At 59.8% G+C, this 56342-nt stretch carries 55 protein-coding genes and 6 pseudogenes (1 of these 61 running past the window's edge); 35 read left to right on the top strand and 26 right to left on the bottom strand.

The genetic code is table 11. From position 1 onward, the window contains the following. Together clpA and clpS are read right to left on the bottom strand one after the other, a co-directional pair. Window positions 1-1729 carry the 5' portion of an ATP-dependent Clp protease ATP-binding subunit ClpA gene (clpA, locus tag FW764_RS24715; protein ID WP_446436169.1) on the bottom strand. The gene continues 542 nt to the left of window position 1, outside the view, so the window shows 1729 of its 2271 coding nt (coding positions 1-1729); its start codon is at window positions 1727-1729; the stop codon falls past the left edge of the window. Window positions 1730-1758: 29 nt separating this feature from the next. Then, window positions 1759-2127 (bottom strand): ATP-dependent Clp protease adapter ClpS, encoded by a 369-nt coding sequence (gene clpS, locus FW764_RS24710; RefSeq protein ID WP_005789091.1) that lies wholly within the window; start codon window positions 2125-2127, stop codon window positions 1759-1761. Between the two features lie 223 nt (window positions 2128-2350). On the opposite strand from clpS, the gene FW764_RS24705 reads away from it, so the two are divergent. After that, window positions 2351-2632 carry a cold shock domain-containing protein gene (locus FW764_RS24705; protein WP_446436168.1) on the top strand — a complete coding sequence of 94 codons (282 nt, stop codon included), beginning with the start codon at window positions 2351-2353 and terminating at the stop codon, window positions 2630-2632. A gap of 82 nt (window positions 2633-2714) precedes the next feature. On the opposite strand, the gene icd is transcribed toward FW764_RS24705, so the two are convergent. Beyond that, window positions 2715-3971 carry an NADP-dependent isocitrate dehydrogenase gene (gene icd, locus FW764_RS24700; RefSeq protein WP_446436167.1) on the bottom strand — a complete coding sequence of 419 codons (1257 nt, stop codon included), beginning with the start codon at window positions 3969-3971 and terminating at the stop codon, window positions 2715-2717. A gap of 493 nt (window positions 3972-4464) precedes the next feature. Between icd and FW764_RS24695 the strand changes: the two genes are divergently transcribed. The 9 genes from FW764_RS24695 to aceA all read left to right on the top strand — a co-directional run bounded on the left by FW764_RS24695 (window position 4465) and on the right by aceA (window position 15109). Next, complete coding sequence (locus FW764_RS24695; RefSeq protein WP_446436166.1) at window positions 4465-6690, top strand: NADP-dependent isocitrate dehydrogenase; 2226 nt, start codon at window positions 4465-4467, stop codon at window positions 6688-6690. A 227-nt stretch (window positions 6691-6917) separates the two neighbouring features. Continuing rightward, window positions 6918-7364: an NUDIX hydrolase gene (locus tag FW764_RS24690; protein ID WP_446436165.1), complete on the top strand. Its 447-nt coding sequence runs from the start codon at window positions 6918-6920 to the stop codon at window positions 7362-7364. A gap of 59 nt (window positions 7365-7423) precedes the next feature. Next, a complete protein-coding gene (mnmA, locus tag FW764_RS24685; RefSeq protein WP_446436164.1) occupies window positions 7424-8548 on the top strand; it encodes a tRNA 2-thiouridine(34) synthase MnmA in 1125 nt (374 codons plus the stop codon). Continuing rightward, on the top strand, window positions 8545-9168 hold the full coding sequence (hflD, locus tag FW764_RS24680; RefSeq protein WP_083358908.1) for a high frequency lysogenization protein HflD: 624 nt from the start codon (window positions 8545-8547) through the stop codon (window positions 9166-9168). Before mnmA ends, hflD begins: the two co-directional genes overlap by 4 nt. A 123-nt stretch (window positions 9169-9291) precedes the next feature. Continuing rightward, window positions 9292-10662, top strand: coding sequence for an adenylosuccinate lyase (gene purB, locus FW764_RS24675; protein WP_446436163.1), 1371 nt, complete (start codon window positions 9292-9294; stop codon window positions 10660-10662). Window positions 10663-10747: 85 nt separating this feature from the next. Continuing rightward, complete coding sequence (locus FW764_RS24670; protein ID WP_446436162.1) at window positions 10748-11914, top strand: ribosomal protein uL16 3-hydroxylase; 1167 nt, start codon at window positions 10748-10750, stop codon at window positions 11912-11914. Next, on the top strand, window positions 11907-12329 hold the full coding sequence (locus FW764_RS24665; protein WP_446436161.1) for a GNAT family N-acetyltransferase: 423 nt from the start codon (window positions 11907-11909) through the stop codon (window positions 12327-12329). The genes FW764_RS24670 and FW764_RS24665 overlap by 8 nt, the downstream gene beginning before the upstream one ends. A gap of 214 nt (window positions 12330-12543) precedes the next feature. Continuing rightward, window positions 12544-13281: a secretin N-terminal domain-containing protein gene (locus tag FW764_RS24660; RefSeq protein ID WP_446436160.1), complete on the top strand. Its 738-nt coding sequence runs from the start codon at window positions 12544-12546 to the stop codon at window positions 13279-13281. Window positions 13282-13783: 502 nt separating this feature from the next. Continuing rightward, complete coding sequence (gene aceA / locus FW764_RS24655; RefSeq protein WP_003219577.1) at window positions 13784-15109, top strand: isocitrate lyase; 1326 nt, start codon at window positions 13784-13786, stop codon at window positions 15107-15109. 423 nt (window positions 15110-15532) lie between these two features. Here the strand turns inward: aceA and FW764_RS24650 are convergent, their stop codons facing one another. Then, on the bottom strand, window positions 15533-16120 hold the full coding sequence (locus FW764_RS24650; RefSeq protein WP_446436206.1) for an NUDIX domain-containing protein: 588 nt from the start codon (window positions 16118-16120) through the stop codon (window positions 15533-15535). A gap of 322 nt (window positions 16121-16442) precedes the next feature. On the opposite strand from FW764_RS24650, the gene FW764_RS24645 reads away from it, so the two are divergent. Beyond that, a complete protein-coding gene (locus FW764_RS24645; RefSeq protein ID WP_446436159.1) occupies window positions 16443-17369 on the top strand; it encodes an alpha/beta hydrolase in 927 nt (308 codons plus the stop codon). Window positions 17370-17563: 194 nt separating this feature from the next. On the opposite strand, the pseudogene FW764_RS24640 reads toward FW764_RS24645, so the two are convergent. Further along, window positions 17564-17839, bottom strand: a pseudogene (locus FW764_RS24640) (alpha-hydroxy acid oxidase); the annotation flags it as partial. 120 nt (window positions 17840-17959) lie between these two features. Here FW764_RS24640 and FW764_RS24635 point away from each other — a divergent pair. Further along, window positions 17960-18745, top strand: coding sequence for a DeoR/GlpR family DNA-binding transcription regulator (locus FW764_RS24635; protein ID WP_446436158.1), 786 nt, complete (start codon window positions 17960-17962; stop codon window positions 18743-18745). Window positions 18746-18756: 11 nt separating this feature from the next. Here the strand turns inward: FW764_RS24635 and FW764_RS24630 are convergent. After that, window positions 18757-18933: pseudogene (locus FW764_RS24630) on the bottom strand (DNA methylase); the annotation flags it as partial. 2 nt (window positions 18934-18935) lie between these two features. Continuing rightward, a complete protein-coding gene (locus tag FW764_RS24625; RefSeq protein WP_446436157.1) occupies window positions 18936-19148 on the bottom strand; it encodes a hypothetical protein in 213 nt (70 codons plus the stop codon). 309 nt (window positions 19149-19457) lie between these two features. Here FW764_RS24625 and FW764_RS24620 point away from each other — a divergent pair, with 309 nt between their 5' ends. After that, a complete protein-coding gene (locus tag FW764_RS24620; RefSeq protein ID WP_446436156.1) occupies window positions 19458-20018 on the top strand; it encodes a type 1 glutamine amidotransferase domain-containing protein in 561 nt (186 codons plus the stop codon). A 60-nt stretch (window positions 20019-20078) separates the two neighbouring features. Here the strand turns inward: FW764_RS24620 and FW764_RS24615 are convergent, their stop codons facing one another. The 4 genes from FW764_RS24615 to FW764_RS24600 all read right to left on the bottom strand — a co-directional run bounded on the left by FW764_RS24615 (window position 20079) and on the right by FW764_RS24600 (window position 22800). Then, complete coding sequence (locus FW764_RS24615; protein WP_446436155.1) at window positions 20079-20285, bottom strand: hypothetical protein; 207 nt, start codon at window positions 20283-20285, stop codon at window positions 20079-20081. Between the two features lie 109 nt (window positions 20286-20394). After that, window positions 20395-21576, bottom strand: a complete 1182-nt coding sequence (locus FW764_RS24610) for a lysozyme inhibitor LprI family protein (protein WP_446436154.1) — start codon at window positions 21574-21576, stop codon at window positions 20395-20397. A 232-nt stretch (window positions 21577-21808) separates the two neighbouring features. After that, window positions 21809-22354 carry a putative natural product biosynthesis protein gene (locus tag FW764_RS24605; RefSeq protein ID WP_446436153.1) on the bottom strand — a complete coding sequence of 182 codons (546 nt, stop codon included), beginning with the start codon at window positions 22352-22354 and terminating at the stop codon, window positions 21809-21811. A gap of 62 nt (window positions 22355-22416) precedes the next feature. Further along, window positions 22417-22800 carry a DUF2946 domain-containing protein gene (locus FW764_RS24600; RefSeq protein ID WP_446436152.1) on the bottom strand — a complete coding sequence of 128 codons (384 nt, stop codon included), beginning with the start codon at window positions 22798-22800 and terminating at the stop codon, window positions 22417-22419. A 179-nt stretch (window positions 22801-22979) separates the two neighbouring features. Here FW764_RS24600 and FW764_RS24595 point away from each other — a divergent pair, with 179 nt between their 5' ends. The 4 genes and pseudogenes from FW764_RS24595 to FW764_RS24580 all read left to right on the top strand — a co-directional run bounded on the left by FW764_RS24595 (window position 22980) and on the right by FW764_RS24580 (window position 25947). Beyond that, the gene (locus tag FW764_RS24595) at window positions 22980-23588 is read left to right on the top strand and encodes an SCO family protein (RefSeq protein WP_431750637.1); all 609 of its coding nucleotides are present in this window, start codon (window positions 22980-22982) and stop codon (window positions 23586-23588) included. Next, window positions 23588-24073: a copper chaperone PCu(A)C gene (locus FW764_RS24590; RefSeq protein ID WP_446436151.1), complete on the top strand. Its 486-nt coding sequence runs from the start codon at window positions 23588-23590 to the stop codon at window positions 24071-24073. The genes FW764_RS24595 and FW764_RS24590 overlap by 1 nt, the downstream gene beginning before the upstream one ends. Window positions 24074-24278: 205 nt before the next feature. Next, a pseudogene (locus FW764_RS24585) lies at window positions 24279-25046 on the top strand (lyase family protein); the annotation flags it as partial. A 1-nt stretch (window position 25047) separates the two neighbouring features. Then, a complete protein-coding gene (locus FW764_RS24580; protein ID WP_446436205.1) occupies window positions 25048-25947 on the top strand; it encodes a DUF6161 domain-containing protein in 900 nt (299 codons plus the stop codon). On the opposite strand, the gene FW764_RS24575 is transcribed toward FW764_RS24580, so the two are convergent. Together FW764_RS24575 and FW764_RS24570 are read right to left on the bottom strand one after the other, a co-directional pair. Beyond that, entirely contained in the window at window positions 25944-26273 is a 330-nt protein-coding gene (locus FW764_RS24575; protein WP_446436150.1) for a DHCW motif cupin fold protein, read from the bottom strand. The two genes, FW764_RS24580 and FW764_RS24575, sit on opposite strands and share 4 nt — an antisense overlap. Window positions 26274-26643: 370 nt before the next feature. Continuing rightward, a complete protein-coding gene (locus FW764_RS24570) occupies window positions 26644-27126 on the bottom strand; it encodes a GNAT family N-acetyltransferase (RefSeq protein ID WP_446436149.1) in 483 nt (160 codons plus the stop codon). Between the two features lie 176 nt (window positions 27127-27302). Here FW764_RS24570 and FW764_RS24565 point away from each other — a divergent pair, with 176 nt between their 5' ends. Next, entirely contained in the window at window positions 27303-27638 is a 336-nt protein-coding gene (locus FW764_RS24565; RefSeq protein WP_446436148.1) for a hypothetical protein, read from the top strand. Here the strand turns inward: FW764_RS24565 and FW764_RS24560 are convergent. After that, a complete protein-coding gene (locus FW764_RS24560; RefSeq protein ID WP_446436147.1) occupies window positions 27628-29241 on the bottom strand; it encodes an ATP-binding response regulator in 1614 nt (537 codons plus the stop codon). The two genes, FW764_RS24565 and FW764_RS24560, sit on opposite strands and share 11 nt — an antisense overlap. Window positions 29242-29355: 114 nt before the next feature. Between FW764_RS24560 and FW764_RS24555 the strand changes: the two genes are divergently transcribed. Continuing rightward, the gene (locus tag FW764_RS24555; protein ID WP_446436146.1) at window positions 29356-29958 is read left to right on the top strand and encodes a LuxR C-terminal-related transcriptional regulator; all 603 of its coding nucleotides are present in this window, start codon (window positions 29356-29358) and stop codon (window positions 29956-29958) included. Here FW764_RS24555 and FW764_RS24550 read toward each other — a convergent pair. The 5 genes and pseudogenes from FW764_RS24550 to FW764_RS24530 form a co-directional block, all read right to left on the bottom strand. Next, window positions 29955-30044, bottom strand: a pseudogene (locus FW764_RS24550) (GNAT family N-acetyltransferase); the annotation flags it as partial. The gene FW764_RS24555 and the pseudogene FW764_RS24550 overlap by 4 nt on opposite strands. A gap of 113 nt (window positions 30045-30157) precedes the next feature. Beyond that, window positions 30158-31648, bottom strand: a complete 1491-nt coding sequence (locus FW764_RS24545) for an aldehyde dehydrogenase (protein WP_446436145.1) — start codon at window positions 31646-31648, stop codon at window positions 30158-30160. Between the two features lie 39 nt (window positions 31649-31687). Next, complete coding sequence (locus FW764_RS24540; RefSeq protein ID WP_446436144.1) at window positions 31688-33067, bottom strand: APC family permease; 1380 nt, start codon at window positions 33065-33067, stop codon at window positions 31688-31690. A gap of 121 nt (window positions 33068-33188) precedes the next feature. Continuing rightward, window positions 33189-34571 (bottom strand): aspartate aminotransferase family protein, encoded by a 1383-nt coding sequence (locus FW764_RS24535; protein ID WP_446436143.1) that lies wholly within the window; start codon window positions 34569-34571, stop codon window positions 33189-33191. A gap of 47 nt (window positions 34572-34618) precedes the next feature. Further along, the gene (locus tag FW764_RS24530; protein ID WP_446436204.1) at window positions 34619-35458 is read right to left on the bottom strand and encodes a helix-turn-helix domain-containing protein; all 840 of its coding nucleotides are present in this window, start codon (window positions 35456-35458) and stop codon (window positions 34619-34621) included. 153 nt (window positions 35459-35611) lie between these two features. Between FW764_RS24530 and FW764_RS24525 the strand changes: the two genes are divergently transcribed. Genes FW764_RS24525 through argE form a run of 4 tightly spaced genes read left to right on the top strand, consistent with a single transcriptional unit; the run spans window position 35612 to window position 39208 of the window. Continuing rightward, a complete protein-coding gene (locus FW764_RS24525) occupies window positions 35612-36943 on the top strand; it encodes a flavin-containing monooxygenase (protein ID WP_446436142.1) in 1332 nt (443 codons plus the stop codon). A 24-nt stretch (window positions 36944-36967) separates the two neighbouring features. Next, the gene (locus FW764_RS24520; protein WP_003207327.1) at window positions 36968-37378 is read left to right on the top strand and encodes a RidA family protein; all 411 of its coding nucleotides are present in this window, start codon (window positions 36968-36970) and stop codon (window positions 37376-37378) included. A gap of 10 nt (window positions 37379-37388) precedes the next feature. Beyond that, window positions 37389-38066: a DUF1028 domain-containing protein gene (locus tag FW764_RS24515; RefSeq protein ID WP_446436141.1), complete on the top strand. Its 678-nt coding sequence runs from the start codon at window positions 37389-37391 to the stop codon at window positions 38064-38066. Beyond that, the gene (gene argE, locus FW764_RS24510) at window positions 38063-39208 is read left to right on the top strand and encodes an acetylornithine deacetylase (protein WP_446436140.1); all 1146 of its coding nucleotides are present in this window, start codon (window positions 38063-38065) and stop codon (window positions 39206-39208) included. Before FW764_RS24515 ends, argE begins: the two co-directional genes overlap by 4 nt. A gap of 156 nt (window positions 39209-39364) precedes the next feature. On the opposite strand, the gene FW764_RS24505 is transcribed toward argE, so the two are convergent. Continuing rightward, a complete protein-coding gene (locus FW764_RS24505; RefSeq protein WP_446436139.1) occupies window positions 39365-40276 on the bottom strand; it encodes a LysR substrate-binding domain-containing protein in 912 nt (303 codons plus the stop codon). 250 nt (window positions 40277-40526) lie between these two features. Between FW764_RS24505 and FW764_RS24500 the strand changes: the two genes are divergently transcribed. After that, window positions 40527-41942 carry a purine-cytosine permease family protein gene (locus FW764_RS24500; protein ID WP_446436138.1) on the top strand — a complete coding sequence of 472 codons (1416 nt, stop codon included), beginning with the start codon at window positions 40527-40529 and terminating at the stop codon, window positions 41940-41942. Window positions 41943-42402: 460 nt separating this feature from the next. Here the strand turns inward: FW764_RS24500 and FW764_RS24495 are convergent, their stop codons facing one another. Continuing rightward, window positions 42403-43377 (bottom strand): hypothetical protein, encoded by a 975-nt coding sequence (locus tag FW764_RS24495; protein ID WP_446436137.1) that lies wholly within the window; start codon window positions 43375-43377, stop codon window positions 42403-42405. 372 nt (window positions 43378-43749) lie between these two features. Between FW764_RS24495 and FW764_RS24490 the strand changes: the two genes are divergently transcribed. From FW764_RS24490 to FW764_RS24460, 7 genes are all read left to right on the top strand, one after another. Then, entirely contained in the window at window positions 43750-44478 is a 729-nt protein-coding gene (locus FW764_RS24490) for a hypothetical protein (protein ID WP_446436136.1), read from the top strand. A 736-nt stretch (window positions 44479-45214) separates the two neighbouring features. Beyond that, window positions 45215-45508 (top strand): fructose-bisphosphate aldolase, encoded by a 294-nt coding sequence (locus FW764_RS24485; protein WP_446436135.1) that lies wholly within the window; start codon window positions 45215-45217, stop codon window positions 45506-45508. Window positions 45509-45803: 295 nt separating this feature from the next. Continuing rightward, a complete protein-coding gene (locus tag FW764_RS24480; protein ID WP_446436134.1) occupies window positions 45804-46190 on the top strand; it encodes a hypothetical protein in 387 nt (128 codons plus the stop codon). A 233-nt stretch (window positions 46191-46423) separates the two neighbouring features. After that, on the top strand, window positions 46424-46915 hold the full coding sequence (locus FW764_RS24475) for a GNAT family N-acetyltransferase (protein ID WP_446436133.1): 492 nt from the start codon (window positions 46424-46426) through the stop codon (window positions 46913-46915). A gap of 321 nt (window positions 46916-47236) precedes the next feature. Continuing rightward, complete coding sequence (locus tag FW764_RS24470) at window positions 47237-47665, top strand: hypothetical protein (RefSeq protein ID WP_446436132.1); 429 nt, start codon at window positions 47237-47239, stop codon at window positions 47663-47665. Window positions 47666-47735: 70 nt separating this feature from the next. Beyond that, a complete protein-coding gene (locus FW764_RS24465) occupies window positions 47736-48161 on the top strand; it encodes a GNAT family N-acetyltransferase (RefSeq protein ID WP_446436131.1) in 426 nt (141 codons plus the stop codon). Between the two features lie 80 nt (window positions 48162-48241). Next, window positions 48242-49129, top strand: a complete 888-nt coding sequence (locus FW764_RS24460) for an AraC family ligand binding domain-containing protein (RefSeq protein WP_446436203.1) — start codon at window positions 48242-48244, stop codon at window positions 49127-49129. On the opposite strand, the gene FW764_RS24455 is transcribed toward FW764_RS24460, so the two are convergent. Then, window positions 49071-49658 carry a LysE family translocator gene (locus FW764_RS24455; protein ID WP_446436130.1) on the bottom strand — a complete coding sequence of 196 codons (588 nt, stop codon included), beginning with the start codon at window positions 49656-49658 and terminating at the stop codon, window positions 49071-49073. The two genes, FW764_RS24460 and FW764_RS24455, sit on opposite strands and share 59 nt — an antisense overlap. Before the next feature lie 205 nt (window positions 49659-49863). On the opposite strand from FW764_RS24455, the gene FW764_RS24450 reads away from it, so the two are divergent. Continuing rightward, a complete protein-coding gene (locus FW764_RS24450) occupies window positions 49864-50451 on the top strand; it encodes a TetR/AcrR family transcriptional regulator (RefSeq protein WP_446436129.1) in 588 nt (195 codons plus the stop codon). A 38-nt stretch (window positions 50452-50489) separates the two neighbouring features. Here the strand turns inward: FW764_RS24450 and FW764_RS24445 are convergent. Next, a pseudogene (locus FW764_RS24445) lies at window positions 50490-50657 on the bottom strand (winged helix-turn-helix transcriptional regulator); the annotation flags it as partial. A gap of 18 nt (window positions 50658-50675) precedes the next feature. Here FW764_RS24445 and FW764_RS24440 point away from each other — a divergent pair. Beyond that, on the top strand, window positions 50676-51020 hold the full coding sequence (locus tag FW764_RS24440; RefSeq protein ID WP_446436128.1) for a hypothetical protein: 345 nt from the start codon (window positions 50676-50678) through the stop codon (window positions 51018-51020). Window positions 51021-51033: 13 nt separating this feature from the next. Here the strand turns inward: FW764_RS24440 and FW764_RS24435 are convergent, their stop codons facing one another. Then, window positions 51034-51918 (bottom strand): NAD(P)/FAD-dependent oxidoreductase, encoded by an 885-nt coding sequence (locus FW764_RS24435; RefSeq protein ID WP_446436127.1) that lies wholly within the window; start codon window positions 51916-51918, stop codon window positions 51034-51036. A gap of 144 nt (window positions 51919-52062) precedes the next feature. On the opposite strand from FW764_RS24435, the gene FW764_RS24430 reads away from it, so the two are divergent. Next, window positions 52063-52500, top strand: a complete 438-nt coding sequence (locus FW764_RS24430; RefSeq protein ID WP_446436126.1) for an Rrf2 family transcriptional regulator — start codon at window positions 52063-52065, stop codon at window positions 52498-52500. Window positions 52501-52506: 6 nt separating this feature from the next. On the opposite strand, the gene FW764_RS24425 is transcribed toward FW764_RS24430, so the two are convergent. Both FW764_RS24425 and FW764_RS24420 read right to left on the bottom strand, forming a co-directional pair. Then, entirely contained in the window at window positions 52507-53952 is a 1446-nt protein-coding gene (locus FW764_RS24425) for a mechanosensitive ion channel domain-containing protein (RefSeq protein ID WP_446436125.1), read from the bottom strand. 118 nt (window positions 53953-54070) lie between these two features. Continuing rightward, complete coding sequence (locus tag FW764_RS24420) at window positions 54071-54937, bottom strand: pirin family protein (protein ID WP_446436124.1); 867 nt, start codon at window positions 54935-54937, stop codon at window positions 54071-54073. Between the two features lie 363 nt (window positions 54938-55300). Between FW764_RS24420 and FW764_RS24415 the strand changes: the two are divergent. Next, window positions 55301-56342 (top strand): annotated as a pseudogene (locus tag FW764_RS24415) (efflux RND transporter periplasmic adaptor subunit); the annotation flags it as partial.

Below are 56342 nucleotides of genomic sequence, written 5' to 3'. Positions count from 1 at the left end.
CTTCCGGGTGGGCCTTCTCGATTTCATCGAGCAGCAATACGCAGTGCGGCTGCTTGGTGATCGCCTCGGTCAACAGCCCTCCCTGATCAAACCCGACATAGCCCGGAGGCGCACCGATCAGGCGCGACACAGTATGGCGCTCCATGTATTCGGACATGTCGAAGCGTACCAGCTCGATACCCATGGCCTTGGCCAACTGGCGCGCCGCTTCGGTCTTGCCGACGCCGGTCGGGCCTGCGAACAGGAACGAGCCGACCGGTTTGTCCGGCGATTTGAGGCCCGCACGCGACAACTTGATCGCCGTTGACAGAGCGTCGATAGCCGCATCCTGACCGAAAACCGTCAGCTTCAGATCGCGCTCCAGATTACGCAGCAATTCCTTGTCGGAACTGTTGACGTGTTTTGGCGGAATCCGCGCGATCTTCGCCACGATGTCCTCGACTTGAGGCACGTCGATGCGCTTCACACGCTTCTCGACCGGCTGCAGGCGCTGATAGGCGCCGGCCTCATCGATCACGTCAATAGCCTTGTCGGGCATGTGCCGATCATTAATGTAGCGCGATGCCAGCTCAGCAGCGGCACGCAACGCTTCATCGGTGTACTCGATGCCGTGGTGCGCTTCGAAACGCCCTTTGAGCCCGCGCAGAATGCCGATGGTGTCTTCTACCGAAGGCTCGGACACGTCGACTTTCTGGAAGCGGCGCGCCAAGGCGCGGTCTTTCTCGAAAATCCCGCGGAACTCCTGGAACGTAGTCGAACCGATGCAGCGGATATCACCCGACGACAGCAATGGCTTGAGCAGGTTGGAGGCGTCCATCACCCCACCAGAAGCCGCACCCGCACCAATGATGGTGTGAATCTCATCGATAAACAGGATCGCCTGCGGGCGTTTTTTCAACTCACCGAGCAGCGCCTTGAAGCGCTTCTCAAAATCGCCACGGTACTTGGTCCCGGCGAGCAATGCGCCCAAGTCAAGGGAGTAGACGACGCTATTGGCCAGCAGGTCAGGCACTTGGTTATCGACAATGCGCTTGGCCAGGCCTTCGGCAATCGCGGTCTTGCCCACGCCTGCCTCACCCACCAGCAACGGATTGTTCTTACGACGGCGCGCGAGGATCTGCGCTACGCGCTCCACCTCAAGCTCACGCCCCACCAGCGGATCAATCCGCCCCTGGCGCGCAAGTTCATTAAGGTTGCTGGCATAGGCATCCAGTGGGTTGCCCGAAGAAGAAGACTCACCGCCCTCGTCGTCCTGCATATCCTGCTCACCCTCGGAATGATCGCCGTGCCCCGGCACCTTGGAGATACCGTGGGCGATGTAGTTGACGACATCAATGCGGGCAACGCTCTGCTGCTTAAGCAGGAACACTGCCTGACTTTCCTGTTCGCTGAAAATTGCCACAAGCACGTTAGCACCCGTGACCTCACGCTTACCGGAGCTCTGTACGTGGAACACAGCACGCTGCAATACCCGCTGAAAGCCCAGCGTCGGCTGGGTCTCACGGTCCTCGTCATGCACAGGGATCAATGGCGTGGTGGAGTCGATAAACTCCTGCAGGTCATGCTTGAGTTTGTCGAGGTTGGCGCCGCACGCTCGTAGAACGGTGGCGGCAGCTTCGTTATCCAAAAGTGCCAGCAGCAGGTGTTCGACGGTCATGAATTCATGACGCTTCGAACGAGCCTCCTTGAAGGCAAGATTGAGGGTGACTTCGAGCTCGCGGTTTAACATAGCTTCACCTCATACCCAAGTGGTCGGCGTTAACCGTCCTTCTCGATTTCACAGAGTAGCGGATGCTGGCTTTCCCTGGCGTACTGGTTGACCTGCATGGCCTTTGTCTCGGCGATGTCACGGGTAAACACTCCACATACTGCCCGTCCTTCTGTGTGAACGGCCAGCATTACCTTGGTCGCCAACTCGCGGTTCAGGTTAAAAAACACCTCGAGTACTTCGACCACGAAATCCATCGGTGTGTAGTCATCATTGAACAAAACCACCTTGTACATCGGCGGTGCCTGTAAGGCAGGCTTCGCCTCCTGAACAGCAATGCCTGCAGAACCGTCGTCATCATGTTCCTGATCCGGGCGATCCTGATTGAATGTTAGTCGAATCTGGCTGTTTGCATGCATGGAAAGAAAGGTTCGTCAGTGGTTCAAATACAGTGGTGGGGGCGACCTGCCGGAATTTCAACTCTGACTACACGGTCACCTTGACTATCAGCAAATCGGTGTTACAACCAATAGAGCCCACAGTGGGTAAAAAAGGTCCGCGCAGTCAACCTTATTTATTCGGGTTAGGACGGATAAACTGGATGATACTCCAGTGATGGAGTCTGGTGCAGAGGGATATGGTATGTCTGGCGACAAGATCAATGGCAAGGTCAAATGGTTCAATAATGCCAAAGGGTTCGGGTTCATTAACGCGGAAGGAAAACCCGAAGTAGATCTTTTTGCGCATTACTCGGCAATTAGCATGGACGGCTACAAAACACTGAAAGCAGGTCAAGCGGTGAGCTTTGTAACCATTCAGGGACCGAAAGGACTGCACGCAGTGAATATCGAGGCAATAAAAACCGAAGCACACGAAAACCCTGCAATCCCAGCGGCTCACAAAGAAAAGACAGTAATGGCCTGATCCGCCACTGAGCCCGCAGATTGCAATAAAAAACCGGCCACCTCAAAACACTAGAGACGGCCGGTTTTTTCTTTCCCACTGTTTACATGTGCGAGATCAGCGCATCACCAAAGCCCGATGACGACACCAGCTTGGCGCCTTCCATCAAGCGCTCGAAGTCATAGGTCACGGTCTTGGCCGAAATAGCACCATTGGTGCCCTTGATGATCAGGTCAGCCGCCTCCGTCCACCCCATGTGCCGTAGCATCATTTCCGCCGACAGAATCAATGAACCAGGGTTGACCTGGTCTTTGCCTGCGTATTTTGGCGCAGTGCCGTGGGTGGCTTCGAACATCGCCACGGTATCCGACAGGTTGGCTCCCGGCGCAATACCGATACCGCCCACTTCCGCCGCCAAGGCATCGGAGAGGTAGTCGCCGTTCAGGTTGAGGGTCGCGATTACATCGTATTCGGCCGGACGCAACAGGATCTGCTGGAGCATTGCATCGGCAATGGCATCCTTGACCACAACATTCTTGCCGCTTTTGGGATTTTTGAACTGCATCCACGGGCCGCCATCAAGCAGTGTCGCACCGAACTCTTCAGCCGCCACTTCGTAGGCCCATTCCTTGAAGGCGCCTTCGGTGAACTTCATGATGTTGCCTTTGTGCACGATCGTCAGCGAGTCGCGGTCATTATCCACGACATACTGCAGGGCTTTGCGTACCAGACGCTTGGTACCTTCCAGGGACACTGGCTTGATACCAATCCCGCAGTCCTGATCGAAGCGAATCTTGGTGACACCCATCTCTTCTTTCAGGAACTTGATCACCTTGATCGCTTCCGGCGAACCGGCCTTCCACTCGATACCGGCGTAAATATCCTCCGAGTTCTCACGAAAGATGGTCATATCCACATCGCCAGGCTTTTTGACCGGGCTAGGCACGCCTTCGAACCAACGCACCGGGCGCAGACACACATACAGGTCGAGCTGTTGCCGCAGGGCCACGTTCAACGAACGAATGCCGCCGCCAACCGGCGTGGTCAGCGGACCTTTGATGGAAACCACGTAATCCTTGACCGCATCCAGGGTTTCCTGGGGCAGCCAGGTATCCTGGTCGTAAACCTGAGTTGCCTTCTCGCCGGCATAAACCTCCATCCACGAGATTTTGCGCTTGCCGCCGTAAGCCTTTTCAACAGCTGCGTCCACCACCTTGATCATCACCGGGCTGATGTCGACGCCAATACCGTCGCCTTCTATATAGGGGATGATCGGTTGGTCAGGAACATTGAGAGAATGGTCTGCATTGACGGTGATTTTGTCGCCGACTGCCGGAACCTGAATCTTCTTGTATCCCATGCTGAACTCCATCTATGGATTAAACATCTGGCTGCGTTCGAGCCTACTCCAGATAAATGGCGACCGAAACCTCGCGCCTGGCTCATTTGCATCGAAAACAGCATATTTAGTCGCCTACAAGCCTGAAAGCAAAGGCAAAATCGCCAATCTTGAGCACATCGTGCGACTTTGGTCGCAGTTCGCCCCCTGCGACCTTTAGACCAATGGACGACCCACCTTTTGTATGAAGGCTCGGCGTAAGCATAGCGACCTATGTATAATGCCGCCGCTGACCCAAGAGTCACGACCGCTGACCGCTCTAGACAGTAGCCTTCAGCCAGAAAGCAGGACTATTACCATAGTCCACCCGCTTGACGCTCGACTGATGCAACCCAACATCACCGCGAAGAAACCTCGACATTTCGCTCATGGATGACTTTGAACGAACGCGCTCCACCCGGCGCATCTCGAGTTTCTGCGCACGCTTTCAGCAAAGAAGAGAGTTAATCCGAATATGCCCACCCGCTCGAAGATCATCTACACCTTCACCGACGAAGCCCCAGCCCTCGCCACCTATTCACTGCTGCCTATCGTAGAGGCCTTCACCGCTTCCGCTGATATTGCTGTGGAAACCCGCGACATCTCCCTCGCCGCGCGCATCCTCGCAAGCTTCCCCGAGCAACTGGGTACCAAGGCTATCGCGGACCACCTCGCCGAACTGGGCGACCTGGCCGTTACACCTGAAGCCAACATCATCAAGCTGCCTAACATCAGCGCCTCGACCCCTCAGCTGCAAGCTGCAATCAAGGAACTGCAGGCCCAGGGCTACGCCCTTCCGGACTACCCGGAAACCGTAACCACCGACGCGGAAAAAGAAACCCGTGCACGTTACGACAAGGTCAAGGGCAGCGCCGTGAACCCGGTCCTGCGCGAAGGCAACTCCGACCGCCGCGCACCGCTGTCGGTCAAGAACTACGCCCGCAAACACCCGCACAAAATGGGCGCTTGGGCTGCGGACTCCAAGTCGCACGTCGCTCACATGAGCAACGGCGACTTCTACGGCAGCGAAAAAGCCGTACAGATCGAAGCCGCTGACGCGGTGAAGATCGAGCTGGTTGCCAAAGACGGCACCGCCACTGTCCTGAAAGAAAAGACCTCGTTACAGGCCGGCGAGATCATCGACACCGCCGTACTGAGCAAAAAAGCCCTGCGCAGCTTCATCGCCGCTGAGATCGAAGACGCCAAGAAACAAGGCGTGCTGCTGTCGGTTCACCTGAAAGCCACCATGATGAAGGTCTCCGACCCGATCATGTTCGGCCAGATCGTTGCCGAGTTCTATAAAGACGCCCTGGCCAAGCACGCTGCCGTGCTGGAGCAGATCGGCTTCAACCTGAACAACGGCATCGGCGACCTGTACGCTCGCATCAAGGCCCTGCCTGCCGATCAGCAAGCGCAGATCGAAGCTGACATTCAGGCGGTCTACGCCGCTCGCCCTTCCCTGGCGATGGTCAACTCCGACAAAGGCATCACCAACCTGCACGTGCCGAGCGACGTCATCGTCGATGCCTCGATGCCAGCCATGATCCGTGACTCCGGCAAAATGTGGGGCACCGACGGCCAGTTGCACGACACCAAGGCGGTGATCCCGGATCGCTGCTACGCCACCATCTACCAGGCGGTAATCGAAGAGTGCAAAGCCAACGGCGCCTTCGACCCAACCACCATGGGCAGCGTGCCAAACGTTGGCTTGATGGCGAAAAAAGCCGAAGAGTACGGTTCTCACGACAAGACCTTCCAGGTCAAGGCTGACGGCGTAGTGCGCGTCACCGACAGCAAGGGCAACCTGCTGATGGAACAGACTGTTGAAGCCGGCGACATCTTCCGCATGTGCCAGACCCAAGACGCGCCGATCCAGGACTGGGTCAAGCTGGCCGTCAACCGTGCCCGCGCCAGCAACACACCGGCCATTTTCTGGCTGGACCCACAGCGCGCTCACGACGGCGTCGTGGTTGAGAAAGTTCAGGCCTACCTGAAAGACCACAACACCGAAGGCCTGGACATCCGCATCATGTCGCCGGTCGACGCGATGAAGTTCACCCTGGAGCGCACCCGCAAGGGCCAGGACACCATCTCGGTGACCGGTAACGTACTGCGCGACTACCTGACCGACCTGTTCCCGATCATGGAACTGGGCACCAGCGCCAAGATGCTGTCGATCGTACCGCTGATGAACGGCGGTGGCCTGTTCGAAACCGGCGCCGGCGGTTCGGCGCCAAAGCACGTGCAACAACTGGTGGAAGAGAACTTCCTGCGCTGGGATTCCCTGGGCGAGTTCCTGGCCCTGGCGGCTTCCCTTGAGCATTTGGGTGTGACGTACAACAACCCGAAAGCCTTGGTACTGTCCAAGACCCTGGACCAGGCCACCGGCCAGTTCCTCGACAACAACAAGTCGCCATCGCGCAAAGTCGGCAACATCGACAACCGCGGCAGCCACTTCTACCTGGCGCTGTACTGGGCTCAAGCCCTGGCCGCCCAGACCGAAGACACTGCACTGCAAGCGCAGTTCGGCGAGCTGGCTAAAACCCTGAGCGACAACGAGGCGACTATCGTTGCCGAGCTGAACGCCGTACAAGGCAAGCCAGTGGACATTGGTGGCTACTACGCGCCGAACCCGGAGCTGACCAGCAAAGCCATGCGCCCAAGCAACACCCTCAACGCGGCAATTGCCAAGTTGAAGTAAGGTTGTAAGGATGCAAAGAAGCCCCGGCCCCGCGCCGGGGTTTCTGTTTCAGCACACTGCGGTTTGCAGAACACACCAGATCAACATGTGGGAGCGGGCTTGCTCGCGAATGCGCTGTGCCAGTCGCCCGATGCATATCTGACCCATCGCATTCGCGAGCAAGCCCGCTCCCACACTGACTGCAACCCCGCCCAAAGACCGCACCGCATCATGAATCGAGGTTTTGAATGACCTGGCAACCCCACATCACCGTCGCCACCCTCGTCGAAGACAACGGCCGCTTCCTGATGGTCGAAGAACTCAAGGGCGGGCGCGCCGTGCTCAACCAGCCCGCCGGCCACCTGGACCCGAATGAGACCCTGACCGAAGCCGCCGTGCGCGAAACCCTCGAAGAAACCGGCTGGGACGTCGAAGCCACCGGCATCGTCGGGATCTACCTGTACACCGCGCCCAGCAATGGCGTGACCTATCAGCGCGTGTGCTTCATCGCCAAAGCCCTCAAACACCACCCGGAGTATCAACTGGACGACGGTATCATCCGCGCCCGCTGGCTGACCCGTGACGAGCTGATGGCCGTGCGCGACGACTGGCGCAGCGAACTGATCATCCGCTGTATCGATGATTATTTGGCCGGCCAGCGCCACAGTCTCGAATTGATCCGCCCTTCTCTTTAGCCTTGAGGGCTTGGGCCTGATAGAATCGCGTCCTTTTTCAAGACACCCGTTGAAACCCTATGCGTGATCCAGCCCCTTCTGACACACAAAAGAAGCGCGTCATCGTCGGCATGTCCGGCGGCGTGGATTCTTCCGTTTCCGCCGTTCTGCTCATGGAGCAGGGTTATGAGGTGGAAGGCCTGTTCATGAAGAACTGGGAAGAAGACGATGGAACGGAATATTGCACGGCCATGGACGACCTGGCGGACGCCCAGGCCGTGTGCGACAAGATCGGCATCAAGCTGCACACTGCCAACTTCGCCGCCGAGTACTGGGACAATGTGTTCGAGCACTTCCTGGCCGAATACAAGGCCGGCCGCACGCCGAACCCGGACATCCTGTGTAACCGCGAAATCAAGTTCAAAGCGTTCCTCGACTACGCCATGATCCTTGGCGCCGACCTCATCGCCACCGGTCACTATGTGCGCCGTCGCGACGTTGATGGCCGCACAGAGCTGCTCAAAGGCCTGGACCCGAACAAGGACCAGAGCTACTTCCTGCACGCCGTCGGCGGTGAACAGATCGCCAAGACCCTGTTCCCCGTGGGCGAGCTGGAAAAGCCCGAAGTACGCAAGATCGCTGAGAAACACGGCCTGGCCACCGCCAAGAAAAAGGACTCCACCGGAATCTGCTTTATCGGCGAGCGCCGCTTCAGCGACTTCCTCAAGCAATACCTGCCGGCGCAGCCGGGCGAAATCAAGACCACCGAAGGCGACGTCATCGGCCGCCACCACGGCCTGATGTACCACACCATTGGCCAGCGCCAGGGCCTGGGCATCGGCGGCTTGAAAGATGCCGGTGAAGAGCCGTGGTACGTGCTGGTTAAGGATCTTGAGAACAACGTGCTGATCGTCGGCCAGGGCAACGAGCACCCGCTGCTGTTCTCCGGCGCCCTGCTGGCTTCAGAGATCTATTGGGTCAACCCGATCGACCTGAGTGCCCCGCGCCGCCTGACCGCCAAAGTACGCTATCGCCAGAGCGACCAGCCCTGCACCCTGGAAAAAACCGCCAACGGCTATCGCGCCACCTTTGATGACCCGCAACGCGCGGTCACGCCTGGCCAATCGGTGGTGTTCTATGACGGCGAAATTTGCCTGGGCGGTGGCGTGATTGAAGTCGCCGAGCCCTGGAGCAACCCGGCATGAGCCCGACCCAGGAGCAATTGACCGCACTGGGCGGGGTTTTCCTAGCCGCGGTGCTGGTGGACAAAATCGCCAAGACCGGCCAGGTCACCGAGGCGGGCCTGACCTGCATGCTCGGCAGCTTGCTGATTCGCGACCCCAAGGACACCCTCGAAGTCTACGGCGGTGACGATCTGGCGCTGCGTGAAGGCTATCGCGCGCTGATCGGCGCCCTGGAGCGCGACCCCAGCACTCTGCAGCGCGAGCCTTTGCGCTATGCGCTGTCGATGCTCGGCCTCGAGCGCCAGTTGGCCAAGCGTGACGATCTGCTGGAAACCATCGGCAAACGCCTGCCGCAGATCCAATCCCAAGTTGAGCACTTCGGCCCGGCCCACGAAAACGTGGTCGCCGCCTGCGGTGCGCTGTACCAGGACACCTTAAGCACCTTGCGCCAGCGCATCCAAGTGCACGGCGACATGCGCAACCTGCAACAACCGAACAACGCCTCGAAAATCCGCGCCCTGCTCCTGGCCGGTATTCGCTCGGCGCGGTTGTGGCGACAGTTGGGCGGTCATCGCTGGCAGTTGGTGATCAGCCGACGCAAATTGCTTAAAGAGCTTTACCCGTTGATGCGCAACGAATAAGTCGCAGCAACCTGTTTTTTATCGCCTCACGCGTAATACGCCGGTCAGTTGGCAACGGACCGGCGGATTTTTTCATGTATGATACGCGCCCCATTTCGTTGCCCGACTGTCCGAGAACACCCCATGCAGCTCTCTTCGCTCACTGCGGTTTCCCCTGTTGACGGCCGCTACGCCGGCAAAACCCAGGCCCTGCGCCCTATTTTCAGCGAGTACGGCTTGATCCGTGCTCGTGTTCTGGTTGAAGTGCGCTGGCTCCAGCGCCTGGCCGCTCACTCTGCCATCAGCGAAGTGCCGGCGTTTTCCGCCGAAGCCAACGCTGTGTTGAACACCCTGGCGGAAAACTTCTCTCTGGAGCACGCCGAGCGTGTGAAAGAGATCGAGCGCACCACCAACCACGACGTTAAAGCCATTGAGTACCTGCTCAAAGAGCAAGCAGCCAAGCTGCCGGAACTGGCCCAGGTCAGCGAATTCATCCACTTTGCCTGCACCAGCGAGGACATCAACAACCTGTCCCACGCCCTGATGCTGCGCGAAGGCCGTGATGACGTGATGCTGCCGCTGATGCGCCAGACTGCTAACGCCATCCGCGAACTGGCCATCCGTTTCGCCGACGTGCCGATGCTGTCGCGCACCCACGGCCAGCCAGCTTCGCCGACCACGCTGGGCAAAGAACTGGCCAACGTGGTGTACCGCCTGGAACGCCAAATCGCTCAAGTCGCTGCCGTGCCACTGCTGGGCAAGATCAACGGTGCCGTAGGCAACTACAACGCGCACCTGTCGGCCTACCCTGAAATCGACTGGGAAGAAAACGCCCGCGCCTTCATCGAAGACGAGCTGGGCCTGGGTTTCAACCCGTACACCACTCAGATCGAACCGCACGACTACATCGCCGAGCTGTTCGACGCCATTGCGCGCTTCAACACCATCCTGATCGACTTCGATCGTGATATCTGGGGCTACATCTCCCTGGGCTACTTCAAGCAGCGCACCATTGCCGGTGAAATCGGTTCGTCGACCATGCCGCACAAGGTCAACCCGATCGACTTCGAAAACTCCGAAGGCAACCTCGGTATCGCCAACGCGCTGTTCCAGCACCTGGCCAGCAAGTTGCCGATTTCCCGCTGGCAGCGCGACCTGACCGACTCCACCGTACTGCGCAACCTCGGCGTAGGCTTCGCCCACAGCGTGATCGCGTACGAAGCCAGCCTCAAAGGCATCAGCAAACTGGAACTCAACGCGCAGAAAATCGCCGCTGACCTGGATGCCTGCTGGGAAGTATTGGCCGAGCCGATCCAGACCGTGATGCGCCGCTACAACATCGAAAACCCTTACGAAAAGCTCAAAGAGTTGACGCGCGGCAAGGGCATCACTTCCGACGCGCTGCAAACTTTCATCGACGGCCTGGACATGCCAGCTGCCGCCAAGGCCGAGTTGAAATTGCTCACCCCGGCCAACTACATCGGCAATGCGGTGGCCCAAGCCAAGCGCATCTGATCTAGCGCAAGCTCTCTTGAGACGCCCGGCCGCGCCGGGCGTTTTTATTCCTGGCTTAAAAGTGCTTTTTTTCAATAGGTTACACATGAATCCTGATATTCCTCTTCAACTTCTGGGCGGCATCACAGCACGCGAGTTCCTGCGCGACTACTGGCAGAAAAAACCGCTGCTGATCCGCCAGGCAATTCCTGATTTCGAAAGCCCGATCGATGCCGACGAGTTGGCTGGCCTGGCCCTGGAAGAAGAAGTCGAATCGCGCCTGGTGATTGAGCACGGCGAGCGCCCATGGGAACTGCGTCGCGGGCCTTTCGCTGAAGACGCCTTCAGCACCCTGCCCGAGCGCGAGTGGACTCTACTGGTGCAGGCTGTCGACCAGTTCGTGCCGGAAGTGGCCGAGCTGCTGGAGCACTTCCGCTTCCTGCCAAGCTGGCGTATCGACGACGTGATGATCAGCTTTGCCGCACCCGGCGGCAGCGTCGGCCCGCACTTCGATAACTACGACGTGTTCCTGCTGCAGGCCCAAGGCAAGCGCAACTGGAAAATCGGCCAGATGTGCAACTCCGAAAGCCCGTTACTGCAGCACGCCGACCTGCGCATCCTCGCCGAATTCGAACAAAGTGAAGAATGGGTGCTGGAGCCGGGCGACATGCTCTACCTGCCACCGCGCCTGGCACACTTCGGTATCGCTGAAGATGACTGCATGACCTACTCAGTGGGCTTTCGCGCCCCGAGCGCCGCAGAAGTACTGACCCACTTCACCGACTTCCTCGCCCAGTACCTGACGGACGAAGAGCGTTACACCGACGCCGACGCCCAACCGGTCAGCGACCCGCATCAGATCCAGGGCGATGCCCTTGACCGCCTGAAAAGTCTGCTTGCCGAGCACATGAGCGACGAGCGCATGCTGCTGACCTGGTTCGGCCAGTTCATGACCGAGCCGCGCTACCCGGAAATGGTGGCAGGCGAAGAGTTGGTCGAAGAAGACTTTATCAGCAGCCTGGAAGACGGTGCGATTTTGGTCCGCAACCCAAGCGCCCGCATGGCGTGGTCGGAAGTCGACGACGACGTATTGCTGTTCGCCAGCGGCCAGAGCCGCTACCTGCCAGGCAAACTGCGCGAGCTGTTGAAACTCGTGTGTTCGGCTGACGCCCTGCACAGCGAAAACCTCGGCGCATGGCTCGTAGACGAAGATGGTCGTGACCTGCTGTGCGAATTGGTCAAGCAAGGAAGCCTGGGATTTGCCGATGAATAAGATTCACGTAAGTGTCGCGGACTGGCAAAAGGATATCGCTGAGATTCGGCGCATTCGTGAAGCGGTATTTATCGCTGAACAATCGGTTCCACCTGAGCTGGAGTGGGATGCAGACGACGCCGACGCGGTGCATTTTCTCGCGTTCGAAGGCGACTTCCCGATAGGCACCGCACGCTTGCTGCCCAGCGGCGAAATCGGCCGCGTGTCGGTACTCAAGGACTGGCGCGGGCTGAAGGTCGGCGACAAGCTGATGGAAGCCGTGATTGGTATGGCCGAGCAACGTGGCCAGACCAAGCAGTTTCTCAGTGCGCAGGTATATGCGGCGCCGTTTTATGAGCGACTGGGCTTCAAGATTGTCAGCGATGAATTCCTTGAAGTCGGAATTCCACATGTCGATATGGTGCGCGGGGACTGATCCAGTACCGCGTCGCCCTTATCGCAGGCAAGCCAGCTCCCACAGGGAAATGCATTCCAAATGTGGGAGCTGGCTTGCCTGCGATAGCGCCATCAGCAACACCCAAAAATGCCCTGCCATGCCAGGGCATTTTGCCGTCTACGATTCAACTTGCGACCCACCAAGCCGACAAACTGGCACTATCAAGCCTAAATGACTCGCAGAGATAACGGACATGTCCCTACGCACCCTGCTCACCGCCCTCCTCCTGACCGCCAGCGTCTCAGCAATGGCTGACACCGAAGTCGTCAACCTGAGCAATCGCACCAGCGCTGATTTACTGCCGGTGGCGCAGAATTTCATCGGCAAGGACGGCACCGTCAGCGCCTACGGCAACCAGCTGATTGTCAAAGCCGACCCTGGCAAGATCCAGGACTTGCGTGCATTGCTCGCCCAACTGGACACACCCGCCAAGCGCCTGCTGATCACCGTCGACACCAACGAAAACAATCAGCAGAACACCGGCGACAGCCAGACGCGCATCATCAGCTACGGCACCGCCAGCCGCGACGGTGGCATCCAGCAGATCCAGGCCAGCGAAGGGGTGCCCGCACTGATCCAGGTGGGCCAAAGCGTGCCACTGACGACCACCCAGCCAGACGCCTATGGGCGCCCGCAAAACCAGACCCAGTATCGCAACGTCACCCAAGGCTTTTACGTCACTGCCAGCGTAACCGGCGAGACCGTACACCTGGCAATCAGTACCAACCGTGACCGCATGAGCCAGGAACGTCCCGATGTAGTGAACGTACAGAGTACCGACACAAGTGTCAGCGGGCGCCTGGGTGAATGGATCTCGCTGGCAGGCATCAATCGTGAGACTCAGGCCGACAAATCTTCTAAAACCCGCAGCTACTCTACTCAGGGGCGTGATGACCTGACTTTGCGGGTCAAGGTCGACACCCTGAACTGAAGCACCAAAAACTGACTGGCAAGTCGTATTAGACTAAAGATGTAGTGCTATAAAAAAAGCACTACAAAACGTTTGACGATCCAAAAAAGCATGGGCATGATGGCCTCGCTCCCGCTAATCAGGGGCCCTGGCAAGGGCCTTCGGATCGTCGCTCTAAGCTACCCATCTGAGCCGATTCGTGTCTGTACCGCCCACAAGGTGTGTTTGACGAGGTTGCGACTGGAACGAAGTTGTCCCGAGGGACGGAAGCTAACCAGGTAACCCGGCTACACACTGATGGATCGTACCAAGGCCCACGACGCCCGAAGACCGTTCGCAGTTCGCCCTTACCTGCTCAACTCCCCTCTCGCTACTCGTTCATCCCGTCGCCTTCCCCGCCGAACCTGACTTGACCGCCTAAGCTTCTGGTCAGCGAGCGCCACGCCTGTGCATTGAATGCAGGGCTGTAAAACGGATTTTTCCACACTGTTTTTCCACACGAAGACGCGACGAGGTTTTTCCCATGGCACTGACACGCGAACAGCAAATTGCAGCCCTTGAAAAAGACTGGGCTGAAAACCCACGCTGGAAAGGCGTAACCCGCGCTTATTCCGCTGCTGACGTCGTCCGCCTGCGTGGCTCGGTTCAACCTGAGCACACCTTTGCAAAACTCGGCGCCGAGAAACTGTGGAAGCTGGTCACCCAGGGTGCCAAGCCGTCCTTCCGCCCCGAGAAAGATTTCGTCAACTGCATGGGCGCCCTCACTGGCGGCCAGGCAGTCCAACAGGTGAAAGCCGGTATCCAGGCGATCTACCTGTCCGGCTGGCAAGTGGCTGCGGACAACAACTCCGCTGAATCCATGTACCCCGACCAATCGCTGTACCCGGTGGACTCCGTGCCTACCGTGGTCAAGCGCATCAACAACTCGTTCCGCCGTGCCGACCAGATCCAGTGGAAAGCCGGCAAAGGCCCGGGCGACGAAGGCTACATTGACTACTTCGCACCGATCGTGGCGGACGCTGAAGCCGGTTTCGGCGGCGTACTCAACGCTTACGAGTTGATGAAGAGCATGATCGAAGCGGGCGCTGCGGGCGTGCACTTTGAAGACCAGTTGGCCTCGGTGAAGAAATGCGGCCACATGGGCGGCAAGGTACTGGTTCCCACCCAGGAAGCTGTGCAGAAGCTGACGGCTGCGCGCCTGGCGGCTGACGTGGCGGGTACGCCGACCATCATTCTGGCGCGTACCGACGCCAACGCGGCTGACCTGCTGACGTCCGACTGCGACCCGTACGACCAGCCCTTCGTGACTGGCGAACGCACACAGGAAGGCTTCTATAAAGTTCGCGCGGGTCTTGACCAGGCCATCGCTCGCGGCTTGGCCTACGCGCCGTACGCTGACTTGATCTGGTGCGAAACCGCCAAGCCGGACCTGGACGAAGCCCGTCGCTTTGCCGAAGCGATCAAAAAGGAATACCCGGACCAACTGCTGTCCTACAACTGCTCGCCGTCTTTCAACTGGAAGAAGAACCTGGACGACGCGACCATTGCCAAGTTCCAGCGCGAACTGTCGGCCATGGGCTACAAGCACCAGTTCATCACCCTGGCTGGCATTCACAACATGTGGCACAGCATGTTCAACTTGGCGCACGACTACGCCCGCAACGACATGACCGCTTACGTGAAGCTGCAGGAGCAGGAATTCGCTGACGCGGCCAAGGGTTACACCTTTGTGGCGCACCAGCAGGAAGTAGGCACTGGCTACTTCGACGACATGACCACCGTGATCCAGGGTGGCACCTCGTCCGTGACCGCGCTGACGGGCTCGACTGAAGAAGAACAGTTCCACTGATTGACTGAGTACACGGCCATTGCGGCTCCATGGAAGACCTAACCGTAATGCCGCACAATCTGACGCCCCGACCCTGACTGGTTCGGGGCGTTTTTTTGGGCTGTGTAAATGGGAGGGTGGGTGTAATTATTGGCGTGATGGCGGATATAGATTGCGCGCCTACAGCGGGTCACTTGAGGTGTCTAGTGGCTGAACCACCGCATTCGCGAGCAAGCCGGCGCTCGCATAAAAGTAAATTTCCTTTTGCTCTGTTGTTGCTTCAACCCGCGCTCAAAATTCTGCGTTCGGGCACACCAAGCCCAGGCGAGGTGCCGAGTGGTGGGGCGAGGACTTTTGGGTCCCTCTGTACAGGTCCCTAAAAAAGTGACCCGCTGTCATAGCGGCCCCCCTGGCCGACGCCGCTGTAACACAGCACAGCAGCCGTCACCAGCCTTCTTTCAACATGCGCAACTCCAGGTGCTGCAACAACATGATGGTTTTACCATCGACAATTTCACCCCTTTGCACCATCGCCAGCGCCTGTTCAAAGCCCACTTCCAGCACTTCGATGTCTTCGCCCTCATCGATCAGGCCACCACCGCTGCTGACCCGATCCGCCGCGTGGTACTCGCCGATAAAGAAGTGAATCCGCTCGGTCACCGAGCCCGGGCTCATGAACGCTGCGTAGATTTTTTCTACAGCGCCGACGCGGTAGCCGGTCTCCTCTTCGGCTTCCAGGCGAATGCGCGCCTCAGGACTGGCGTTGTCCAGCAAACCGGCAGCGGCTTCAATCAGGTAACCGTGGTAATCGTTGACGAAAGTGGGCATGCGGAACTGGCGGATCAGCAGCACCGTGCGCTGTGCGCGGTTGTACAACAGGATGGTCGCGCCGTTGCCCCGGTCATACACCTCGCGGGTCTGGGCTTGCCAGCTGCCATCTCTGCGGCGTAGGTCGAAGCTGTATTTTTTCAACAGATACCAACTGTCCGAGAGGGTTTCTTCGGCGGTGATGCGAACGGGGCTGTTGTGCATGCTCGGGCCTTTGCTCAAAGGCCCGCAGCATGTCGCGCCGACGTCGCCAGCGTCAAGCAAGCCCAGCCTCAAAACCTGAGGTTTGCTTGATGCGTTCCCATGCTGCGGCCACGCGTGTTTGCACAACCAGAGCGGCACGCAGAGGCTAATCTTCATGGCGCGCTGCAGGAACGCCGCGTCAAGGTCGGCACTGACAACCCGTGCACCCGCGTTCAATGCTGTAACACTTTGCAAGCAATCCTCATTCACGGCTGTCGAATTAATGCCTGTCTTCAGAGGCCATCTGGTAAAACCCGAGCTTCGCTTTTGTCCTGGAACCTTCATGTCATCTCGTTTTCTCTCGCGCCTGGGCCTGCGCTGGTTTCTGCTGCTGTGCATGACGCTACTGATCGTCGGCCTACCGGTCGGCTGCGCCGTGCTGCAACACAAAGAACGCGAGCTGGTGTTTCGCATCGAACCGGGCACCGCTGGGTGGTTTACCGGCCTTCCCAAAGCGGTACAGGAATTCAATATCAAGCCCGCCAGTTTCAAATCGGGGCAGAACCTTCACGGCTGGTGGTACCCGGCCGACAACAAGGACGCGCCGGCTATCCTCTACCTGCACGGCGTACGCTGGAACCTCACCGGGCAGCTGTTTCGCATTGAGCAATTACACGCGCTGGGCTTCTCGGTGCTGGCCATTGACTATCGCGGTTTCGGCCAAAGCCACGGTGATTTGCCCTCGGAAACCACGGTGTACGAAGACGCACGCATCGCCTGGGAGCGCTTCCAGGTGTTGCAGCCCGACCCAGGCAAACGCCTGATCTACGGGCACTCCTTGGGTGGCGCGGTGGCTATCGACCTGGCGGCGCAGTTGAGCAAGCAAACACAGGTGCCCGTGCGCGGGCTGGTGATCGAATCCACCTTCACCTCGCTGGGGGACGCGGCTGCGGCGGTGGCCAATACCTCATTGCCGGTGCGTTGGTTGCTGTCGCAGAAATTCGATTCCATCGACAAGATTGCCGATGTGCGCATGCCGCTGCTGGTGGTCCATGGCCTGGCTGACCAGTACGTGCCACCGCGTTTCAGCCAGCAATTGTTTGAAGCCGCCCAGGAGCCCAAGCGGCTGTTGCTGGTGCCGGGCGCCACCCATAACAACAGCATGAACATGGCCGGTCGCAGTTATGGCCAAGCGCTGGAAAACTTGATGCAAGCAACGATGCCTGCGCAGGTGGTGACGCACGCCACACGTCGCAACGGCGACTCTTAAAAAAGTCGTTTTCGGCACTGGGTCCGCGCTTGGCTGTCAAGCGTAAACCCTGCCCATACTGGCCCGCGTCGAAAGTTGATCAAATATTGACCGAGGGCGAAATCGCCAACCCTGTCGGGCCTTCGCAAAGTTATCCACAGAGATACCCACGGTTTTCGTGGACAACTCTTTTTACTTTTTTACGTTTTTTTGGCTCAGTAAACGCCGGCAGGAAACGTACTTGGTAGCAGAGTCTCGCAATTCACATCGCGTATATCGTTATAGCCACACAGTGCCATCGACACGTCCAGCTCACGCGCGATGATGTCAAGGGCCTTGGTCACGCCCGCTGCGCCCATGGCCCCTAAACCGTACAAATGCGGACGCCCGACCATGGTGCCTTTGGCGCCCAATGCCATTGCCTTGAGCACGTCCTGGCCGGAGCGAATGCCGCCATCGAGCCACACTTCAATCTGCTCTCCCACCGCCTCTAGGTCACCTCTGCCTGAACTGAGCCCAGAGATTAACCGCCCATCGGCTGCGCAACCAGCCATTGCGTTTATATCGACAGAAGCCTAACCTCGCATAAAACTGCACAAAGACGCACAAACATGCAAAGCACTCATCAAACCATTGACCTGCCTTCACTGCGCAAACAGAAAATCCTATTGCTGCTGGAACGCGATGGCAAAGTCACCGCCTCTGAATTGGTCGACCACTTTGCCGTGTCCCAGGACACCATCCGCCGCGACCTCGGTGAGCTGGCCGCCGCGGGCCTGTTGCAACGCGTGCACGGCGGCGCCCTGCCCCGGCCCAAAGACACCGGCAAGGACTTCTTCACCCGGGTCGGCGAGACCAACGAGGTCAAGCGTCATCTGGCGCAACAGGCGGCTGATCGTGTGGAAGACGGCCAGATCGTGCTGTTCGATTCCGGCTCCACCACGCTGCAGATTGCCCAATCCTTACCGCGTTCGATCCGCCTGACCGTGGTCACACCGTCGCCGATGATTGCGATCGCACTGGCCGACCATCCGCATGTGAAGGTGATTTTAGCGGGGGGCCAACTCAATCCCGCGACCGTGTCCACCAGCGGCCAGGACGCCGTGCGTCTGATTCAGAGCATTAAGGCCGACCTGCTGTTTACCGGTGTGTGCGCCTTGCATCCGCAGGTAGGCATCAGCTCGCTGCATTTCGATGAAGTGGCGGTCAAGCAAGCACTGCTCGACAGCGCCTCCCATGTGGTGGCCGTGACCATGGCGGACAAGCTCGGCGCCGTTGAACCGTTTGTGGTGGGGCCGTGCAGCCGCATTCATACGCTGATTACCGAGTGGCATGTACAGGGCATCGAGGCCTATGAGCGGTTAGGCTTGGAAGTGCTGAGGGTTGAGGTCGAGTAACGACACAACTGCTGGCGAGCGGTGTCGCGGCCTTGCTCCTCCACAATAACCTTGTAGGCCTGCGCGGCGATTGGCGCCTGAATGCGCTTTCCCATCAGGAAGCTGGCAATAAACCACTTGAACAGGCTGCCGTCATCTCCAGGCTTGAGCTCGATGCCCACCTCAGACGCCGTAATCGACCTGGCCATGCTCAGTGGCCCAACTTGCGCTCGGCCTTGGCGGCTTGCTCATTAATGGCGTCGGTCTGGCGTTCAGTGTCCTTGATCGAGGTGGGCGTGAGCACCTTATCAACGGTTTCAGTCTTAGGGTTCGCACGCTCCAGGGTCTGCCCTTTCGCAGGTTTTTGAGTGCCTTGCTGGGCGTCTTCCGAGCTGATGGGGGCTGGGGTTTTATCGGCAGTCACAGTCTTTCTCCACGCAGTTGAAGGCCCGCAAGAAATGGCGGGCACGTATGCAGCAGAGCCCGGCAGATTTCAATAGTTCAAGGCCTTTGACGTGCTGCACCACCGGAGAAAAAAGCGCGAATTAATTTAAACCTTTTGCCGAGGGCCCCGCTCAACAGTCAGGTACGGCATCACGTCACTGTCGATTTCAAGGAGATTCACCATGATGCAGCCCTGACCGATAAGACCAGGAAAGCCATTCTGGAAATGGCCAGGGCGCTGCAGGCCAAGTAAGACCATTAATTTTCCCTGACCCAGGAGACACTCACCATGAGTTCGCCACTCAACGGCAAGAAAATCCTCATCATCACGTCCAACACCGGCATCGAGCGCGATGAACTGGTCAAGCCGCTGGAAGCGCTGCGCGGTAAGGGCGCCACGGTGATACACGCCTCCAGCAAAGGCGGCACCACCCAGACCTTCGTCGGTGACACCGAGAAAGACAAAACGGTGGAGTCCGACGTGAAGCTCTCGCAGGTGGCGGGCGGCGATTTTGACGCACTGGTCATTCCCGGCGGTACTGTCAACGCCGATACGTTGCGCCAGGATGCTGCGGCGCTGGCGCTGATCAATGACTTCGCCCAGGCGGGTAAAACCATCGCCGCGATCTGCCACGGCCCGTGGGCGTTGATCGACGCAGAGGTGATCAAGGGCAAGACCCTGACCTCCTACAAAAGCGTACGCATCGACCTGGAAAACGCCGGTGCGGCCAGCTGGGTAGACGCCGAGGTCAAGGAGTGTAAAGCCAATGGCTGGACCTTGATCACCTCACGTACGCCGGATGACTTGCCGGCGTTCAATGAGGCAATTGCCAAGGCGGTTGCGGGTTAAACCCGCCGCTTGAACGAAAACAGGCGCCCTATGGGCGCCTGTTGATTGTCTGGCTTGGGTTCAGCTTTTGCGCTGATCAGCCATCTCACGTTTTGGCCCAAACATGGCCCAGGCAATCAGCCCGAACAGCGGCACGAAAATCAGAATGACCAACCACAACCCCTTGGTCTCCCAGCCACCGGTGCTGCGCAATACAACGTTGATCGCCCACAATTCCAAGACCAGCAGAATGACTGCCAGAATGATCCAGATAGTTTCCAATTGCATAGCTCACCTCCTGAGGTCTATGCATTAGGTCAAGCAGATGGCCAGAGGGTTCCATCCGATTTGCACATGAGCACTCACGCCCAACAGCGGCTAGCCGCTCGCGTGCCACCTACTCGCCGCTTGACTCACCGATAAAAGCCAGGCGTTTTTCCAACCACTGGCGCACGATTTCGCGTGCCGCCACCTGCCCCTCATCAGCCGAAAAACCGCGCTCACGCTGCAACCACGCCGCCGTCACTTGCCGCGCCGGTTCTACGGCGGCCAAGGCCAGTGTGCGTTGTTCGTTCGACCAGAGTTTTTCATCGTCCCAACTGCGTATGGCGGACTCAGGATCTTCTGCGCCCTCCACCGGTTTGAGAAAGTCGCGCGGCGATACCGTCGCACGCAACGCCAGACGACGCCAATCGGCGTAACTCCAAAACCGGATCGTGCCGCTGTTGCCACTCGCCGTTGCGATGGCGGGGTCAACGCCTGCGTCCAATTGCTGCCACGCCGGTTGTTTAAATAGCTCACCTTGTGGCGCGCACAACGGTGCGAAGCTGTCGCGAGTAGAACCGTACAAAGGCCCGAAGGCTTCATAGGCGTCTGCGCCGTGCCGACTGAAGACAAAGCAGTGCACATACGCGCGCTGGTCGGCGAATACTTCGTACTGTGCACGCTCCACCATCATGCGCAGCAGTGTCAGGGTGATGCGATCAGGGCGGGTGATGGGGTCGTTGCTCAAGTCCTGGAAAACCTCCCACGGATAGCTGTCGGTCTTGAGTGCCTCGAGTACCTGCTGGCGTTTCTCTTGCGCTTGCTGCGCGGTTACGCCGCTCTGCGGTTCAAAATGTTGCAGGTACACCAACCAGGCCGCCGCCAGTTCATTCTGAGGAAAACGCCGCAAACCCTGCGCGGCCTCTGCCGGATGCTCGGGAATGCTGGCGATGATTGCATCCAGTTCGGCGGTGTCCGGCTGTGTGAGATTGCCGACTTCGATCAGTCGCTGGTTCAATAATGGCTGCAAGCACGCCGTGTTACTGCCGCAGGCGTCCCGCGTTTTCAACCAGGCTCTCTGAATGCTGCGTAACGTTTCACGTTGGGCGCCCTGGAGCTTTCCCAACGCACGCCGGTAATGCTCGCCGAGCGTGGTGTCGAGTCGGCTCAATTCAGGGTTGGCGCAGAGGCTAAGCTCGACGGGCGTCGAGGCCTTTTTACAGTCAAACGAGGCAGCCCAAGCCGGTGTCCCTGCACACAACAGCGCAACGGCCAGCCACATCGGCGAGCGAGGAGATTTAACCGAGTAATCCATCACATTTCTACCGCAGGTCCTTTCGAGGCGGCCATTGTGCCGCCCCAAGGCAGCGATCACAAAACCTCGTCTGGGCTCACCTCAAACCGCTCCCGCGCCTGGCGAAACCGCTCGCCGTTTTCAACCACCCAGTCCACAGCGGAATCATGTGTACCAGCAGCTCCGCGCCGTGACCTTCAACGCTCAGCAGCACATCGCCGCAACCAGCGTTGAGCATTGATTCGCGAGCCTCTCACGGCACCGGCAACCAGCCGCTGAAGCCGCCCTGGCGAGTCAGCGGGCTCCAGGCAAAGTCGGCTGCACTCACCGGCAATACCTGGCATTCGGCACCCGCAACGGCGGCGCCTTTCCAGTCGAAAATCCTCGAACTTTGCCATGCCAGGACCACACCCTGGGCCTGGCTGTCGTCGGTATTGATCCAACAGGCCGCCGCCGCCGCCATGAAGGCTTCGATCGGCTCATCATCGATCTGCGACCGATACGCCGAGCCCAACAGCCAGCGGCAGACGTTCAGGTGGTAGGTCCAATCCAGCGGCGGCTGGTTGCGATAAGCCCACGTCATGAAGCTGCGAAACAGGTTCAGCCCCTCCGGCGGGTCGAGCTTGAGCAGCGCCGGGCAGATATCGAACAAGGTGTGCCAATACGGCAATAAACGCGCATCCAGGTGCACGAAGCAGCGGGAATTGCTCGGGTATTCAGACGGCATCGGTTCCGCGCGCAGGCGACGGGACGCTTTGCTGACCAGGCGGCTGGCGCCTGCAGGCAATAGAGGGTTCATGAAACGCACTCACAGTCGTGACGACAAAACGCCTCCTGATCACAGGAAGCCCAAGGCACACGTCAGAATGCGGGGGAAGCGCGGGGGTTGGCCGAGGGCCAGGAGTAGCGTGGCGGGGCTTTGTTGCGTTGCTCATGAGTCGGTCGCGGGGCTTGCCCGAGGCCTAACAGCCAGGCCAGGCCGATGAGGAACACGAGGGCCACGGTTACGGCGGCGCATACCGGACAAGCAAAGTAGTTCAAGATATTGCTGGAAGACGGATTACCCAACCCTTTGTCGGAAACTGGCGCCTGGCTACCGTCCACCGAACAGAAGGCCCCACCGATGCCATTGAGCTGTTGCCCCATCATCTGCCCATGGCCCAAACCGCAGACGAACAGGTTCATCAGCACGCAAAAGTACAGGGCCCAGGCGATCAGCGAACGGTCAGGGTGGCTCAATTTCATGGCGGCGACTCTACCACCGAAGCGCCAATGGGATGAAGCATCGCGCGCACCTGTGGCAGAACGTCGCAGATTACGTGGGCTAGCCGGGGTTGGTAGACTGTGCGCCCGCATCATTACTCCTTTTCAAAGCCTGAAATGTGATCCAGAGCAATGCAGGCGTTTCACAGGATGCACAGTTGATGAGTACCTTATTCACCCGCCGCAAAGTGCTGACCGGTATGGGCCTGTTGGGCCTGGGCAGCCTGTTGGGCGGCTGTGACTACAGCCCCAAGCTGAACTTCAAGTACGGCAAGGACCTCAGTGACAAGATCATGGGCCGCACCTTCAAGCTCAAGAACACCGCTGGCGAAACCGTTACCTTGAGCTCGTTCCGCGGCCTGATGCCGGTGGTGTTCTTCGGCTTCACCCAGTGCCCCGCCGTGTGCCCGACCACCCTGGCCCGCGCCGCGCAGGCCAAGAAGCTGATGGGCCGCGACGGCGAGATCATGCAAGTGGTGTTCATCACCCTCGACCCGGAGCGCGACACCCCGGAACTGCTCGACCGCTACGTCAAGGCCTTCGACCCCAGCTTCGAGGCGCTGTATGGCACCCCGGAAGAAATCGCCGTGGCCGCCAAGGAATTCGGGATCTTTTATGAAAAGATCCCCGCCGGCGACACCTACACCCTGTCGCACACCTCGACCAGTTTCGTTTTCGACACCCGTGGCAACCTGCGCCTGGGCCTGTCGGCATCCCTTACCGCTAAAGAGTGCGCAGAAGACCTGCTCACCGTCATGGAGGTCTGCTAATGACTGCCGTTCAACACCTCAAGCGCACCCTCATCGGCCTGTCCCTGTTGGGCCTCGCCGCCCACGCCAGTGCCCAGGTACAAGTGAACGACGCGTGGGTACGCGCCACCGTCGCAGGCCAAACGTCCAGCGGCGCCTTCATGACCGTCACCGCCGACACCGACAGCAAACTGCTCAGTGTGGCGTCGCCGGTGGCCAAGGATGTGCAAATTCATGAGATGAGCATGAAAGACGACGTGATGCGCATGGGGCCGGTGAATTCGGTGGCCCTGCCCGCCGGTAAAGCGGTCAAGCTCGACCCGGATGGTTACCACGTAATGCTGATGGGGTTGACCGGGCAGATCAAGGAAGGCGACCAGGTGCCGCTGACGCTGACGGTGGAAAACGCCAAGGGCGAGAAACAGTCGATCGAAGTAAAAGCCGCCGCCCGCGCCCTGAACGATATGGGTGGCATGGGTGGCATGGACCACAGCAAGATGCACTGACCTGCCTTTTCGGCCGGTAGGCTTATTGTGGCGAGCCCGCTCGCCACAAGAGCTTCGCTGCCACATAAACTTCATACTCAAAACCTCTGCCTTCAACACTTTCTATATATTTTCAATCTATCCGCACACCCGCTAGCCTGATTCTGCCGCGTGCACCTCACAGCGCACGACGGCCCATAACTCCAAAAACAAATCAGGTATCTCTGTGAACACATCTCCCCCACGTGCGCTGAAAATCTGGCTTCACCTGGCTGTGGCCTTCGCCCTGTTCAACAGCGTCGGTGCTTATGCGGCCAATACCGGCGAACTGCCCTGCACCACTACCGAACAGTGTGCAGCCCAGGCAGCCAAAGTCGGGGCCACGCCTGACAGTTCAAACACCGACCACAAGGCCAAGAGCGACCCGACCCAGACCCAGTTCGCCTGGCTCAACCGCATCAACAAAGCCTCGATCGTGATGCTCACCGAAGAAGGCATCGTCAAACCCGACATGGGCCGCAAGATCGCCGGTGGCGTGCGCTACGCCATCGACCAGGCCGACCAGCCCGGCGGCACGCGCCCCAGCGATGTGCTGCAGCTGGAAAAAATCATGACCGATAAAATCGGCCCTGAAGCCTCGCTGATCCACTCCGGCCGCAGCCGCCAAGACATGCTCGCCACCTACCGCTTGGCCGCCCTGCGCAGCCAGGTGCTGGCCTACAGCGAGGCGCTGAATGCCACACGCCTGCGCTTGCTGAATATCGCCGACAAGAACGTCGACACCCTGGTGCCCGCCTACACCAACGGCGTGCAGGCCATGCCGATCAGCTACGCGCATTACCTGCTGGCCTTTGAAGCCGCGTTCGACCGCGATGGCCAGCGCATCCGCGAGCTGTATACGCGCTTGAACCAAAGCCCGATGGGCACCGCCGTGCTGGCGAACTCGGCGTACCCACTCAACCGCGAACGCCTGGCCGAACTGCTGGGCTTTGATACTGGACAATCTCACTTCAGATAATGATTGGAACCTTGGATATGAGGACGATGAAAATCTTTCTGACATCTGGATTTATAGCAACTCACCTGAAGCCATAAAGTGGATACAGCTAAATAAAACAAACCCTTCTGTTGCCGCGGGATTCTACGAGGCACTCTTTTTTAACAAATCTGAAAACCTGGCTAACTTTTCTGACTTATCAGGATACCTTACCGCTTACGAATTCAAGACTGCCTCCCAACACTCATTCACTAGTCGAGCGGCAGCCGAGAAAGAAGCCCTTTGTAAAAATCACGCCATCTCATCCAAGGCAAAATTCCGATTAGTGAAACAAGCAAGAAAAAAAATCGATGAGTTTTCAGAATGGCAAGATGAGCAACAGGATGCTTGGGCCGAAAGGCTCAGAGCCTTAGAATTCACTTATCAGGAAAAGCTACGCCTGGAAGGGCCCGCGGTATATTGGGCAAAAAAAGCGAGGGAACATGAGGTGCGTGGCTATGTGTGGGCCTCCATCCTTGGCGCAGTATTATTTTTTTCAGTTGTCGCGCTGTGGACCTCGTTTAATATTTGGCTAAGTGGTGACCATAAAAAAATAAATCTTAGCCACGTAGAAGGCGCATTAATATTCGTCGCTCTACTTTCCACACTGGCATTTTCCGTAAGGTCGCTCTCAAAACTTGCTTTCAGCGCATTTCACCTTCAGAGAGATGCTGAGGAGCGCGAACAACTTACTCACTTATACCTCACACTCAGCAAAGACACTGAAGTTGACGGCGAGTCCAGGAAAATCATTTTACAATCACTATTTAGCCGATCAGAAACAGGACTGATATCCAACGAATCAGGACCGACTATGCCTGGATTGACTGACTTGTTATCCGCGATCAAGAAAGGTTAATCCACAATAAACAGCTTCGCCCCACTGCGGGTGGATGAGCGATGGCCTTCCATGTCATTGCCCACCTGGTAACTCATCCCGGCCGTCAGCGTGAACTGGCGACCGTCTTCCAATTCCGTGTGCAATTGCCCTTCGAGGCATAGCAGCACATGCCCGCGCCAGCACCAGTGATCGGCCAGGTAACCGGGGGTGTACTCAACCATGCGCACGCGGGTGGTGCCGAAATGGCAAGTACGCCACAAGGCACTACCGGTAATGCCTGGGTGCAGTTCGGGTTCGACGGTGGACCAGTCGGTGGTGCCAAACGGGACAGCGGTCAGTTCCATGGTGGGCTCGGTCGTCAGTTAGCGTGGCACGACCCTATCCGCCTGGCACGCGCAGCGATAGACACAGATCGCCAGCTTTTGTGGGATACAGCAGCCCGTTCTTGTTATCCTGCCCGCCCTGCTCTCGTGGACGCGGACTTATGCAGATAGACCCCGCGTTCATCCTTGATGAAACCGAGCACTGGCGGCTCAACCATCACCTGGCGCAGACGCTGACCGATGGGGTAAAGCTGACACTGTTTGTGTAGCGCGAGGTGGGCGAAAACCCGATACCGTCGGTGCTTCAGGACGGTTCGGTTGGCCGGGTTATCGAGCGGCTACGCACGGCCTTTCAAGCCTGGCTGCAATCCCCTGAGGGCATCAGGGTTGGCTAGGTCGCATCCATAGCAACTAGTCGCTTGGCCATCGGAATACACGCCAGCGCCAGCCCGGACGGCGAGTGATACACCGCCTGCTTATCGCCCACATAGCCGCACGCTCTGTAGAAGCTCGCCGCGTTCAGCGTCGCATCCAGCACAACCTCTTCAATCGCCCGTTCCCGCGCCACCGCTTCCAAATGATCAAGCATCGCCTTGCCATACCCACGCCCGGCGAACTCAGGCAGCACAAACAACGCGCCTATTTCGTTGTTGTCGAGGTCAAGCATGCCGGTAATCACCGGTTCACCGTTCACCCAGCCCAGGTAAAACAGCTTGTCCATCAGCACGCTGTAGCCGTCTTCGGCGCGGCCACGGGTCCACAGCAGCATTTGTTCGCGGGTGTAGGCGCCGATGCATTGGCTGCGGATGGCCAACAGCCGAATGTCGAACGCCGCCTGGGCGTCCGCTTCGGTGGCGCGTTTGATCTCTAGCATTGCTCTCTCCGTCCATGACCTCATCGTGCCATTAGCACACGTGTGCTAATCGACCCCTCTACCTGGCGGCGCTATATTCTCCAGCACTTCCAACGCTCCCCCCGGCACCGCACACCTGTTGCGCGAGGGTGCGGTGCGCGTTGGAAAAACCATAACAACCCCAAGGAAGAAGCACCATGAACCTGCACTCCGCCGTTACCCGTCTCACCCTGCTTGGCGCCCTGATCATCGGCGTCACCGGTTGCAGCAACGTCAAGCCCAGCGAAGACCATCTCAAGACGCTGTCGGAAACCAACCTCGGTGAACCGGTCAAGCGTATCTCCAATGTTCGCAGCGACTCCATGACCACCTACTACATCGCCAGCGCCGCCTCCGGCGATTACAACTGCTCCGTGCCCAGCGGTGCCAGCGGTGGCATGTTTGCCGTGGCCAGCTTTGGCCTGATGAAGCCTGCCGCCTACTGCCAGCCCAAGGGCGCGCGGGGCAATGGCTTGACGCCGTTTAACCAGTAACGCCCGATTGGCTGAGGTCCCGCAGGGTGCCGCGCAGTTCTGCGGGCCGCACCGGCTTGGAGAGAATCGCGATCTGACGGTCGTGCAAGGCGGCCTGGATTTTTTCCACGTCGTGGCCGGTGAGGATCAGCGCCGGCACCGCCCAGCCGCGTTGCTGGCGCAGGGCGTCGATGCACTCGATGCCGGTGGCGTGGTTGCCCAGGTCGTAGTCGGCGACGATGATGTCGCAGTCGCTGACCAGGCCTTGCCCACTGGATTCGGCCTGTACCTCGCAGCCCCAGCGCTCCAGCAAGGCCTGGGTGGCCAGCAGCACGTTGTGGTCATCTTCCACCAGGCAGACTTTCAAACCGGTCAGCAAGCCGGCCTGACGCGCATCGTCGCGCGCAGCCGGTTGGCGAGGCGCCGTCGCCAATGCCAGGCCATGCAGGCTCACGGAGGTGCCATGGCCCACCCTTGAACGCAGGCTCACTTGCATGCCCATCAACTGCCCTAGGCGCTTGACGATGGACAGCCCCAGGCCCACGCCTTCGACGTCCTTGTCACGCAGTTGGCGCACCCGATAAAACTCTTCGAAGACCTTCGCCTGATGCTCCTCAGCAATACCGCGCCCCTGGTCATGCACCTCCAGCGACACCCCGGCGTTGCGAACGCGCACGCCGATCAGCACGGGCCGTTGTGCGCCGTATTTAAAGCAATTGGAGAGCAGGTTTTGCACCATGGTCGCCAGCATCGCGGGGTCGACCTGCACCCAATACGCACACGGTCGCAGGCGCAGTTCCACGCCGGCCCAATGCGCCGCCTCAGCGTGCTGGCGCACCAGGTCGGCGAGGAAGTCGCCCAGGTGAAGCACTTGGTACTTGGGCAGCAGTTTGCCGTTGTCGAGGGTGTAAAGGTCCAGGATCGAACGGAACAGCTGCGACACGTTGAGCAGCGAACGGTCGATATTGTCCACCAACCGCTGCTCGTCATCGCCGAGCGGTGCTTCACGCAAACACGCGGTGAACAGGCCGATGGAGTGGATCGGCTGGCGCAGGTCGTGGCTGGCCTGGGCCAGGAAGCGCGATTTCTCCAGGTTGGCGGCGATGGCTTCTTCGGACGCCTTGCGCGTGCGCTCGAGCAAAATATGCGCGTACACCGGAATCACCGTGCTGGTGATCATCAGCATCAGCACCATGAACGGCTGTGCCTGCCACAGTGGCGTCAGCCGGTACACGATCAGCAGCGCGAGCAACGCCAAACCCGTGGCAATCGCCAGGTAGCGCGAGCCGTAACGCATGCCGTTGCCGAGGTTGACCCACACCATCACTGCATACAGGGGCAACGCCGCCTCACCGCCCACTACCAGCCCGAACGAGGTGCCGGTGTAGTCGTGAATCATGCCCAAAACCCGCCGCGCCGGGTAATGCCCGGGCCAGCGCGCGATCACCTGACGCAACGCGATGGACACCAGCAGGAACGCGACGATGTACAGGATCACCGGCAAGTAGGTGTCTACCGACTCGCCTGGCAAAAAGCCCAGCGCGCCGATGTAGACAATGGCGATGGCGGCCACCACGATGCGCAGGTTGGCCTGGTCGAGTTCGGAGTTGGTCTCATGGCTCATGGGAAACGTCCTTGTGCGGCATTCAATCTATGCTTTACGCGCCAGAGGCGTCGCTGCGGCGCGGTGCTAAAGTAGCATGCCAATGCCCACCTATGCCCCAGGAAGGAGCAGACCATGACCGGCCGGATCATCATCGCCGACGACCACCCGATGTTTCGCGAAGGCATGCGCCGCACCGTACAGCGCCTGCTGCCCGAGGCCGTGGTGCAAGAGGCCGGCGACCTGGACGCGGTGCAGGCGCTGCTGCGCGAGGGCGGCGACCTCGACATGCTGATCCTCGACCTGCGCTTCCCGGGCCTGACGTGCATGAGCCAGTTGGCCGAGCTGCGCCAGCAACTGCGGCGCACCACCTTGATCGTGGTGTCGATGGTCGATGACACGGCGCTGATCGATCAGGTCATGGCCTTGGGCGCTGACGGCTTTATCGGCAAAAACATCACCCCCGATGAAATCGGCCAGGCCCTGTTGGCGATCCGCGAAGGCGAAGTGCTGGTCAAGTTTTCACCCTCCGGCCTGCTGCCGCTGGACACCCACACCCTCACCGTGCGCCAGCAACAAGTGCTGCGCCTGATTGCCCAAGGCAAGACCAACAAGGAAATCGCCAAGGCCCTGGCGATCTCGCCGTTCACCGTGCGCATCCATGTGTCGTCGCTGCTGCGCAGTTTGAAAGTGCCCTCGCGCGCGGCGGCCGCGGTCAAGTATTCAGGGGAGTTCTAGACGTTCTCATGGCCTGGGCGGGTGAAGGAATAGCGGTCGATATCAGCGCGCGGTTTCCAGCCCTGCCGTTGCCAATACTCGTCGGCGCGCATTACGCGAAGGTTGGCCATGCTGTTAAAACCCGTTGAGTTCCAGTGAAGTGTGCGGGCACCAAAGCCGATCGTGCCCCCGTGAATACCCGACCGGATGACCACTTGAGTCAGCGCAGTTGAAACCAGGTGGTTTTCAACTGGGTGTATTTGTCGAATGAATGCAGCGACAAATCACGACCGAACCCGGACTGTTTGCCGCCCCCGAACGGCACCGCGACATCCAGGGCATCGACGGTGTTGACCGACACCGTGCCGGCATTCAAGGCCCGCGCGACACGGTGGGCGCGGTTGAGGTCATCGCTCCACACCGACGCCGCCAAGCCATAGACGCTGTCATTGGCCTGCTGGATCGCCTCCTCTTCGGTGTCAAACGCGCTGACGGCCAGCACCGGGCCGAACACTTCATCACGCGAGAGGGCCATGTCGCGGGTCACGTCAGCAAAAATGGTCGGCTGGATGAAGTTGGATGAACCATTGATGACCAGTTGTTCGCCGCCGCACAACAGCTTGGCACCGTCGCCTTGAGCCTGGCGGATGGCGTGCATGATGCGCGCAGTTTGTTCACAGTCGACGATGGCACCGGCAGCGCTGCCGGGGTCCAACGGGTCAGCGGGCATCCAGGCGCGTGACTTGGCAATCAGGCGCTCAACGAATTCGTCATGGAGAGTGCGCTGCACGTACAGCCGCGAGTTGGCCGAACACACTTCGCCCTGGTTGAAGAAAATCCCGAAGGCGGCCTTCTCTGCCGCCAGGTCCAGGTCCTGGCAGTCGTCAAACACCAGGCTTGGGCTCTTGCCGCCACACTCCAGCCACACCTGCTTCAAATTGGACTGCGCGGCATACTGCATAAAGTATTTGCCCACCTGGGTGGAGCCGGTGAACACCAGCCCATCCACGTCAGGGTGCAGCCCCAAGGCCTTGCCGGCACTTTCGCCCAGGCCCGGCACGACGTTCAGCACGCCTTCCGGAATGCCGGCTTCCAAGGCAAGTTGAGCCAGGCGCAAGGCGGAAAAAGGCGACTGTTCAGCGGGTTTTAATACCACGCTGTTACCGGCCGCCAACGCCGGTGCGAGCTTCCAGGCGGCCATATCGAGGGGGAAATTCCACGGCACCACGGCCGCAATCACACCCAGCGCTTCACGCGTGATGGTCGCCAGCGCGTTGCGTGCGGTGGGCGCGACTTGATCGTAAATTTTATCGAGGGCTTCGCCGTACCAGGCGAATACATTCGCGGCGCCGGGCACGTCAATGTTGTAGGCATCCATCACCGGCTTGCCCATGTTCAATGAGTCGAGCAACGCCAGCTCTTCGCGGTGGGTCATCAACAACTCGGCGAGCCTGATCAGAATTTTCTTGCGTTCCACCGGCGGCATGCGCCGCCAAGGGCCGGTGTCGAAGGCCTGGCGCGCGCTGCGCACGGCCAGGTCAACCTCGGCCTCACCGCAGGCGGCGACACGCGCCAGCAGCTGATTGTTGGCCGGGTTGATGGCGTCGAACGTGCTACCGCACGCCGCGTGCACTGGTCGGCCCGCGATCATGGCGGTGTCGATGAAGGTCTGGCGGGCAACACGCTGTTGCCAGTAAGTAAGGTCGAACACGGTGTACTCCCAATCAATAGCGATGGATAGGCGCAAAGGTTATTCAGCGATCTGCAGTTCCGGCATTTTCACGCGCAAGCCTTTCGTGATGCCCAGCAAACAGATGAGGCCAGCCCCCATCCAGCACAGGCCGATCGTGAACGACAGGCTGGACAGGCTGGTCCACAACCAAATCGTGCTGAGGAACCCCAAGCCCGGCAGTGCGGCGTACAGCAGGTAATTGCGGGTGCCGCGTAATTTCTGGTCGACCAGGTAATGCTTGATCACTGCCAGGTTCACCGCCGAGAACGCGAACAACGCACCGAAGCTGATCATGTTGGCCACGGTGTCCAGGGTGATGAACAAGGCAATCAACGAGAACAGGCTGACCAGCACAATCGCCGTGGCCGGCACGCGTTTTTTCGTCACCAGTTTGCCCAGCACCCGCGGCAGCGCGCCGTCGCGCCCCATGGCGAACAACACCCGCGACACACTGGCCTGGGAGACCATCGCCGAGGCGAAACAGCCCGCCACATAGGTGGCGGTAAAAGCCGTCACCAGCAGTTCACCGCCCACGCGGCGCATCACGTCGACCGACGCCGAATCGGGGTCGACAAAGCTGTTCCATTGCGGGAACACCAGTTGCGCGAAATACGACACCAGCAAAAACAGCAGGCCGCCAAACAGCGATACCACCATGATCGCCAGCGGGATGGTGCGGCGCGGGTTGGGGGTTTCCTCGGCCATGGTCGACACCGCATCAAAACCCAGAAAGGACAGGCACAGCACCGCCGCGCCCGCCATGATCAACGAGGGGCTGAAACCCTCATGGTGGAACGGCGCCAGCAGTGAAACCGGCGCGGGCTGCCCGCTGAGGGTGTGCACCGACAACGCCACGAACACCACGATGAACACCAACTGGGCGACGATGAGTATCCAGTTGACCCGGGTGATGGACTCGATGCCCACCAGGTTCAGCGCCGTGACCAGCGCAATCGAGCCGAGCACCCACACGGAAGTGGGCACGCCGGGGAAGTATTCGGACAGGTAGATGCCAATCAGCAAATAACTCAGCAGCGGCAAGAAGATGTAGTCGAGCAGCAAGGTCCAGCCGGCGATAAAGCCGAAATACGCGCCAAACGCCTTACGGGTATAGGAATACACCGAGCCGGAGAAGGGATGCGCCTGCACCATGCGCCCATAGCTGTAGGCGGTCAGCAGCATCGCCGCGAGGGTCAGCATGTACGCGGTGGGCAAGTGCCCCTTGGTCATCTGGGTCACCAGCCCATAGGTGGTAAACACCGCCAGCGGCACCATGTACGCAAGCCCAAACAGCACCAGCCCGACCAGCCCCAGCGGTTGCCGAAAGCGGCGAGACGACGCGGTTTTGAGGGGTGCCTGATGAGAGGGAGTTTCGGCCACGCTTGTTATTGTATTCATGGATGACTCCTGGAAATCGCGATGCAGGCTGTCGCGGCAGTCGAGGGCATCGACTGCCGTTCAAGCGTTGTCTGAAAGAGGGTGCTCACCACCCCGCACGCAGGGTGGTGAACAGGTCACTTCACAGCTTTCCCGCGATCCGTGCGGTTCGGTCCACCGCGATACGGGTCTTGTCAACCAGCTCGTCCAGCTCCGCGCGCGTGGCTACCAGAGCTGGCGCCATGATCATGCGCCCGAGGGTGGAGCGGATGATCACGCCCTCTTCAAAACCAAAGGTGCGGCACTGCCAGGCCAGGTCGTTTTCATGCTCGAAACGTTTGCGCGTGGCCTTGTCTTCCACGAACTGCAAGGCCCCGAGCAAGCCCGCGCCCTGGATCTCGCCGACCATCGGGTGGTTGCCGAACACTTCGCGCAGGATTGTTTGCAAGTACGGCCCGGTGTCGTCCTTGACCTGACGCACGATGCCTTCATCGCGCAGGGCCTTGAGGTTGGCCAGCGCCACCGCCGCCGCCACCGGGTGGCCGGAATAGGTCAGCCCGTGGGCGAACACCCCGCCCTGCTCCACCAGCGCCTCGGCGATGCGCTTACTCAACACCAGGCCGCCCATCGGCAAGTAGCCGGAGGTCAGGCCCTTGGCGATCGACAGGGTATCCGGCTCAAAGCCGAAGTGTTGGTGGGCGAACCATTCGCCGGTACGGCCAAAGCCGCCAATCACCTCGTCGGCGCACAACAGCACGTCGTATTGGCGGCAAATGCGCTGAATCTCGGGCCAGTAGCTGTCCGGCGGGAAAATCATCCCACCCGCGCCCTGGAACGGTTCGGCGATAAAGCCCGCGACGTTTTCGGCGCCCAGCTCGAGGATTTTTTCTTCCAGTTGCAAGGCGCAGCGGCGGCCAAACTCGGCCGGCGTGAGCTCACCGCCGTGTGCATACCAGTAAGGCTCGTCAATGTGCGCGACGTCGGGAATCATCCCGCCCATCTCGTGCATGAACTTCATGCCGCCCAGCGCGGACGCTGCCAGCGTGGAGCCGTGGTAGCCGTTCCAGCGGCCGATCATGATCTTCTTCTGCGGCTGGCCGACCACTTGCCAGTAGCGGCGCACGGTACGGATCAACACCTCGTTGGCCTCGGAGCCGGAGTTGGTGTAGATCACGTGGCTGTAGTGAGCCGGCAACAGGCTGAAGAGCAGTTCCGACAGTTCGATCACCGCCGGGTGGGTGGTGTGAAAGAACATGTTGTAGTAGGCCAACTGGTCCATCTGCGCGGCGGCGGCGGCGGTCAAATCGCGGCGGCCATAGCCCAGTTGCGTGCACCACAGGCCCGACATGCCGTCCAGGTAACGCTTGCCTTCGTTGTCCCACAGGTACAGGCCCTCACCGCGCACCATCACGCGCGGGCCTTCGGCATTCAGCGCCTTTTGATCGACAAACCCATGGATATGGTGGGCTGCATCAGAGCGCTGATAATCCTCGGTGCGACGCTTCAATTGGGCGGGTACATTCATGACATGTCTCTCTTATTAGTGATGACGCAAGGAGGAGCAACGCCGGCTCAGCGGTGCTTGCTCATGTAGCTTTCAAGCGGGTCTTTGCTCAGCACGCCCTGGGCTTCGGCCAAGGAATCGATGAACAGCGCGAACAGTTCCGATTGCGCGCCGATATCCAGCTTGGTGTAGATGTGTTTGCGGTGGGACTTGATGGTGTCCTCAGACACGCCAAGGCGCTCGGCCAATGAGCGCGTGGAATGCCCGCGCAAGATCAATTGGGCGATGCCGCATTCACGCTCGGTCAATATCGACGAACCGAAGTTGTTCAACGCCGAGTGAATGCGCTGTTCCAGCACGTTTTCGAAACGCGCGCCCAGGGCATCCAGACCCACGAAGTGCTTGCCCAGCACCGCCAGCACCCACGGGGCGATGCGCTTGAATTGCAGCGTAGTGGCGGCGTCGAGCTTCTGCGTAAAGGCCAGTGACACCGCCAGGCTTGAGCCATTGCTCGATTGCAGGATGTAGTTGAGTTCATCCTCCAAGTGCGAGTGCCGGTAAAACGACTGGAAGTATTCGGTGAGCTCGAAATGGTCGGGGGCGACGTCGGCAAGGGCGTAACAGCCGGAGCTGACGCCCTCCACACACGCGCCATAAAAGGGGTCGAGCAAATAGAAACCCGACAGGTACTGGCGCACATTGCCTTGGGGCAACCATGGCCCTTCCAGTTCGAACAACGCACTGGGCATGCCGCCGCTCGGGTAGAAATACAGCGTGGTGGCCTGGATCGGCTGCAGGAACCCGAGGGCCTCGAACAAGGTTGCGGCGAACCCCGACTGGCCGAGGCTGTCGGTCACTTGGGCCATGTGTTCGAACCATTGCGCAGAAGAAAGCCGGTCGTTTTCCACTTCGAAGACTCGCGTTAAGAACTGCAAGGATGGTCACACACCCTGCCCCTCCTCGAAATCACCCGATAGGGTGAGCCTGCATTCGATATTTATGCTCTGTTCAAAGCTTAATAATATTTTATTAAAAACCGCCCTCCCCCTAGCCTTGAAGCCATGCCCAAGCTGAATCCAACTGCATTACGCAAGGACAGAGACATGACTCAAGCCATAACAACAATAGACACGCTGGTGGTCGGCGCCGGCCAGGCCGGCGTGGCCATGAGCGAGCACCTGAGCAAGCAAGGCGTGCCGCACTTGGTGCTGGAGCGCAGCCGTATCGCCGAGCGCTGGCGCACCGGGCGCTGGGATTCACTGGTCGCCAACGGCCCGGCCTGGCATGACCGTTTTCCCGGCCTGGAATTTGATGACGTGGCGGCCGACGGCTTCGCGCCAAAAGAGCGCGTGGCGGACTACTTCGAAGCCTATGCACGCAAGTTCAACGCGCCGATCCGCACCGGCGTGGACGTGACCTCGGTGGTGCGCAATATGGGCCGCCCAGGCTTTACCGTGCACACCAGCGAGGGCGTGATCGAAGCCAACCGCGTGGTCGCCGCCACCGGGCCGTTCCAGAAGCCTGTGATTCCGGCGATTGCACCTAAAGACACTGCCCTGCACCAGATCCACTCCGCCGACTACCGCAACCCGACGCAACTGCCCGCCGGTGCGGTGCTGGTGGTGGGCGCCGGTTCGTCCGGTGTACAGATCGCCGATGAATTGCAGCGCTCCGGCCGTCAGGTGTACCTGTCGGTCGGCGCCCATGACCGCCCGCCACGCGCCTATCGCAACCGCGATTTCTGCTGGTGGCTGGGCGTATTGGGCGAGTGGGACCAGGCCGCGATGAAACCCGGCCGCGAGCACGTGACCATTGCCGTGAGCGGCGCCCACGGCGGTAAGACCATCGATTTTCGCGAGTTGGCCCAGCAAGGCATGACCCTGGTTGGCCTGACCCAAGCCTTCAACGGCACCACCGCCAGCTTCCAGCCCAACCTGATCGACAACCTGGCGCGCGGCGATGAGAACTACCTGGCCCTGCTGGATGCGGCGGACGCCTACATCGAGCGCAACGGCCTCGACCTGCCGCTGGAGCCCCAAGCCCGACGCGTATTCCCGGATGCCGAGTGCATCCAAAACCCGATCCTGGAGCTGGACCTGGCCAAGGCCGGTATCACCTCGATTATCTGGGCCACCGGGTTTGCCGTTGACTACAGCTGGCTCAAGGTCGATGCGTTTGACGCCGCCGGCAAACCGCAACACCAGCGCGGCGTGGCCCCTGAGTCGGGTATCTACTTCCTCGGCTTGCCGTGGCAGTCGCGCCGGGGCTCGTCGTTTATCTGGGGCGTGTGGCACGACGCCAAGTACGTGGCTGACCACATCGCCATCCAGCGCCAATACCTTGAATACCGCGAACCCGCACTGGTTGCCCACCCGTCGCCTGTCATCGCCTGATCACTTTTTTCGGAGTTTTTTTTGATGCCTACTCACACTCGCATCCGCATGTTCAACACCAAGGAAACCTACCCTAACCAGAGCCTGGACAACGACCTGTGCCAGGCCGTGCGCGCCGGCAACACCGTGTATGTGCGCGGCCAGGTGGGCACCGACTTTGACGGCAACCTGATCGGCCTGGGCGACCCGCGCGCCCAGGCGGAGCAGGCGATGAAAAACGTCAAGCAACTGCTGGAAGAAGCCGGTTCCGACCTGAGCCATATCGTCAAGACCACCACCTACCTGATCGACCCGCGCTACCGCGAGCCGGTGTACCAGGAAGTCGGCAAGTGGCTCAAAGGCGTGTTCCCGATCTCCACCGGGCTGGTGGTCTCGGCCCTCGGCCAGCCGCAGTGGCTGATGGAAATTGACGTGATCGCCGTTATTCCCGAATAAGGAGCCGCACATGACCTTTTCAATCGTCGCGCGTTGCGCAGACACCGGCCAGCTGGGCATCGCCATCAGCTCCTCGAGCATCGCCGTGGGCGCCCGCTGCCCGTGGCTGCGCCCCGGTGTGGGGGCGGTCTCGACCCAGAACATCACGTTGCCGGCCCTGGGCCCGGACGTGCTCGACCTGCTGGAACAAGGCCTCGACCCTGCTGCCGCCGTCGACAAAGCCCTGACAAGCAATGGCTACAGCCAATACCGGCAACTGACGGCGATTGATCACCTGGGCCGCAGCGTGCATTTCAGCGGCAGCGAAACCCTCGGCACCCACAATGCCGTGTCGGGCGAACAGTGCGTGGCCGCCGGCAATATGCTCGCCGACCGCGCGGTGATCGAAGCGATGGTCACAGCGTTTGAACACGGCGAAGGCCAACTGGCCGACCGCCTGCTGGCGGCGATGCACGCCGCCATCGCCGCCGGTGGCGAAGCCGGGCCGGTGCATTCCGCCGCCTTGGTGGTGGTGGGCGAACTGACCTGGCCGATCATCAACCTGCGTGTGGACTGGGCCGATGAACAGCCGATCGCCGAGCTGCAAAAGCTCTGGGACGCCTACCGCCCACAAGTGCAGGACTACATCGACCGCGCCCTCGCCCCCGACCGCTCGCCCGGTTACGGCGTGGCCGGAGACGACCGATGAACAGCAGCCACGAGTTGCTGCAGACACTGGTGGGGTTTGACACCACTAGCCGCGAATCCAACCTGTTGTTGATCGAGTTTGTAAGCGAGTACCTGGCCGGTCACGGCGTGGCCAGTGAATTGGTCTACAACGAAGAACGCAGCAAGGCCAACCTGTTCGCCAGCATCGGCCCGGTGGAATTGCCGGGCATCGTGCTGTCGGGGCATACCGATGTGGTGCCAGTGGATGGCCAACCGTGGACCGTGCCGCCGTTCGCGCTGACCGAGCGCGACGGCAAGCTGTTTGGCCGTGGCACGGCAGATATGAAGGGGTACATCGCCTGTGTGTTGGCGCTGGTGCCCGCCTTGGTCAAGGCCGACTTGCGCCTGCCGGTGCATATCGCCCTGTCTTACGACGAGGAAGTCGGTTGCCTGGGCGTACGCTCGTTGCTGGCGGTGCTGGAACAAAAACCGGTGAAACCGATGTTGTGCATCATCGGCGAGCCGACCGAGCTGAAACCGGTGCTCGGCCACAAGGGCAAGCTCGCCATGCGTTGCGATGTGCAGGGCGAGGCGTGCCACTCGGCGTATGCGCCGTATGGTGTGAACGCGATTGAGCATGCCGCCGAGCTGATCGGTGAACTGGGGCGGATCGGCCAGCGCCTGCGCGAGCAACAGGACCCGCGGTTTGACCCGCCGTTCAGCACCGTGCAGACCGGGGTGATTTCCGGCGGCAAGGCGCTGAACATCGTGCCGGCGGATTGCCGGTTTGATTTTGAAGTGCGCGCACTGCCGTCGATGGACCCGAGTGAAGTGGCTGAGGAGCTGCAAGCTTACGCCATGCAGCAGGTGTTGCCGCGCATGCAAGTCGTGAGCAAACAGAGCGCGATTCGGTTTACCGAGCTGTCGGCGTATCCGGGGTTGGTCACCGATGAGCGCAGCCAGGCGGCGCAGTTGATTGCAGCGTTTTCCGGCTCCAGGGATTTCGGCACCGTGGCGTTTGGCACTGAAGGTGGGTTGTTTGATGCAGTCGGCATTCCCACCGTGGTGTGCGGACCAGGGAGTATGGACCAGGGGCATAAGCCGGATGAGTTTGTGAGTATTGAGCAGTTGGCCGGCTGTGATGCCATGCTGGAGCGCATGCTCGATTCGATTCGCGCCTAAGCCATCTCTCTATCCAGCACCACAGTGCAACTGTGGGAGCGGGCTTGCCTGCGATAGCGGTGTATCAGGTGGCACCTTTGCAGCTGACCCACCGCTATCGCAGGCAAGCCCGCTCCCACTGTTGATTTTCATGGTCTATCAGAGGGTATTTCAGGGTTAGCCCAGCAACCGCGCGAGTTCTTCGCGGCAGTAATCCACAAACAACTGCACCGGTTTGGTCAGCGGCGCCCGCCGCAGCCACACTGCCGACAACCCAGACCCGGTGACGGTCTCCGTCAACGGCACACACACCACCTTCTGCCCATCATAGGTGTACTCGGTAAACGGCTTGGTCACCAGAATCGAAAACCCAAACCCGCGCCCCACCATGCCCCGCACCATCTCGATCGACGGCGAGCTGAACACAATATTCGGCGTCAACCCACGCTCTTCAAAGATGCTCACGAAGTACGTCCGGCTCGGCAGCACATCGAGCAAAATCATCGGCTCCAGCACCAGATCCGCCAACGACACCTTGGCCTGCTGCGCAAAGCGGTGATCCGCCGGCAACAGTGCATACGGCTGCTGCGGCGGCATCAACGGCGTGGTCTCGATGGTGCCGCCCAAGTCATGCTCAAACAGCATCGCCACGTCGATACTGCCCGCCGTCAGCGCCTGCACCAGCTCTTGCTGCTCGCCATCACGGATGCGGATTTCCACCCCCGGCCAACGCGCCTTGAAGCCGGCGATCAAGCGCGGCAAGTACAACGGCGCCACGGTCTCGAAGCAGCCGATATCGATCTGCCCCGCCACCACATCATTGTCGGCCAGGGCGTTTTGTTCAAACTCATGCGCCACCCGCAACAGCTCCAGCGCCTTGCGATAAAACCGCGCGCCGCTGGGCGTGAGCGACACACCCTGAGCGTGATGGCGGATAAACAGCTGCACGCCAAAACTGTCTTCCAACTGCTTGATCGCGGTAGACACCGACGGCTGCGCGATATACAGCTTGCGCGACGCCTCGGCGACGCTGCCGCACTCGGCCGTGGTCACAAAATATTTGAGTTGGCGCAGGTTATAGGCAGCCATCGGGACCTCCAGAAACGTGGGACTTCGCCCCAAACAAGTGCGCGAAAATCGGCTTTTTCACACGGATTAAAGTCCATGCAACATACCGGAGCAAAAAAACCGGTGAGCTATATTTTTTAAGGTCTATAGCAACAAACTTACTAATTTACCTCCCTGCCCCCATTGCAGATGATCACTCCAACAACAAAGCGCCGCCCGTGCAGCGCACAGCGAAGTACGTCAACGTACTCACCTTGCCTTGGAGCTCGTCATGGTTACCACTGCAACATCCTCCGCCCCGCTTATCGAAAAACACACGATTGGATACGTGCCCCCGGAAGATCGCCACGGAAAGGTAAGAGACCTGTTCACCCTGTGGTTCGGCGGCAACATCGCACCGTTGCCCATCGTTACCGGCGCGCTGGGTGTGCAACTGTTCCACCTGAACCTGCTGTGGGGCATCGTCGCCATCCTCGTCGGCCACCTGGTCGGCGGCGTGTTGATGGCGTTGCACTCAGCCCAAGGCCCGCAAATGGGCATCCCGCAAATGATCCAAAGCCGCGCGCAGTTCGGCTCCCTCGGCGCGCTGCTGGTGGTGGTGATCGCCGGCGTGATGTACATCGGCTTCTTCGCCTCCAACATCGTGCTGGCGGGTAAATCCCTGCACGGCGTGGTCGACAGCGTGCCCGTACCGGTCGGCATCGTCATCGGCGCCATCGGCTCCGGGATCATCGGCATCATCGGCTACCGCTTCATCCACGTGCTCAACCGCATCGGCACCTGGGTACTCGGCGCCGGCATCGTGCTGGGCTTCGGCTACATCTTCACCCACGTACAGACCACCGACTTCCTCACCCGTGGCAGCTTTAACATTTCCGGCTGGCTGGCCACCGTGTCCCTCGCCGCGCTGTGGCAAATCGCCTTCGCACCCTACGTGTCGGATTACTCCCGCTACCTGCCGGCCGACGTGCCCGTCGCCGCAACCTTCTGGACCACCTACCTCGGCTCCGCGCTCGGTTCCAGCCTGGCCTTCATCTTCGGCGCCGTCGCCGTGCTCGCCACGCCGGTAGGCATGGACACCATGGACGCCGTCAAACTCGCCACCGGCGCCATCGGCCCGCTGATGCTGGTGCTGTTTTTGCTCAGCGTGATCAGCCACAACGCCCTCAACCTGTACGGCGCAGTACTGTCGATCATCACCCTGGTGCAAACCTTCGCCTACCGCTGGATCCCCACCGCCAAAAGCCGCGCGGTGATCTCCATCCTCGTACTCGCCGCCTGCGCCATTGCAGCGGTGTTCGCCTCCAAAGACTTCATCGGCCACTTCGTCGACATGGTGCTGGTGCTGCTGGTGGTACTGGTGCCGTGGACGGCGATCAACCTGATCGACTTTTACGCGATTCACAAAGGCAAATACGACATCGCCTCGATCTTCCGGGTGGATGGCGGCATCTACGGCAAGTACAACCCACAGGCGCTGCTGGCGTATGCGGTGGGGATTGCGGTGCAGATTCCGTTTATGAACACGCCGCTGTATGTGGGGCCGATTTCCGAACACATTAATGGGGCGGATTTGTCCTGGGTGGTGGGGTTGGTGGTGACGTCGCCATTGTATTTTTGGTTGGCGAGTCGGGACAGTGCTTATAAACGCAGGATGGAGGGGGGAAAATTGGTGAGTGGGGTTTGAGCCGACTGCCTGTAGTGACTTGATCGTGATGTTTTGAACCACTCATATCCTGGCTTTGCGGCCGGGGTTTGGGTGGTTCTTCAGTTTTTGGGGGGGCGGATTAGTTTTCTATAAAGAGCCAGCTTATACACATGACGGTAGCGGATGTGAAAGCAATCAGTGTCGGTATGACCATCCAGTACTTGAGATGCCGTGGAATTTTTTCAACGTCCTCAGCCCGTACTAAACGCCTCCATTGGAGTACTTTAGGCATAAGAATTATAATAGCCATGGCGAATACGCGTACCTGTCGGCCTTCAAATGGAGCATTACGAAAAATGCGCCTGTGCATGGTTACATAGTCGCTGTGCTCCACAAAGCGTTCTGCTGCATCGAGCTTTTTGAACATGACAAAAAAAGTGAGAAGGATACTGAGTAGCATGATGACGCCCGCGCACATCCCGATGTATTCGAAGACCATTTAATCCCTCACAGTCTCATAGAGAACTTTTCCTGTGCTTTCTCCGAGAGCGCTTCCGGCTTTGCCCAAAACGAGCCCGCCTGTGGCGCCGCCAACGATGGCACATGCCAAGGCTCCGGCGCCTGCTGTAGGTATGCCAAAAACAATCATGCAGGCACTTATTCCTACCGAAGCACCAATACTCCCGCCTAGCGATGCACCACCAACCCCCAGCACCAACTTTCCTCCTTCAACATACTTCGCCTGCGTACACGCTTGCTCACGCCCAGTAGAACACGCCTCCGTTATCTCCAACGCCGTCGCCCCAACATCCAGCGCTATACCAATGTAAGTCCCCTTCCTCAACATCTGCGAAGCCTTGGCTACACGCTTAACCCGCGCCTCATACCCCCGAATTTCTCCATGCTGCCAGTAGCTTTTACTGGAAATCCCCAGCATCTTTTTAATCGAACCTTCGTTTCTCAACCCCGTACCAAAGCGCGCCATGCCCGAGATTTGGCTGTCCAACTTGGCAAACAGCGCCCTTCGCTTAACCAAAAACGCTTCACGCGCGCCCGTGGTGCCCTTTCTCAAGTACTGCTGATGCAAATCCTCGATGTCCATAAGGGTCTTCTCCACTTGCGCCAAGTGCTTGCTCCAAGCACTGCTGGCACTGCCGATGCCAACGGACGAATAGGACAAGATGGCCTGCAACTGATCATAGTTTTTGATCAGGAACTGGTCGGTTGCGGAGTATGCCAACAGGGCGAGCTTAATATTCAGCGCCGAGCGCATCAGCTGTGCCTCTTCAGCGGTGCAGGCGGCGGTTCGGCTGTCGCCAATGATCACCAACTGCCCCGGTAACACCAGCGTGTTGCGGATATGCTGGTTGAGGGTGTCGAATTTGGTGTGAGTACGCGGATCAAGCGCCAGGCTCAATTTGAGCACGGGATAGGGCTGCGGTCGTTCATTGATAAATGCATAGGGTCCCTGCATGCGTGCACCTCCAAGTGACTGAGGCGCACGACTATAAGAAGGCGCTACAGCGGAGGTAAGACGTGTGCAGGGGTGGTTTTGACGTTTCAGAAATGGACTACTTCAGTCTGAGTGCATGCCTACGCACTGGACGTTCCGGGGTGCTTCATCGGCATAGCCATTGAGGAACTAACGGCAGAGAGCGGTCGGATGAAATCAGGAAAAAGTGATAGACGGAACCACTCCTGTCTTGGCTTTACGGCCAGGGCATGGGTGGTTCGTCCATTTTGGGGCCAGCCAGCGAACAGCAAGACGCCGACTGTCGACCGACCTAAAGCTTGCTGCATCCCCGTCGATAACCTCTAGGAAACCCGCCAATCATGGAGTGATTAAATGGCCCTTTCCGTCAGCGCAACCTACCTCTCACCGGCTAACACCCTACTCACGCCTTCCGGACAGAAGCTTGAGTCCCAGCCGATGACGAATGCCGACAAGAACACCCTGGCCAATGCCACGCCAGCGGCCATCTACCACCCCAGTGCAGGCGCCAGCACCACGGCGAAACCGCTGGAGGTCGTCGACACCTGGGTCGGCCGCTCCCAATCACCGGACTTCCCTCGATTTGCCGAGATCGCCGCCGGCGCGCACCAGACGCTAAAAACCTCTTTCCAGGCCTTCCAGGCAACACTGGCGACCAGCGCGCCCGACCTTGCCAGCAAAAAGTACGGCTTCACGGTCGAGGCCGACGGCAAACTCAAAGTGCTCGATACCGCCAGCCAACTTAGCAGCTCGGACACCCAGCGGCTCACCGACCTGCTCAACAACTCGCTGGGGCTTAAAGCGGCAGCCGTGGCTTATCGCAATGCGTCCATTGATTTGGTGGACGCTGATTCGCCGTGGTCGGGGAGTTATATGGGGTTCTACAGCCTGACTAAGGAGAACTTCGCTAAGACGATTGATCTGGCGCCGTTGTTCAAAGACACGCACACGATGGTGCCCGGTGAGTTCAGGAGTGCGACGTTTTTTACTCAGTTGTCTGATAAAGGCGAACGGGCGACGCGGGAGACGGAGGCTGCGATGTTTGAGCGAAGGGCGGCGCAGGGGTTTGTGGTGCGGGTGTAATTGGGGGCTGCGGGGCGGTTGTAGCCTGTTGTGAATGGCTGCAAACGGCCGATTCTGTTGAAAGAGTCGGCTTCGAATTTCACGGCAGAAAAATACGCGCCTGAGGTTGAAATCTGAATTTTTGGCAGTAGTTTCAGGACTCGGATTTCATGTAGCAGCGTCCAGCAGAGGTGTTTTCATCCATCAATATTCGAGTGTTTTGGGAAAACCGACTTTTTCAACACAATCGGTCGTTTGCAGCCGCTCACGCTCGACGGCTCTCGGCAATTTTCACCCCGTCGCTCTATGAATCAATCAGCCCATTTCTGCCAATCATGTCCGCAATCGTGATGGTTAACCGCGATGCTCATGAGCGCTCAGGTCCAACGCAAATGGGCAAGTAGCTTTGTGAAACTAGCCAAAATCTCCTGCAAGAAGAATGAGGGAATTCGGTTGGTGAGGCTTGATACATCCTCTCAGTTGCACCCTGACCAACAGCACTTTATAGTTCGCACCGTCGCCCACCTCGGTCAGCGACCGGGTTTCGCAGCCCAACCAAAATAGAATCAACCTGCACAGTCATCAGACCCTCAGGCGGAGCCCGCCTGCGTCTTGTTTATGGCGGCTGTGCGTGGGAGACCTTCGGGTCTGCCGGGGGTGATTCTTCCTGGTCTGCGAACCCGCGCACAGTTGCCACCCAGACTGTTTCGCAGCAGCAAGGTGGCAGTTCTTTTTACTCAAAATAGAATCGAACCTTATGACTACCCAACACCCGCCCCGCCGCTTCACCCCCATGTCCCAAACCGCAACCGAATACCCTGTCCTCCTCATCGACAGCGACGCCCCGCTCAGCGAGCTCCACGCCTGCGCCAGCGAGCGTCTCAACGCCGCCCTCGCCTACCTGCACCTGATGGCCTGTTCCAATGTGTCCGACTATGCCGAGCACGACATCAATACCGTCGCCAATACCGCTCGGATCATGGTCCAGGATGTGGCGGATGTGTTTACGGTGATGGAGCGGCGGGGGTTTGATATGCCTGCTGTGAGTTGATGTGATTTGAGCTGTGAGAAAACCCGCGTTGGCGGGTTTTCTGGTTGTTGGGGAGGTGGGCAGTTGGGGGCTGGCCTGGCTTTGAGGTGTTTATGCTACCGCCTTCGCGGCCTCGCTTCGGCTCGATAACTCACACAGGTTGATAGGTGCTTGGCGCCGATATGGCGTGTGAGGCGGCGATGAGGTAACTACCTTTCCCGGTTGCCTATAAACATGTAGAGCCATGGCGTGCTCACGCTTGTGCACAGTCGGTGGGCCGTCGCCCTCTGACGGTCAACGCACAGGAGTATTCAACATGATAGGAATCAAGCCGCCATGGCGATCGAGCAACCCTCAGCCGGAGATTGCGACACTGCGCGCGCCCGTGCCACCCGGCATGCCTGATCGGGAAAAGATTCAAGTGGCTGTGGACGCGAAAAATATACTGAGGACGATAGAGGTGTTCTTTGCGGTTGCCGAATCGAACGGCATTCAGCAACCGGAGGTGAGCGTCGGCAAGCCGTATCTCCTTCAGCAAGTTCGCTCTGCGAAAAGGTTGCTGGCGCTTTCGCTAAGGTTCTATCCGGATCTTGCTGATGGCACGTTCAGCCCAACCCACTTGGAGAACGTCAACCGCGTCGGCCCTCACCTCCACAGGGCACTGCGCAATGCCAGGATCGCGGACTACTCGCCAATAGACTAACGGGCCACGGTTGAAACACCGCGGATGTTGGATTGAGGTGTGAGGAAACCCGCGTTGGCGGGTTTTCTGGTTTCTGGGGTGGTGGGGATTGGGGGCTGAGTTGGGTTTGAGGGTGTCTGTGCTGACGCCTTCGCAGCCTCGCTGGGCTCGACAGCTCCCACAGTTTGATCTTTGTTCGACGCAGCTATGGCCGTTATGATGTGGCCTTTCGCTTAACGCCTCAGGAAACGCCCATGCCCGCCCTCGCCTTCCGCAACGCCCTGCCCGCCGATGCCGCCCGTTGTTTTGAGATTGAAATCAGTGCCTATGAAGGCGATGAAGCCGCGACGCTGGAGAAGATCGCCACGCGTATTGCGCAGTACCCGCAGGGTTTTCTGATGCTGGAGGCGGATGGCGCGGTGGTGGGGTTTATCAATTGTGGCTGCGCGCATCAGGTGGTGATGTCGGATGAGGCGTTCAAGGAGTTGGTGGGGCATTCGGCCGAGGCGCCGAATGTGGTGATTATGTCGGTGGTGGTCGACCCGGCGCAGCAGGGCAAGGGTTATTCCACGGCGTTGATGACCGAGTTTGTGCAGCGCATGCGTGCGCTGGGCAAGCAGACGATTCATTTGATGTGCAAGGAGCAGCATGTGCCGTTGTACACGCGCATGGGGTACAGCTATGTGCAGCCTTCGCCTTCGGCGCATGGCGGGATGGCGTGGCATGAGATGGTGATGGGGCTTTAGGTCGTTAGGGGCTGGTGGTCTTTTTGTGTCGGGATTTATGCTCATCAGCCATCGCTCAGAGGGCGACTGTGTTTCAACAGGTAAGGTCGCTGTCTCCATCGCCACTGTCTGGCGCTTAACTTGAAACATCGTACGTTAATTTTAGCCACGCACTACAGACGCACAGCTCGGGCTGTGTGAGTGCAGCCAGCGGCGTTTTACCCCGTTACATCCGCCCAAAATCAACGCATTGAATGCCTTGGCACGGCTCAGTAGTCTGCGATGCACCCAGCCGGAATAGGGTCCGGCGGGTGTTTTATTGACCATCAGAGAGGTGCATTCATGCTTTCAATCAGTGCTTCAATCGCTTCGTTCTACTCACACTACGAAGCAAGCAAGATCAATACCGAAAAACCAACACCCAACCCGCCTCAACACGGGGATGGAAATGACGTGCTGAGGGCCGGCTCGCAAAGCGGGAATGATGTTCTGATGGCCCGCAAGGCGACAGATCTGCAAAGCCTCCACCCCCAGCAGGAGCGTCTTCATAAGCTGTTTGAAACAGCCCAGATCGACAACGGCGACCCCGTTGTTAACCCCATTGACCAAACCGCCGGCGATGATGCTGAGGTGTTCGACCCCGCTACACAGTACTGGCAGGCCACCCAAGCAGCCGGCAACGGCCAGTACACCGCGCTTGGCGATCCTTACCGTGAGGCCATCGATTTCGAGATCAAGGCCGACGGCATGGGAGGATGGCAGCAGGCGTGAAGCAACCGGTGGTATGGCGCATGGCGAACCTGCTGCATACCGCCCCACAGGCACCTATTGAGAGGCAATGATGAGCGCCCCCCTCATTGATATCAGCGACCAGCCCAACCCCGACGCCGAGCGCCTGCTCGGCAACGGCCTGGCCGTGTTCAATGAGGCCATCACCGGTTTCAACGACCGCCTGCCGCTGACGGTATTGGTTAAAGACCCCGATACGCAGCAGGTCCTCGGCGGCATCACCGGCAAAACCACATTGGGCATGGCCTTCCTCGACCTGTTCCACTTGCCCGACTCCCTGCGCGGTTCGGGCCTGGGCAGCCAATTGCTGCACGCCTTTGAAGACGAGGCGCGGCGGCGGGGTTGCCGCAATGCGGTGCTGTATACCCTCAGCTTTCAGGCGCCAGGTTTTTACGAGAAACACGGTTGGGTGCGGTTCGGCGAAATACCCTGTGAACCTGAAGGCAGCAGCCGGGTGTTTTTGTCTAAAGCGCTTTGATCAACGGCCATGGCGATTCAGCCTTGGGCTGTGTAATGATCGCTGCTCGTTGATCAAGGGATGGAGCCTGCGCCATGTCGATGAACACCCCCGTTCACCCCGCGCAAGCGCCGCGCTTTTGGCGTGACGAGCGCTTGCCGTTCATCGAGGCGCGCACCATCGCCGACGGACGCAAGGTGACGTACACCCGCCACGCCCATGAGCATTTTTCCATCGGCGCGATTACCACCGGGCGCAGTTATTACCACTATGGCGCGCAGACGTTTGAGATCAGCGCGGGCACGGTGGTGTTGATGAACCCCGGCGATGTGCATGCGTGCAACCCGATCGACGACCAGCCCTGGTCGTATCATATGATTTACCTCGACACGCCTTGGCTGACCGACCTGCAACATCAGCTCGGTTTCAGTACCGACCAGGGTTATCGACCGTTCAACACCCCGCACACCCGCGACCCGCAGCTGTTCAACAGTTTGCTTGAGCTGTACGCAATGCTGCTGGACGAACAGGCCGAATTGCTGCAAAAGCAGAGCGCGCTGGTGAGTTTTTTTACCGAGGTGCAGCAGCGTTTGAACCCTTCGCTGACGCCGGTGCGCGAGGTTAACCACAAGCTGGAGCGCGCCGCCGAGTACATCCGCGCGCACTGCACCGAGGCGTTGAAACTGGAGCAGATTTGCCTGGCGGCCGAGCTGTCGCCGTCGTACCTGATCCGTGCATTCAAGCAGTATTACGGGCTCACGCCGCATGCGTTTCTGGTCAACCGGCGCATCCAGTTTGCCCGCGCCCAGTTGCGCAACGGCGAGCTGATCGCCGATGTGGCCCTGGCCGCGGGCTTTGCCGACCAGGCGCACTTTCAACGGGCGTTCAAACAACACTTTGCCGCCACGCCCGGGCAGTACCGCGACTTGCTCAAGCCATCAGCAAATAACCCACACTGGCCACCAGCAACGCGGCCATTGAGCGGTTGAACAGGCGCACGCCTTGCGGGTTGCTCAGGTATCGGCGCAAGAAAGTGCCGGCGTACGCCCAGCAGGCCACCGACAGGTAGCAGATCACCAGGTACAGCGCCGCAAACAGCCACACTTGGCGCGCATCGCCATCGGCCACGAACAGGCCCATGCCCGCTACGCAGGCCAGCCAGGCTTTGGGGTTGAGCCATTGCATGATCGCGCCGTAGAGCATCGACGGCGCGGTGGCGATGCCCTCGGCGTCGAGGCGGCCATCGTCGACTGCCAGCTTCCACGCCATGTACAGCAAAAACGCGACCCCGCCCCACTGGATCAACTGGGTCAGAATCGGCCAGCGCACCAGCACTTCATGCAGGCCCAGACCGATCAGCACTAACAACAAGGTGAAGCCGACGGCGGCGCCGAACACGTGTTTCTGGCTGGCGGCAAAGCCGAAGCGCGCGCCAGCGCTAAGGGCGACCACATTCACCGGGCCCGGGGTGATGGAGGTGGCCAGGGCGAAGGCGGCCATGGAGAGGATCAAGCTCATTGCGGTTCCTTTTTGTGATGCCAAGCGAAGATGGCCTCACGGTAAAGGGCGCAACGACTGCGGTATTGAACAAAATCACCCTGGGCCCGCGCCCCTTCGTTATTCAATGCGCCACTGTCGAGCTTCCTCGACAGCAAACAGACCCTGTACCCTGTCGGCGCGCACCGGTTGCGCGACCACCCTTACCCGCCACCTCAGGACGCCAATGCCCAACCCGACTCCTCGCCGGCGCGATGCCGCCGTCACCCGCGACGCCATTTTGGTGGCCGCGCGTAAAGCGTTTGCCCACTCCGGCTACGAGCGCACCGGCCTGAGTGAAATCGCCACCGGCGCGGGGTTAACCGTGATGCTGGTCAACCGCTACTTCGCCTCCAAGGAGCAGCTGTTTGCCGAAGTGATCGCCGAGGCACTGGCCAGCCCCGTCACCCTGACGCCAGACCACCTCAGCGTGCAAAACCTTGGGCGCAGCATCGCCACCGCGCTGGTCAGCATGACTGAAGCCGGCAGCACGCCGCTGGAAGGTTTCCTGATCATGCTGCAGTCGGCATTGAGCACGCGCGCCGCCGTGATGGGTCGCGAACACCTCGAAAAAGCCCACCAGGCGCCCCTGGCCGCTGCACTTGAGGGCGCGCATCACCAGGAGCGCGCAGCGCTGGTGCTGGCGCTAGTGTTGGGCTTTCAGGTGATGCGCCAGAGGCTGGAATTGTCGGCGCTGGCCAAGGCGGACCCGCAGGTGTTGATCGATTTGCTGACGCCGTTGTTTCAGCAGTTAGTGGATGGCCAACCCGCTTAACCCCGCTGCGTGACGAAATCTTCCAGGCCTCGCCCGTGGCCTTTGTCGGTCAGTTGGTATTCGCTGCACGCGCCGACCTCACGGGTGTGCAGCAGGCCTTGCTCGACCATGTCCTTGAGGCGTGTGGTGAGGATGTTTTTCGCCACGCCCAGGTACTTTTGGAAATCGCCGAAGCGCATCACCCCGGCAAACACGGCGCGATGGATATCAGTGGAAGAGTGGTGATGGTTACCGGCGCCAACCCTGGCCAAGCAAGGCGGCGGCGCGCTGATCAATATCCTTTAAGTTCTGAGCTGGCTGAGCCCGCCCGGCTACGGCGGCTACAGCACCTCAAGACCTGCCCAGGGGGCCTGACCAACGGCCTGCGCGGTGACCTGCGCGAGCAGAACACTCTGGTGATCGGCGTGCACCCGGCCTACATCGACACCGACAGGGTGGCCAACATTCAGGTGCCAAAAAGCACGCCCCTGGAAGTGCTCGCGATCACCCCGCAAGCCCTGAGCGAAGACCGCGAAGAGGCGTTGATCGCCGACATGACCCATGCCGTGAAAACCTCGCGGCCCACGTAAACCCCGGCCTACCTCAGCCACTGATCAACGAAAAGTGCGCACCGACCCCGGCGCGCACGCCCTCGCCCACCGCCAGCGCTACGGAGCCGGCGGCCAGTGAAGTGTCACCACAGGCAAACACGCCAGCCACCGAGGTCTGGCGCATGTCGTTGGTGTGCAGATAGGCACCGGTGGGGCCGTCGGCCAACTCACAACCCAATTGCGCGGCCAACGGGCTGATACGGGTGCGGGACATGGTGAAGACGCCGTCCAACGCAATGACCCGACCGTCTGCCAATTCCAGATCAGCGCGTTCGCCGCTGATGCGTGTGACCTGTGTGCTTTGCACCGCAACCCCACGTCGATCCAGCTGCGCCTGCTGCTCGGCATCCGGGGTAAACACGCCATTGGTGAATAAGGTGGTGGTGCCCCAATCCGGCAGCATCAGCGCGTGATGCATCGCCAGCGGCGAGGTGGCCAATACGCCGATGCGGCCTTGGTCGAGCTCATAACCGTGGCAGTAAGGACAATGAAACACCCGCGTGCCCCAGCGTTCTTGCAAGCCTTCGATAGCGGGCAGTTCATCGACCACACCGGTGGCGAGGACCAGGCGTTTGGCCTTGAACTCGCCATTGCACTGGGTGCGCACGCGAAAACCGCCCTGCTCCGCTACGGCCTCGACCACACTGTCTTGTACCCAGGTCACCGTCGGGTATTCCATCAATTGGCTGCGGCCCTCGGCCGCAATGATGCCCGGCGCCTGGCCGTCCTGGCTGAGAAAGCCATGGGAGGTGGCGGCAAAGCGGTTACGCCGCTGCCCTGCGTCGATCATTAACACCTTGCGCCGCGCCCGTGCCAGTTGCAGGCCCGCAGACAGGCCGGCATAGCTGCCGCCCACAATAATGACGTCATGCATCATGAAAGTGATCTCGAGTTGTGTGCACGCGGTTATCCGCGCGCCTTCACGACACACCATAAGTTACGTAAAAATAGCCCGTCAAGGGTCTCGCAACTTTTTAGGTTACGAAGGATACTTTGCAGCGAATCGACTTGAGGTTCTTTGATGAGAAACGACACCCGCCTCTCACGCATGCTGCATGTGCTGATCCATATGGGCCGCCATGAAGAACGCGCCACTTCCGAAACCATCGCGCAAATGCTTGGCACCAACCCGGTGGTGGTACGGCGCACCTTGGGGCTGCTCAAGGAAAAGGGCTACGTGCGTTCGGAAAAGGGCCATCAGGGCGGCTGGTGCCTGGGCAAACCCTTGAGTGAAATCACCTTGCTGGATATTCACAATGCCCTGGGCACGCCGTCGATATTTGCCATTGGCCTGTCCACCGACCACCCCGAGTGCCTGGTGGAACAGGCGGTGAATGCGGCGCTGACAGACGCGTTCGACCAGGCGCAAGCGCTATTGATGGCGCGTTTGGGCGACGTAACGCTGGCGCAGTTGGCGGATGATTTCGACGAGCGCTACCGCATCGCCATGGCGCCTTGATCAGCGCTACAGCCCGCGACTGCGCAGCCATTGCAGGATGCCTTTTTTCACCGGCACGGCCGGTGCGTCCTGGGTCAGGACCTGCGCCGTGTGTAGACGGAAATCCAGTAGCGCCTTCATCGCTTCGCTGATGTCGTGGCGCGCATCCAGGCAGGGTTTCAGGTAGGCCTTCTCGATGCGGTACAGCGTGCAGAAGGTCTTCGCGGAAAAATCCGCCAGCGTCGCCTGATCAGACAGAATGCCCGCTTCGCCAATCACCTCGCCCGGGCCCATGCGCCCGGCTTCGAACGTGTGGCCGCCCTTGATCAGCATCACTGAGACCACGCCAGACTCGACGATAAACAAATGATCGCTGACCTCGCCCGACGGCAGGATCATCTCACCGGCACGGTAGGTGTGCAGGGTCATGTTCTGACTGAAGGTGTCTTTCTCCTCCTGGCGCAGGGTGGAGAAAATCGACGAGCGCTCCAGCAACGCCCGAGCACCAGATAAAGCCGGTGGCACGCTGCCCTCAGCGGCAGACAGCAGGCCCACGCCCGCCGCTTGCAAGTGCCGGAAGGCCAGGTCGTAAAGTTGGTTACGCACTTCGCGCTTGAGGGTCATGGCCGGCACAAAGCCGCTGATTTCGTATTCGACGCCACCGCTGACTGACGTCTTGAATGCCACGCTCGGCGCGGGCTTGGCCAGTAACAGTCGGCAACCTTGCATGGCCCGTTCCAGCGCCTCGATCACGGTTTGCGGGCGCGCGTGCGGGCTGACTTGCAGGCTAACCGCCAGGCCGAACACGTCCGCAGGGCGTGAGAAGTTGATGATCTTAGCCTTGGCCGCCAGGGAGTTGGGGATCACCGCCATGCTGCCCTGGGAGGTTTGCAGGCGTGTGGCGCGCCAGTCGATATCGGTGACCCGGCCTTCGGTGCCGTCGATGGAGATCCAGTCATCCAGCTGATACGGCTTGGTGGTGTTGAGCACAATCCCGGAAAACACGTCGCTCAGGGTGCTTTGCAACGCCAGGCCGACGATGATCGCCACGGCGCCGGAGGTGGCGAGCACGCCCTTGACCGGCAGGTCGAGCACGTAGGCCATGGCGGCAATGATCGCGATCAGGAAAATCACCGCGCCCATCAAGTCCTGCAGCAGCCGGCCGCCATGCCCGACTCGCTGCATCATCACCGTGCCAAGCAATACCGTGAGGGTACGCGCGGCGAACAGCCACCAGCCGATCTGCAACGCGGTGGCGGCCAGGTGCAAGGCGGTGTTGTCGGCGTACGGCGCGAGTTGCATAGGGTTCATGCCGTCGTTGAACAGCACGGCGCTGTACACGGCAAAAATCGCCAGGCGCGCCGCGAGTTTCCAGTTGGCGAGGTTGGCAGAAATAAGCCGCCACACGGCGATGTCGATAAAGATCAGCGCCACGGCGCACAACATCGGGTGATCGGCGATAAATGAGGGCATCCAGGCGACTCCAGGGCGAATGCGCTGAAGATCGCATGAATTGAAGATGTCGGGTATAGCGCAGAACAAAATGTGGGGGCGGGCTTGCCGGCTCCCACAGGGGTATTGCAGCGAGCCTTTAGGCTTGCATCTGCCCAAATTGGCCCGACTGGAAGTCAGCAAACGCCTGGTGAATCTCCTGCTCGGTGTTCATCACGAACGGCCCGTGGCCGACGATAGGTTCATCAATCGGTTCACCGCTGAGCAGTAGCACCTTGGCGTCGTCATTGGCTTCCAACGTAATGTGCTCGCCATCCCGTTCAAACAATGCCAACTGCCCTTGGCGCGCGACTTCCTCGCCATTGACCAGCACCGTGCCGCGCAGGATCACCAGCGCGGTATTGCGCCCGGCGTGCAGGTCCAGCGTGACCGCTTTACCGGCGTTAAGACGCAAGTCCCACACGTCAATCGGCGTGAAGGTACGCGCCGGCCCCTGGGCACCGGCAAACTCACCCGCGATCAGGCGCAACTGCCCGGCGTCGTTCGCCAGCGGCAGCACCGGAATATCGCCATCGACGATAGTCTGGTAACCGGCGTCGGCCATTTTGTCCTTGGCCGGCAGGTTGACCCACAGTTGCACCATCTCCAGCGCCCCGCCGCTGCGGGCAAAGGCTTGGGAATGGAACTCTTCGTGGAGGATGCCTTTGGCGGCCGTCATCCATTGCACATCGCCGGGGCCGATCGTGCCACCGGCGCCGGTGGAGTCACGGTGCTCGACTTCGCCGTCGTACACGATGGTCACAGTTTCAAAGCCGCGATGTGGGTGTTGGCCTACGCCGCGACGTTGTTCGGTCGGTGTGAAATCGGCGGGGCCGGCGTGGTCCAGCAACAGGAATGGGCTGATGTGCTTGCCCATCGCGTCGTAGGAAAACAGTGTGCGCACCGGAAAGCCGTCGCCGACCCAATGGGCGCGGGGGCTGGTGTAGATGCCGATGATTTTTTTCATGGTGTACCTCCAAGTTGCGTACACCCTAAGTCCGCTGGCCGTTGACTACTAGACGGTAAAATCGGCCTTGATCGTTCTACGAGTAGGACAATCCCTGGCCTGGCGCTGGCGTAACAGATGAAATGCGCCACACGTCGAGCCCCCAACGCAGGCCTGGATGATGAGCATCGGGGCCGCACTGCCATCGGCTGAGGCCCAAGGCGCATGGTGGCCATTAAACCCCAGCAGGTTAATAAACACCGCCGAGGGGCCGAGGCGTTTGCCGTGTGGAACATCAAGAGACTGGATTAATTTATATTTCGACCATAATATTAGATAAAATTATGATCGTAATTTTTCCAGTAGTTATCCCCGGAGCCCGTCATGCACCCTCTCCCCTTGCGCCTTCTCACATCCCTGGCCCTGTTGATCTTCATCAGCGGCTGCAACAACAAAGCCGACACCGCCGCCGGCGTGCCCCTGCCCCGCCCAGTGCCCGCGGCGAGAGTTGAAGCCGCCGCCACCCAGCAAAGCGCCTACACGGGCGTGGTGGCTGCGCGCACGCAAAGTGACCTGGGCTTCCGGGTCAGCGGCAAGGTCATCGAACGCAAGGTCGACCCCGGCCAGCACGTGTCCCGAGGTGACACGCTTTTGCTGCTGGACCTCGGCGACTCTGAACTGGCCCTGCGTTCGGCTAAAGAACGTGTGAGCGCCGCCCAGGTGCAAGTGCGTCAGCGTCGCAATGATGAACACCGCTACCAGCGCGTGGCCGAAGCCGAGTTGGCTGCAGCTCAATCCGACGCCAGCCAGATCGAAAACCGCCGCACCTACTCAGCACTCAAGGCCGACAGCGATGGCATCATCACCGACGTGCGCGTGGAACGCGGCCAGATCGTCGCCGAAGGGCAAATCGTCGTGCGCCTGGCCCATGACGGCGCCCGCGAAGCGATCGTCAACCTGCCGGAAAACCAGCGCGACCACGCCTCGCAAAAGGCCCTGGCGTTCGCCTTCGACGCACCGGAGCAGGCCGTCACCGCCACCCTGCGCGAGCTGTCCGCCAGCGCCGACCCGCTCACCCGCACCTACCGCGCGCGCTATGTGTTGCACGGCGCCGTCACCCGCTTCGTCCTCGGCTCGACCATCACCGTACGCCTGCAAGGTAACGGCCAAGCGCCGTACACCCGCGTGCCCAACGGCACGTTGTAAAACGCGGGGCGTGGCACCGACGTATGGCCGATCAGTGATGACGGCAAGGTCAGCTTCGCGCCCGTCAAGGTCGCCGTTTTCGGCCAGGACGACGCCCTGCTCGACAGCGGCCTGACACCCGGCCAAACCATCGTCGTCGTTGGTGGGGACGGTATTGACGGGGCTATTCCTGCCCGCGCTGTGCCGTGTGGTGCCTGGGTGAGAGAAGACGAAGACTACC

This window comes from Pseudomonas sp. 1152_12, assembly GCF_052850675.1.
The sequence above is the reverse complement of the archived record's forward strand: the minus strand, read 5'-3'. Positions and strand labels throughout refer to the sequence as shown.

Bases quoted from the DNA above. Each gene is read 5' to 3' on its own strand.
- FW764_RS24430 (WP_446436126.1), top strand. From the start codon at position 52,063: ATGAGAAACGACACCCGCCTCTCACGCATGCTGCATGTGCTGATCCAT.
- FW764_RS24650 (WP_446436206.1), bottom strand. From the start codon at position 16,120: ATGCACAACAGCCCCGTTCGCATCACCGCCGAAGAAACCCTCTCGGAC.
- FW764_RS24455 (WP_446436130.1), bottom strand. From the start codon at position 49,658: ATGAGCTTGATCCTCTCCATGGCCGCCTTCGCCCTGGCCACCTCCATC.
- icd (WP_446436167.1), bottom strand. From the start codon at position 3,971: ATGGGATACAAGAAGATTCAGGTTCCGGCAGTCGGCGACAAAATCACC.
- FW764_RS24440 (WP_446436128.1), top strand. From the start codon at position 50,676: ATGGTTACCGGCGCCAACCCTGGCCAAGCAAGGCGGCGGCGCGCTGAT.
- purB (WP_446436163.1), top strand. From the start codon at position 9,292: ATGCAGCTCTCTTCGCTCACTGCGGTTTCCCCTGTTGACGGCCGCTAC.
- FW764_RS24540 (WP_446436144.1), bottom strand. From the start codon at position 33,067: ATGAATACAATAACAAGCGTGGCCGAAACTCCCTCTCATCAGGCACCC.
- FW764_RS24575 (WP_446436150.1), bottom strand. From the start codon at position 26,273: ATGGAACTGACCGCTGTCCCGTTTGGCACCACCGACTGGTCCACCGTC.
- FW764_RS24695 (WP_446436166.1), top strand. From the start codon at position 4,465: ATGCCCACCCGCTCGAAGATCATCTACACCTTCACCGACGAAGCCCCA.
- FW764_RS24535 (WP_446436143.1), bottom strand. From the start codon at position 34,571: ATGAATGTACCCGCCCAATTGAAGCGTCGCACCGAGGATTATCAGCGC.
- FW764_RS24565 (WP_446436148.1), top strand. From the start codon at position 27,303: ATGAACCTGCACTCCGCCGTTACCCGTCTCACCCTGCTTGGCGCCCTG.
- FW764_RS24610 (WP_446436154.1), bottom strand. From the start codon at position 21,576: ATGGATTACTCGGTTAAATCTCCTCGCTCGCCGATGTGGCTGGCCGTT.
- FW764_RS24470 (WP_446436132.1), top strand. From the start codon at position 47,237: ATGCTTTCAATCAGTGCTTCAATCGCTTCGTTCTACTCACACTACGAA.
- FW764_RS24500 (WP_446436138.1), top strand. From the start codon at position 40,527: ATGGTTACCACTGCAACATCCTCCGCCCCGCTTATCGAAAAACACACG.
- FW764_RS24485 (WP_446436135.1), top strand. From the start codon at position 45,215: ATGACTACCCAACACCCGCCCCGCCGCTTCACCCCCATGTCCCAAACC.
- FW764_RS24525 (WP_446436142.1), top strand. From the start codon at position 35,612: ATGCCCAAGCTGAATCCAACTGCATTACGCAAGGACAGAGACATGACT.
- FW764_RS24605 (WP_446436153.1), bottom strand. From the start codon at position 22,354: ATGAACCCTCTATTGCCTGCAGGCGCCAGCCGCCTGGTCAGCAAAGCG.
- FW764_RS24505 (WP_446436139.1), bottom strand. From the start codon at position 40,276: ATGGCTGCCTATAACCTGCGCCAACTCAAATATTTTGTGACCACGGCC.
- FW764_RS24705 (WP_446436168.1), top strand. From the start codon at position 2,351: ATGTCTGGCGACAAGATCAATGGCAAGGTCAAATGGTTCAATAATGCC.
- FW764_RS24480 (WP_446436134.1), top strand. From the start codon at position 45,804: ATGATAGGAATCAAGCCGCCATGGCGATCGAGCAACCCTCAGCCGGAG.
- FW764_RS24570 (WP_446436149.1), bottom strand. From the start codon at position 27,126: ATGCTAGAGATCAAACGCGCCACCGAAGCGGACGCCCAGGCGGCGTTC.
- FW764_RS24465 (WP_446436131.1), top strand. From the start codon at position 47,736: ATGAGCGCCCCCCTCATTGATATCAGCGACCAGCCCAACCCCGACGCC.
- FW764_RS24435 (WP_446436127.1), bottom strand. From the start codon at position 51,918: ATGATGCATGACGTCATTATTGTGGGCGGCAGCTATGCCGGCCTGTCT.
- FW764_RS24490 (WP_446436136.1), top strand. From the start codon at position 43,750: ATGGCCCTTTCCGTCAGCGCAACCTACCTCTCACCGGCTAACACCCTA.
- FW764_RS24615 (WP_446436155.1), bottom strand. From the start codon at position 20,285: ATGCAATTGGAAACTATCTGGATCATTCTGGCAGTCATTCTGCTGGTC.
- FW764_RS24595 (WP_431750637.1), top strand. From the start codon at position 22,980: ATGAGTACCTTATTCACCCGCCGCAAAGTGCTGACCGGTATGGGCCTG.
- mnmA (WP_446436164.1), top strand. From the start codon at position 7,424: ATGCGTGATCCAGCCCCTTCTGACACACAAAAGAAGCGCGTCATCGTC.
- FW764_RS24515 (WP_446436141.1), top strand. From the start codon at position 37,389: ATGACCTTTTCAATCGTCGCGCGTTGCGCAGACACCGGCCAGCTGGGC.
- FW764_RS24620 (WP_446436156.1), top strand. From the start codon at position 19,458: ATGAGTTCGCCACTCAACGGCAAGAAAATCCTCATCATCACGTCCAAC.
- argE (WP_446436140.1), top strand. From the start codon at position 38,063: ATGAACAGCAGCCACGAGTTGCTGCAGACACTGGTGGGGTTTGACACC.
- FW764_RS24520 (WP_003207327.1), top strand. From the start codon at position 36,968: ATGCCTACTCACACTCGCATCCGCATGTTCAACACCAAGGAAACCTAC.
- clpS (WP_005789091.1), bottom strand. From the start codon at position 2,127: ATGCATGCAAACAGCCAGATTCGACTAACATTCAATCAGGATCGCCCG.
- FW764_RS24645 (WP_446436159.1), top strand. From the start codon at position 16,443: ATGTCATCTCGTTTTCTCTCGCGCCTGGGCCTGCGCTGGTTTCTGCTG.
- aceA (WP_003219577.1), top strand. From the start codon at position 13,784: ATGGCACTGACACGCGAACAGCAAATTGCAGCCCTTGAAAAAGACTGG.
- hflD (WP_083358908.1), top strand. From the start codon at position 8,545: ATGAGCCCGACCCAGGAGCAATTGACCGCACTGGGCGGGGTTTTCCTA.
- FW764_RS24475 (WP_446436133.1), top strand. From the start codon at position 46,424: ATGCCCGCCCTCGCCTTCCGCAACGCCCTGCCCGCCGATGCCGCCCGT.
- FW764_RS24665 (WP_446436161.1), top strand. From the start codon at position 11,907: ATGAATAAGATTCACGTAAGTGTCGCGGACTGGCAAAAGGATATCGCT.
- FW764_RS24425 (WP_446436125.1), bottom strand. From the start codon at position 53,952: ATGCCCTCATTTATCGCCGATCACCCGATGTTGTGCGCCGTGGCGCTG.
- FW764_RS24660 (WP_446436160.1), top strand. From the start codon at position 12,544: ATGTCCCTACGCACCCTGCTCACCGCCCTCCTCCTGACCGCCAGCGTC.
- FW764_RS24460 (WP_446436203.1), top strand. From the start codon at position 48,242: ATGAACACCCCCGTTCACCCCGCGCAAGCGCCGCGCTTTTGGCGTGAC.
- FW764_RS24690 (WP_446436165.1), top strand. From the start codon at position 6,918: ATGACCTGGCAACCCCACATCACCGTCGCCACCCTCGTCGAAGACAAC.
- FW764_RS24590 (WP_446436151.1), top strand. From the start codon at position 23,588: ATGACTGCCGTTCAACACCTCAAGCGCACCCTCATCGGCCTGTCCCTG.
- FW764_RS24670 (WP_446436162.1), top strand. From the start codon at position 10,748: ATGAATCCTGATATTCCTCTTCAACTTCTGGGCGGCATCACAGCACGC.
- FW764_RS24600 (WP_446436152.1), bottom strand. From the start codon at position 22,800: ATGAAATTGAGCCACCCTGACCGTTCGCTGATCGCCTGGGCCCTGTAC.
- FW764_RS24635 (WP_446436158.1), top strand. From the start codon at position 17,960: ATGCAAAGCACTCATCAAACCATTGACCTGCCTTCACTGCGCAAACAG.
- FW764_RS24450 (WP_446436129.1), top strand. From the start codon at position 49,864: ATGCCCAACCCGACTCCTCGCCGGCGCGATGCCGCCGTCACCCGCGAC.
- FW764_RS24495 (WP_446436137.1), bottom strand. From the start codon at position 43,377: ATGCAGGGACCCTATGCATTTATCAATGAACGACCGCAGCCCTATCCC.
- FW764_RS24555 (WP_446436146.1), top strand. From the start codon at position 29,356: ATGACCGGCCGGATCATCATCGCCGACGACCACCCGATGTTTCGCGAA.
- FW764_RS24420 (WP_446436124.1), bottom strand. From the start codon at position 54,937: ATGAAAAAAATCATCGGCATCTACACCAGCCCCCGCGCCCATTGGGTC.
- FW764_RS24560 (WP_446436147.1), bottom strand. From the start codon at position 29,241: ATGAGCCATGAGACCAACTCCGAACTCGACCAGGCCAACCTGCGCATC.